51 protein-coding genes and 1 pseudogene (2 of these 52 only partly in view) are annotated in these 57,671 nt (G+C 44.0%); 28 read left to right on the top strand and 24 right to left on the bottom strand.

Annotated features, from left to right (window positions below; genetic code table 11):
* From BM528_RS08960 to mobI, 3 genes are all read right to left on the bottom strand, one after another.
* Positions 1–411: the start of a mechanosensitive ion channel family protein gene (locus BM528_RS08960; protein ID WP_015066538.1), read on the bottom strand. It extends 423 nt beyond the left edge of the window; the window shows 411 of its 834 coding nt (coding positions 1–411); the start codon lies at positions 409–411; its stop codon lies off the left edge, out of view.
* 68 nt (positions 412–479) lie between these two features.
* Positions 480–1,448, bottom strand: coding sequence for a calcium/sodium antiporter (locus BM528_RS08955; RefSeq protein ID WP_015066537.1), 969 nt, complete (start codon positions 1,446–1,448; stop codon positions 480–482).
* Between the two features lie 364 nt (positions 1,449–1,812).
* A complete protein-coding gene (gene mobI, locus BM528_RS08950; RefSeq protein WP_425292817.1) occupies positions 1,813–2,241 on the bottom strand; it encodes a conjugative transfer protein MobI(A/C) in 429 nt (142 codons plus the stop codon).
* A 482-nt stretch (positions 2,242–2,723) separates the two neighbouring features.
* On the opposite strand from mobI, the gene BM528_RS08945 reads away from it, so the two are divergent.
* The 3 genes from BM528_RS08945 to BM528_RS08935 are packed head-to-tail and all read left to right on the top strand — an operon-like array spanning position 2,724 to position 5,213.
* Positions 2,724–3,698, top strand: a complete 975-nt coding sequence (locus tag BM528_RS08945; protein WP_015066536.1) for a ParM/StbA family protein — start codon at positions 2,724–2,726, stop codon at positions 3,696–3,698.
* Between the two features lie 2 nt (positions 3,699–3,700).
* Positions 3,701–3,970 (top strand): hypothetical protein, encoded by a 270-nt coding sequence (locus BM528_RS08940; RefSeq protein ID WP_015066535.1) that lies wholly within the window; start codon positions 3,701–3,703, stop codon positions 3,968–3,970.
* A gap of 1 nt (position 3,971) precedes the next feature.
* Positions 3,972–5,213, top strand: coding sequence for a tyrosine-type recombinase/integrase (locus tag BM528_RS08935; protein ID WP_015066534.1), 1,242 nt, complete (start codon positions 3,972–3,974; stop codon positions 5,211–5,213).
* A gap of 11 nt (positions 5,214–5,224) precedes the next feature.
* Here the strand turns inward: BM528_RS08935 and BM528_RS08930 are convergent, their stop codons facing one another.
* On the bottom strand, positions 5,225–5,419 hold the full coding sequence (locus BM528_RS08930) for a helix-turn-helix transcriptional regulator (RefSeq protein WP_000127614.1): 195 nt from the start codon (positions 5,417–5,419) through the stop codon (positions 5,225–5,227).
* A 216-nt stretch (positions 5,420–5,635) separates the two neighbouring features.
* Complete coding sequence (locus BM528_RS08925; protein WP_442855902.1) at positions 5,636–6,172, bottom strand: type II toxin-antitoxin system HipA family toxin; 537 nt, start codon at positions 6,170–6,172, stop codon at positions 5,636–5,638.
* A 351-nt stretch (positions 6,173–6,523) separates the two neighbouring features.
* On the opposite strand from BM528_RS08925, the gene BM528_RS08920 reads away from it, so the two are divergent.
* Positions 6,524–6,745: a hypothetical protein gene (locus BM528_RS08920; protein WP_071979578.1), complete on the top strand. Its 222-nt coding sequence runs from the start codon at positions 6,524–6,526 to the stop codon at positions 6,743–6,745.
* Between the two features lie 69 nt (positions 6,746–6,814).
* Positions 6,815–6,982: a hypothetical protein gene (locus BM528_RS18650; RefSeq protein ID WP_198033604.1), complete on the top strand. Its 168-nt coding sequence runs from the start codon at positions 6,815–6,817 to the stop codon at positions 6,980–6,982.
* 201 nt (positions 6,983–7,183) lie between these two features.
* Here the strand turns inward: BM528_RS18650 and BM528_RS08915 are convergent, their stop codons facing one another.
* Together BM528_RS08915 and BM528_RS08910 are read right to left on the bottom strand one after the other, a co-directional pair.
* Entirely contained in the window at positions 7,184–8,344 is a 1,161-nt protein-coding gene (locus BM528_RS08915; protein WP_083595248.1) for a DUF2891 domain-containing protein, read from the bottom strand.
* Positions 8,345–8,386: 42 nt separating this feature from the next.
* Entirely contained in the window at positions 8,387–9,433 is a 1,047-nt protein-coding gene (locus BM528_RS08910; protein WP_071979577.1) for a PLP-dependent cysteine synthase family protein, read from the bottom strand.
* Between the two features lie 345 nt (positions 9,434–9,778).
* Between BM528_RS08910 and BM528_RS08905 the strand changes: the two are divergent.
* The 4 genes and pseudogenes from BM528_RS08905 (at position 9,779) to BM528_RS08890 (ending at position 14,842) form a co-directional block, all read left to right on the top strand.
* Positions 9,779–10,932: pseudogene (locus tag BM528_RS08905) on the top strand (endonuclease/exonuclease/phosphatase family protein).
* 101 nt (positions 10,933–11,033) lie between these two features.
* Complete coding sequence (locus BM528_RS08900) at positions 11,034–13,928, top strand: ligand-binding sensor domain-containing protein (protein WP_083595247.1); 2,895 nt, start codon at positions 11,034–11,036, stop codon at positions 13,926–13,928.
* Entirely contained in the window at positions 13,858–14,355 is a 498-nt protein-coding gene (locus BM528_RS08895; RefSeq protein WP_232230619.1) for a hypothetical protein, read from the top strand. Before BM528_RS08900 ends, BM528_RS08895 begins: the two co-directional genes overlap by 71 nt.
* Positions 14,356–14,413: 58 nt before the next feature.
* The gene (locus tag BM528_RS08890) at positions 14,414–14,842 is read left to right on the top strand and encodes a DUF2177 family protein (protein WP_071979576.1); all 429 of its coding nucleotides are present in this window, start codon (positions 14,414–14,416) and stop codon (positions 14,840–14,842) included.
* A gap of 42 nt (positions 14,843–14,884) precedes the next feature.
* On the opposite strand, the gene BM528_RS08885 is transcribed toward BM528_RS08890, so the two are convergent.
* Positions 14,885–15,937: a fatty acid desaturase family protein gene (locus BM528_RS08885; RefSeq protein ID WP_071981243.1), complete on the bottom strand. Its 1,053-nt coding sequence runs from the start codon at positions 15,935–15,937 to the stop codon at positions 14,885–14,887.
* A gap of 92 nt (positions 15,938–16,029) precedes the next feature.
* Entirely contained in the window at positions 16,030–17,172 is a 1,143-nt protein-coding gene (locus BM528_RS08880; protein WP_232230618.1) for a flavin reductase family protein, read from the bottom strand.
* Between the two features lie 262 nt (positions 17,173–17,434).
* Between BM528_RS08880 and prfB the strand changes: the two genes are divergently transcribed.
* Together prfB and lysS are read left to right on the top strand one after the other, a co-directional pair.
* Positions 17,435–18,533 (top strand): peptide chain release factor 2 gene (gene prfB / locus BM528_RS08875; protein ID WP_100971238.1). Its coding sequence is split into 2 segments (ribosomal slippage): positions 17,435–17,509 and positions 17,511–18,533, totalling 1,098 coding nucleotides; the frame shifts between segments, so codons are not numbered across the junction.
* A gap of 23 nt (positions 18,534–18,556) precedes the next feature.
* Complete coding sequence (gene lysS, locus BM528_RS08870; protein WP_071979573.1) at positions 18,557–20,107, top strand: lysine--tRNA ligase; 1,551 nt, start codon at positions 18,557–18,559, stop codon at positions 20,105–20,107.
* 56 nt (positions 20,108–20,163) lie between these two features.
* Here lysS and BM528_RS08865 read toward each other — a convergent pair whose 3' ends face one another.
* Genes BM528_RS08865 through BM528_RS08855 form a run of 3 tightly spaced genes read right to left on the bottom strand, consistent with a single transcriptional unit; the run spans position 20,164 to position 22,513 of the window.
* Complete coding sequence (locus tag BM528_RS08865; protein WP_071979572.1) at positions 20,164–21,141, bottom strand: ketopantoate reductase family protein; 978 nt, start codon at positions 21,139–21,141, stop codon at positions 20,164–20,166.
* Positions 21,142–21,146: 5 nt separating this feature from the next.
* Positions 21,147–21,932, bottom strand: a complete 786-nt coding sequence (locus BM528_RS08860) for a pseudouridine synthase (RefSeq protein WP_071979571.1) — start codon at positions 21,930–21,932, stop codon at positions 21,147–21,149.
* Complete coding sequence (locus BM528_RS08855; protein ID WP_071979570.1) at positions 21,932–22,513, bottom strand: Hpt domain-containing protein; 582 nt, start codon at positions 22,511–22,513, stop codon at positions 21,932–21,934. Before BM528_RS08855 ends, BM528_RS08860 begins: the two co-directional genes overlap by 1 nt.
* A 306-nt stretch (positions 22,514–22,819) precedes the next feature.
* On the opposite strand from BM528_RS08855, the gene BM528_RS08850 reads away from it, so the two are divergent.
* The 4 genes from BM528_RS08850 to BM528_RS18950 all read left to right on the top strand — a co-directional run bounded on the left by BM528_RS08850 (position 22,820) and on the right by BM528_RS18950 (position 28,512).
* Positions 22,820–25,711: a M16 family metallopeptidase gene (locus BM528_RS08850; protein ID WP_071979569.1), complete on the top strand. Its 2,892-nt coding sequence runs from the start codon at positions 22,820–22,822 to the stop codon at positions 25,709–25,711.
* Positions 25,712–25,785: 74 nt separating this feature from the next.
* Positions 25,786–27,384, top strand: coding sequence for a glutamate--cysteine ligase (gshA, locus tag BM528_RS08845; protein ID WP_071979568.1), 1,599 nt, complete (start codon positions 25,786–25,788; stop codon positions 27,382–27,384).
* A 67-nt stretch (positions 27,385–27,451) separates the two neighbouring features.
* Entirely contained in the window at positions 27,452–28,090 is a 639-nt protein-coding gene (locus BM528_RS08840) for a transglycosylase SLT domain-containing protein (protein WP_071979567.1), read from the top strand.
* Positions 28,091–28,389: 299 nt separating this feature from the next.
* Complete coding sequence (locus tag BM528_RS18950) at positions 28,390–28,512, top strand: hypothetical protein (RefSeq protein WP_269529771.1); 123 nt, start codon at positions 28,390–28,392, stop codon at positions 28,510–28,512.
* A gap of 119 nt (positions 28,513–28,631) precedes the next feature.
* On the opposite strand, the gene smrB is transcribed toward BM528_RS18950, so the two are convergent.
* Complete coding sequence (smrB, locus tag BM528_RS08835; protein ID WP_071979566.1) at positions 28,632–29,231, bottom strand: endonuclease SmrB; 600 nt, start codon at positions 29,229–29,231, stop codon at positions 28,632–28,634.
* A gap of 110 nt (positions 29,232–29,341) precedes the next feature.
* Here smrB and prmB point away from each other — a divergent pair, with 110 nt between their 5' ends.
* From prmB to BM528_RS08805, 5 genes are all read left to right on the top strand, one after another.
* Entirely contained in the window at positions 29,342–30,277 is a 936-nt protein-coding gene (gene prmB / locus BM528_RS08830; protein WP_071981242.1) for a 50S ribosomal protein L3 N(5)-glutamine methyltransferase, read from the top strand.
* A 9-nt stretch (positions 30,278–30,286) separates the two neighbouring features.
* Complete coding sequence (gene aroC / locus BM528_RS08825) at positions 30,287–31,384, top strand: chorismate synthase (protein WP_071979565.1); 1,098 nt, start codon at positions 30,287–30,289, stop codon at positions 31,382–31,384.
* Positions 31,385–31,752: 368 nt separating this feature from the next.
* On the top strand, positions 31,753–33,675 hold the full coding sequence (locus BM528_RS08815; protein ID WP_071979563.1) for a PrkA family serine protein kinase: 1,923 nt from the start codon (positions 31,753–31,755) through the stop codon (positions 33,673–33,675).
* A gap of 78 nt (positions 33,676–33,753) precedes the next feature.
* A complete protein-coding gene (locus BM528_RS08810; protein WP_071979562.1) occupies positions 33,754–35,031 on the top strand; it encodes a YeaH/YhbH family protein in 1,278 nt (425 codons plus the stop codon).
* Between the two features lie 10 nt (positions 35,032–35,041).
* Complete coding sequence (locus BM528_RS08805) at positions 35,042–36,562, top strand: SpoVR family protein (protein ID WP_083595244.1); 1,521 nt, start codon at positions 35,042–35,044, stop codon at positions 36,560–36,562.
* Here BM528_RS08805 and BM528_RS08800 read toward each other — a convergent pair.
* Positions 36,559–37,767: an MFS transporter gene (locus BM528_RS08800; RefSeq protein WP_071979560.1), complete on the bottom strand. Its 1,209-nt coding sequence runs from the start codon at positions 37,765–37,767 to the stop codon at positions 36,559–36,561. The genes BM528_RS08805 and BM528_RS08800 overlap by 4 nt on opposite strands.
* 455 nt (positions 37,768–38,222) lie before the next feature.
* Positions 38,223–38,804, bottom strand: coding sequence for a superoxide dismutase [Fe] (gene sodB / locus BM528_RS08790; protein WP_071979558.1), 582 nt, complete (start codon positions 38,802–38,804; stop codon positions 38,223–38,225).
* Positions 38,805–39,218: 414 nt separating this feature from the next.
* Here sodB and BM528_RS08785 point away from each other — a divergent pair, with 414 nt between their 5' ends.
* From BM528_RS08785 to BM528_RS08765, 5 genes are all read left to right on the top strand, one after another.
* Entirely contained in the window at positions 39,219–39,569 is a 351-nt protein-coding gene (locus BM528_RS08785) for a Grx4 family monothiol glutaredoxin (RefSeq protein ID WP_071979557.1), read from the top strand.
* A gap of 310 nt (positions 39,570–39,879) precedes the next feature.
* Positions 39,880–42,450 (top strand): TonB-dependent receptor plug domain-containing protein, encoded by a 2,571-nt coding sequence (locus BM528_RS08780; RefSeq protein ID WP_071979556.1) that lies wholly within the window; start codon positions 39,880–39,882, stop codon positions 42,448–42,450.
* A gap of 165 nt (positions 42,451–42,615) precedes the next feature.
* Complete coding sequence (locus BM528_RS08775; RefSeq protein ID WP_442855910.1) at positions 42,616–43,176, top strand: RNA polymerase sigma factor; 561 nt, start codon at positions 42,616–42,618, stop codon at positions 43,174–43,176.
* Between the two features lies 1 nt (position 43,177).
* Complete coding sequence (locus BM528_RS08770; protein ID WP_071979554.1) at positions 43,178–44,254, top strand: FecR family protein; 1,077 nt, start codon at positions 43,178–43,180, stop codon at positions 44,252–44,254.
* A 109-nt stretch (positions 44,255–44,363) separates the two neighbouring features.
* Entirely contained in the window at positions 44,364–47,387 is a 3,024-nt protein-coding gene (locus tag BM528_RS08765) for a TonB-dependent receptor plug domain-containing protein (RefSeq protein WP_083595243.1), read from the top strand.
* Positions 47,388–47,437: 50 nt separating this feature from the next.
* Here the strand turns inward: BM528_RS08765 and BM528_RS08760 are convergent, their stop codons facing one another.
* Together BM528_RS08760 and rnt are read right to left on the bottom strand one after the other, a co-directional pair.
* A complete protein-coding gene (locus BM528_RS08760; RefSeq protein WP_032094496.1) occupies positions 47,438–47,632 on the bottom strand; it encodes a bacterioferritin-associated ferredoxin in 195 nt (64 codons plus the stop codon).
* Between the two features lie 174 nt (positions 47,633–47,806).
* Positions 47,807–48,475 (bottom strand): ribonuclease T, encoded by a 669-nt coding sequence (gene rnt, locus BM528_RS08755; RefSeq protein ID WP_071979553.1) that lies wholly within the window; start codon positions 48,473–48,475, stop codon positions 47,807–47,809.
* A 421-nt stretch (positions 48,476–48,896) separates the two neighbouring features.
* Here rnt and BM528_RS08750 point away from each other — a divergent pair, with 421 nt between their 5' ends.
* Positions 48,897–49,802 carry a flagellar protein MotY gene (locus BM528_RS08750; protein ID WP_071979552.1) on the top strand — a complete coding sequence of 302 codons (906 nt, stop codon included), beginning with the start codon at positions 48,897–48,899 and terminating at the stop codon, positions 49,800–49,802.
* Here the strand turns inward: BM528_RS08750 and glpQ are convergent.
* Both glpQ and gloA read right to left on the bottom strand, forming a co-directional pair.
* Positions 49,797–50,960: a glycerophosphodiester phosphodiesterase gene (gene glpQ / locus BM528_RS08745; RefSeq protein ID WP_083595242.1), complete on the bottom strand. Its 1,164-nt coding sequence runs from the start codon at positions 50,958–50,960 to the stop codon at positions 49,797–49,799. The genes BM528_RS08750 and glpQ overlap by 6 nt on opposite strands.
* Positions 50,961–51,124: 164 nt before the next feature.
* Entirely contained in the window at positions 51,125–51,508 is a 384-nt protein-coding gene (gene gloA / locus BM528_RS08740; RefSeq protein WP_071979551.1) for a lactoylglutathione lyase, read from the bottom strand.
* Positions 51,509–52,073: 565 nt separating this feature from the next.
* Between gloA and cspE the strand changes: the two genes are divergently transcribed.
* Positions 52,074–52,286, top strand: coding sequence for a transcription antiterminator/RNA stability regulator CspE (gene cspE / locus BM528_RS08735; RefSeq protein WP_032094499.1), 213 nt, complete (start codon positions 52,074–52,076; stop codon positions 52,284–52,286).
* Positions 52,287–52,417: 131 nt separating this feature from the next.
* Complete coding sequence (locus BM528_RS08730) at positions 52,418–52,606, top strand: hypothetical protein (protein WP_071979550.1); 189 nt, start codon at positions 52,418–52,420, stop codon at positions 52,604–52,606.
* A gap of 262 nt (positions 52,607–52,868) precedes the next feature.
* On the opposite strand, the gene BM528_RS08725 is transcribed toward BM528_RS08730, so the two are convergent.
* From BM528_RS08725 to rsxD, 5 genes are all read right to left on the bottom strand, one after another.
* A complete protein-coding gene (locus BM528_RS08725; protein WP_332249013.1) occupies positions 52,869–54,239 on the bottom strand; it encodes a M20/M25/M40 family metallo-hydrolase in 1,371 nt (456 codons plus the stop codon).
* A gap of 314 nt (positions 54,240–54,553) precedes the next feature.
* On the bottom strand, positions 54,554–55,261 hold the full coding sequence (gene nth / locus BM528_RS08720; protein WP_232230616.1) for an endonuclease III: 708 nt from the start codon (positions 55,259–55,261) through the stop codon (positions 54,554–54,556).
* Positions 55,262–55,345: 84 nt separating this feature from the next.
* Positions 55,346–56,038 carry an electron transport complex subunit E gene (locus tag BM528_RS08715; protein WP_071979547.1) on the bottom strand — a complete coding sequence of 231 codons (693 nt, stop codon included), beginning with the start codon at positions 56,036–56,038 and terminating at the stop codon, positions 55,346–55,348.
* Complete coding sequence (gene rsxG / locus BM528_RS08710; protein ID WP_071979546.1) at positions 56,038–56,733, bottom strand: electron transport complex subunit RsxG; 696 nt, start codon at positions 56,731–56,733, stop codon at positions 56,038–56,040. The genes BM528_RS08715 and rsxG overlap by 1 nt, the downstream gene beginning before the upstream one ends.
* Positions 56,733–57,671: the 3' portion of an electron transport complex subunit RsxD gene (rsxD, locus tag BM528_RS08705; protein ID WP_071979545.1), read on the bottom strand. 147 nt of this gene lie beyond the right edge of the window; only the last 939 of its 1,086 coding nucleotides appear in the window; its start codon lies beyond the right edge, outside the window; the stop codon is at positions 56,733–56,735. Before rsxD ends, rsxG begins: the two co-directional genes overlap by 1 nt.

Raw genomic sequence — 57,671 nt, 5'->3', positions numbered from 1 at the left:
TGTCCCTTGAGTTGAACCAAACTCAATAAAATCTCCAGATTTAAAAGGTCGAAGGATCAGTAGCATGATTCCAGCTGCGATGTTACTGAGCGTATCTTTAAGCGCAAGACCAACTGCCAAACCTGCCGCACCAACCAGAGCGATAAGACTAGCAGTATTTACCCCAAAGATGTCTAAAATAAATACACCGCCGATGACATATACCGCGTAACTGGCTACGGTTGAAAATATTGGTATCAGGGTCGCGTCAACTTTTTTCAACTTAGAGTTAGTGTCTTGAATCGCTTTGCGCACTGCTCTTGCAATAAGTGAGCTTGCCACCAAAATAACAATAGCCAAGATTAAATTATAACCAAGCGCTACTATTGCCTCTGAATGATTTTGCCAAAATTGAATAAATGAATCTTTCATATCTCTCTCTTTCATTGTGCGCATGTGAGTTGAATCCACATGCCCACTTATTATTTTTGATTTTGCTATTAAATCACAGACGAAACTAACCAAGTGTTGTAAGCACAAAATGCGATTAGCAGACCTGCGCCTTCCAATCTGTTAATCCGTCCAGCACCACGAAATCCATAGGCCATAAATAGCAAGGCGATTGTCAAACCCATCATAACTAACCAGTCGCGAGACATAACCTCGGAAGACATACCTGTAATCGGCGATATAACGCCTGCGATACCAACGACAGCGAGTAAGTTAAACATGTTAGAACCCACCACATTGCCAATAGCGATATCATGCTCACCTTTTCTAACTGCAATAATGGATGCTGCTAATTCAGGGAGTGACGTGCCCAAAGCAACAATCGTTAAGCCGATAATTAAATCACTAACACCCAGTGCCTCTGCGATACTCACTGCTCCCCAAACGAGTACTCGTGAACTCACTATCAGAAGAATCAAGCCAATCACCAGCCAAAAAATAGCTTTTTTGATAGGCATCTCGTGTTCAACCAGTTCTTGATCCATTTCACTTTCTAATTTATCCCCTTTACCTCTCATAGCAGAGTAAATACTCCAGCCAATTAAGGTAAAGAACCCCACCAGAAGAAGAACAGACTCAAAACGTGTTAGCGAGCCATCCCAAAGGAAATAACCGAGCGCAGAACTAATAAGCAATAATAAAGGGATCTCTTTTCTGACTATTTTTGATTGCACCAATATTGGGGTAATAATAGCTGTTAACCCTAGAATTAAACCTGTATTGACGATATTCGAGCCGAGCGCATTACCGAGGGCTAAATCTGGATTGCCATCAATGGCCGCCATTGCAGAAACAACCATTTCAGGTGCAGACGTACCGAAACCAACAATGACCATTCCAATTAGCAATGACGGCATGCCTGCATATTTTGCAGTCGCGGCTGCGCCTTCAACGAAGCGGTCAGCACTCCAAACTAATAAAATAAAGCCAGCTAGAATGGCTAAAGAAGCAACTAACATTATGCGCACCTCCCGTTTTTAAAATGACTCGTATTACTACAGAAGGTGCAGTTTAGGAGTTGTTTAATGGCTTTACTGAATGAAAATTTACGAGTATTTCCACTGGCATAAGACGCCAATCGATTGATCGTAATAACGATGGTTAGCTGTGACATGAGTATTTCCTTGGGGTGGTTTAGACAAAGGCAAACGAGACTCTCCACCCCGAGAGCGCCATTTGCCTTAAGTCTTGTCAATCCAAGTATGGACATAACCGCCACGAACTGCTGTTCGGAGACTGTTGACGGTTATCACAGTAAAAACTGAGAGACTACTCCCCTAAGGTTAGAACCGAATGATATAACCATTTATAACCATTTACAACTTAGCAATAAGCGTTCACTCTGCGACGCAACATGTTGAGCTTATCAACTTGGCGTCGAACATCACTGAAGAATTCCTCTTTCTCCATGGCCAGCGCTAGCTCCCATTCTTTGGCCAAACCTTGGCAGTCCAAAAATGCGTATCTCAGCTTCGTCTTTGAAATACGCAGTCCCTTACTAAAGACCACGCGCTTGCCTCGTTGACCGTGAAAACTGTTGATGTACCACTCTATGCCAAAGCCATACTTAAAGTCTCTGATACGGACACCAAGCAGCCCCCAATCTTTAAAGGGCGTATTTTCACGAACCTTGTAATGGGTAACCCAAAAGTCATCAACTTCAGCTCGTGCCAGCGCTTTTAGCCTGTCCGTTTCTTGCTGCAATAAATTTGATACTTCTGATTTCCATTGTTCATTGACGATTTCTACCAAACCAATTTCCCCATCCAATTAACCCCAAAAGCCAAAACCACTATCCGTTTGGCTTTTGGATCGAAACGCCAAACGTAAAACTGCCGTAACAATCGCTGTTTGGCGTCTCGATATAAATCAACTCGCGCAATCCCATACCTGACAAGGGATACAGGCCGATTTCACTTAAAAACGCCTAAAAAGACGTATTGCCATGAAAATACAAACCGTTTGGCAAGTTCAGGCCAGAATGCAAACGACGTTTGGCGTATCGATTTTTTTGGCTCAGTCATCCGCCGCCAAACAGCGCCTATTCTCATACTTTTGCGAAAATGCAATAGGCAGATAGATGAAAGGATTTGTCACCTTTCTGCCCACCGCCAGTGCACCGAATCCTGATAATGACATTTGAGTGAACCGCCAGAGCACTTGGGCATGCCCAAGCGTGACCAGCGCGGTTGATTGAAAACCGTTAGAGCACTTTGAGTGCACAGGAGATAAGTATGTTTGTATTAGGCGTAGATATCGGTTACTCGAACCTGAAGCTGGCTATTGGCCAATCAGGCAGTGAACCGAAAACCATTATTCTGCCTGCGGGAGCCGGTCCTGCGGATCGTATGCCGGAGCGTATCGGTGGAGGCGATGATGAAACTTGTTTGTATGTATCTGTCGATAATGAGCGTTGGGCCGCCGGTGTGCCAGCTGGACGCCTTCAAAGCTGGGAACGAGAGCTTCACCCGGAATATCCCACCACAAAAACCTATAAGGCGCTTTTTCATGCCGCCTTGTTAATGGCTGAAACAGAATCCATCGATTTGGTTGTCACTGGATTACCGGTTTCCCAGTTTCATGAACCACAACGTAAGTCTGACCTTGTGCAGCGTTTAAAAGGTGTCCATCAAGTGACGCCTAAGCGCAGCATCACCGTTCGTGACGTCAAAGTGTTGCCGCAGCCTGCCGGTGCCTATATGGATCTGGTTCAAACAGGTGGTGATTTGGGCTTGATTGAAGAAGGTCGTGTCGTCGTCATAGATCCCGGCTTTTTTTCTGTTGACTGGGTTGCCCTTGAGGCCGGAGAAATTCGCTACAGCTCATCTGGAACCAGTCTTCAGGCAATGTCCGTGCTACTGGAAACCATTGATAAGCTGATTTCGGAAGATCACGGTGCCAAAGTCGGAATGGATCGACTTGAAAAAGCCATGAGAACCGGCGACTTGCAGGTGCTGCTATTTGGAGAAAAAGTCGATATTTCACCTTATCTGAATGCTGCCATGAAAAAGGTAGCGCCTGTTGCTCTTACAGCCATGCGCCAATCCATGCGTGACGAAAGCATCAATGCGGACTTGGTATTGATCGCCGGAGGTGGAGCCATGGCTTATAAGGAAGCGGCCAAGGAGATTTTTTCACGAAGCAAGATCATCGTGCCGGAACAGTCTGTTTTGGCGAACGTCCGAGGCTTCTGGTTTTATGGGGCCTGATTATGAGAGTTGTCGTCAACATTCCCCCAGGGAGCCACCCTGAACTGCTCAAAGAATTAGAAAAGACGCCGCCACGGGAACGCGCTGAGCGTCTGCGGATGCTGGCCACCTTTGGGTTAATTCACATGAGCCAACCCAATCTATCCACGACATCTGTACCGGTGGATGGTCTTGCACCAGATGGTGAAGTTACTTCTAAGAGTACAGCGCCAGAACCCAAAGCAGAATCACGTAAACAATCATTAAAATCAAAACTAGGGCTGGGCTTATAACATGGCGTTATCAGTTAGCTGGCTCGATGCCAGGTTAAATAAAGAAGCAAAAGAAACCGTAGTAAAAGCCGACCGAGATGGGCTAAGTGCTCGGGTATCGCCCAAGGGCAAAATTGTTTTTCAGTTTCGTTATCGGTTTGATGGCAAGCAACAGCGGGTAGACATAGGTACTTACCCACTTATGAAGCTTGCTGAAGCTAGGAATGAGCTGGATAGGTTAAGGGCGGTACTTGATCAGGGCAGAAACCCCAAGCTCTACCTACAGCAGGAACGGGCCAAGTATTCTGCCAACCAAAGCTTCGAATCGATTTTTCGAGACTGGATAGACTCTGCCGGTAAGCAAGGGCTAAAGGAGAAAACGTGGCACTACCAAAAACGCAGCAGTGAAATATATTTGCTGCCCCGACTTGGCAAGTACCCATTAACTGACATCAATGAATTGTCCTTGCGAAACTGTCTTCGTGAGGTTTCGGAGTCGTCCCCTTCAAACACAGAACGTCTGGTGTCTGTGCTGCACAAGTTTTATGACTGGCTGATTGATGAACAAATTTTGGAAATTAACGCTGCCGCTGGGATCACAGCAAAAAAGGTTGGCGGTAAGAAAGGCAAACGAACTCGGGTGCTAAATGACAACGAGATAAGGATACTTTGGCGCTATTTGCATGAGTCAAAAATCACTGAGAAGAATCGCATCTACATAAAACTGCTTCTCTTATTGGGAGGGCGCAAGGGCGAACTCATTCAAGCTGAAAAGCATCACTTTGACTTGCAATCTGCAATGTGGACAGTGCCCATAGAGATCCGCAAACAAGGTGAGAAAATTGGAGCGCCGATCATGCGGCCATTGATTAGGCCTGCTATCGAGCTGATTGAACTGGCGATGCAGATGAGCAAATCAACTTACTTGTTTCCCGCGAACGGACAAGAAAAGCTTGCCACAAATGGCTTTGATACCACTATTCCTAACAATGTGAAAATCTGGGCTCGCAGGTCACTTGGCATTGAGATGGAACACTGGTCTATGCATGATCTTCGCAGAACGATGCGAACGCGAATGTCTGCCATCACGACGCAAGAAGTTGCCGAGTTGATGATTGGCCACAGCAAAAAAGGGTTGGATGCTATCTACAACCAATATCAGTACCTGGATGAAATGCGTCATGCTTACGACGTTTGGTATCAACAGCTAGAAACCATCATCGAGCCGACAGGCTTTCCGTTCAACTGGCGTTTCGGACAGTAAAAGAAAGAGGCTCAGTCCTCTTTCTTCTCATACTCTTCCAAGTCTTCAATGTGCCACAGCTTATTTCGCGTATTTCGGTTAATACGAGGTTGCGGCAAGCTGCCATCTTTTATTCTTCGCCAGAGCGTCGTATAGCTAATGTGGTAACGAGCCATCACTTCGTAAGATGTTAGAAAAGGGGTTACCTGGTGCGCTACTGCTGTCATCTGCATTCTCCTGAAAATCAATGTAAAGCTATCATCGCCTGATTCATCACTTGTTGATGGTCAGAAAGATGCATGATTTGTTCAGAAGATCAGCCTTATCATGACACCGGTATCATTGTGCAGTTTACCAAATTTCCAGTTTACGGCGAAAAGCGCCGTAAAATCGCATTAAGTTAAACCATCTTTATAGATATGCACGCTCTAGCTACTAGGAATTTAGCGTAGCGGTATGCTTCGTAAGTGCGTTTCGATGGCTTCAATCACTGACTTAGTAAGGGGTAAATGCGCTTTTTCTTTCGCCCATACCTCATGGAAGCATGCTACAGTTTGCTTTGCGGTATCTAACACCAATTTTTCTGGCAACATGGCTTTAGCCGCTAAGTGTGACAGCTCATCCAGCGTGAAATCACTGAATTTCTTGCTACGGCTCACCTTCAGCGATGCACTATCATCGGGGATATAAGGAATAGTCGAGACAAAATCATAAGCAGGCGCAATCGATGCGGTGCGCTTGTCTTTGTAAATCACAGACCAATTCTTCAAATGCATATCGGCATTACCAATTAACGTATTGAACACCAATCTGCGTGTAAATTCTGCGATGTCCTCGTCTTGACCTTCGATGCCGATAACCTGAGCAATATTGCGCATACTCGCTTTTTTGTATTTATCTTGAGGATAGACGCCAAACACTTGCGCAAAATCTTCAATATGTACGGCTTGATCACCTGCACGATCAAAGCGCTTGATCACACTATAAGCTTTGTAAATTGTGCTGGGATCATGATCAACCCTCAATAACTGTATTCATATACAGTATAGCAACAATTTAGCAGAACATAGCCTTTATTTTAAGACATAGGCGCAGATTTAGAGCTGCGCTTTTTCGTTTTTCTGTGCTTATCTCAGCTTTTTTCCTTGAACCACCCTAGACGCAAATCTCCAGCCCCTGAGCGCAGGTGAGTCAGGTTTTTGCTTTTGTTATTCCATTTATTTTATTGGCTTAGGTACAGTAGAAAGCGGGAGAAACTTAGGCATACTGTAGCTGAAAGTTTAATTATTGTGCTTTTTTGAAAATGGAAACTATTTACAAAGGAATAAATAATGAAGGAATTGATAAGTTCAGAGATAGATGCTGTGTGTGGTGGAAATAGCGCGAGTCGACTGGAAATTCAACGAATGAGAGAAAGCCGGACTGGCGGGATACGCGACAACTCTCGGTTTAATTGCATAATTGCAAGTGTTGTAGGAGCCAGTTTAGGTATTTTTGGAGTTGCTGGTGCAATGGCTGGTGCTGGTTTTGGTGCTTATGTGTGCTCCCAGTAAAACCAAAAATTTGCGGGATGCAGTAGTGTATCCCAGCTTTTTTTAAAAATTTGAGTTTAAAGGAACACTATGAAAACGTTTTTGTTTAACAGCACCTTTGTCGCTCTTTCCTCATGCTGGGGCTGGTTCGATCAGAACCTTTGGTTTCTATTTGCGCTCTTGGTACTCATTAAAATTGAAATGGCTGCCAATGCCTCTGAAAATGTTAGATTTAAAATTCAAAAGAACAGTATTTAGTCTATCCATTACTAACCTTACCGCGCTTTAGCGAATTCAATTAGCAAGGCCAATTAGCAGTATCAACTAGTGAGGCTAGCCCATTGGCTGGCAATGTCTATCTTGTTGCAAACACTCATGAGTTGTTTAGATTCAATCAGCAAATGAGTGTTTACTTTGGCTATCAGGTGTATTTTCCTACAGCAGCGTCAGGGCAGGTGTTTACTCAATACCTCTCGATGTTTCTAGATAACTGGCAAAACTGCCAAGCCAATGGCTTCCCATATAGTGCATATCCTCTAGCACGGCGTTTAATCCGGCATCGCGATGTGCTTGCATTACATTTTGCAGTGCGCCAATGCGCGGATCGTTAGCATCTAAAGCGTTTATGATGCCCTCAATCATCCACGCTCTACTTATATTTAAACCGTCTAAATGTGCCAACTTACCATCAGATTTATCGGTTACCGCAGCAGGCTGCAACCAGTTATTGCTTGTGCTAGTTAGCGTTGGGAAAAAGTCAGTAAGCCATTCGCCGTATTCTTCTTTAGACATCACGCGACGCATTAGGTCTGCCTGTGCTAAACAAGGCGACAGAAAGTCTTGCCCTGATGGTTCGTAGCTTATTGGACAGCGGGTATCACTCTCATAATAATCTTTTATTCTTGATGTGAGTAGGGCTTCAAAGGATTCACTTTTTGCAATACGACTCCAATCTAGCATTAAGCCAAAGGCAAAAGCAGTTTGGCTGTGTTCTCCTGTGCGTATGGGGTAAGCGAGCTTAGGTAGCCAGCTTTCTATACGCTCAACAATAATGTTTTCTAAAGGCTTAAGTCGCGAAAGCCATGTGGTTGCTTCAGGTAACGGCGACTGACGCAACTCAGCGGTTAATTGTAAAAACCATGCAAGACCGTAAGGACGTTCGAACGCCTTGTTATTAGGCCGTTGTATCGTCGCTATTTCACCTTCGATATTTTGCTGGCTAAAGCTTTTGTGCAAGCTGGCAATAATTGAGTCGGTTGCAATGTTATCGCCGCCTGTATTCAACATGCGAACCAATAGCCAGTGACCATGCACGGAAGAATGCCAGTCGAGACAGCCGTAAAATGCAGGATAAAGTGCTTTTGGCGTCTTTGCATCGGCATCGCTGCTCATCGTGTGCTTAATAATATTAGGATATTCTTGATGGATACATTGCAGTGCGAGGTTTGAAAATACCTTCTCGTAGCCGCTGTCCTTTTTGTTAACACCTTTACTCTGAGCATTAGCTGCACTAACAGCGCTATTTGTGTAGGCACTGGCACTAACACTACTACCACTGACACTGATAAAAAATGAGATGGCGGTAAAAGTGAATAGAATGGCGTTATCGACCTTTCGCATAATGTTTCCTTGCAAGTAAATGTGGAAATAACGTGTAAGAGATTAACCCACTTCTAGGGCGTTTAATATCTCTTCATATTCACCAGTACAACCTATTTCTCTGTCAATCCACTTGCCATTGTAATAGGTATCTAGATAGCGTTCTCCGCTATCACACATAAGCGTCACAATAGAGCCCTGCTCACCGTTTTCTAACATTGACTGGGCAACTTTCAGTGCACCCCATAAATTTGTTCCCGTTGATGGCCCTGCATTAATACCCAGCGTATCGTTTAACCAGTGCATTGTGGCAACGCTGGCTGCATCAGGCACTTGAATCATATCGTCGATTACATCGCCCTGAAATGAAGCTTCCACTTTGGGTCTTCCAATTCCTTCAATTCTGCTGCCTCTATTTGCAGTAAGTTTACCGTTGCCCTGTTTGTAGCTATCAAAAAACACAGAGTACTCAGGGTCTACAACTATTAACTTCGAGGTTTTACCTTTAAAGCGAATGTATCTACCAATCGTTGCGGAAGTGCCGCCGGTTCCGGCACTCATTACAATACTGTGAGGAACAGGGTAGGGCTCTGCCTGCATTTGGTGAAAAATGCTTTCAGCGATATTGTTATTACCCCGCCAATCTGTGGCTCGTTCAGCAAACATGAACTGGTCCATAAAGTAACCATTGTGTAATTTAGCAACTCGAATAGCCTCATCATGCATTTGGGTTGGGCAATCGACAAAGTGGCACCTGCCGCCAAATTGTTCAATAAGCGCAATTTTTTTCTGTGCAGTAGAGCGGGGCATTACTGCAATGAATGGAACGCCGATCATTCGAGCAAAGTAGGCTTCAGATACTGCTGTACTGCCTGACGACGCCTCAACAACAGTGGTGTGTTGATTAATTTTGCCGTTACACAATGCATATAAAAATAGTGAGCGGGCGAGGCGATGTTTTAAACTGCCTGTGGGGTGTGTACTTTCATCTTTAAGGTAAATGTCTATACCATCAAGCTTGAGAGCTTCTAGCTTGATAAGGTGCGTGTCGGCCGAACGCTGATAATCTGCATTTATTTTTTTTACCGCTTGAGTAACCCAATTCGACATAACGATATCTTTATGATTTAACGATGGAAGAGATATTAGCACTGGTTTATGAGTGTTTTAGTGCGTATTTATCTACTTTTGGTTTTATCTTTGCGTTATAAATCTATTTTTTATTATTTTAATGCAATCTTATGCTTTTGGTGTTTTGGCTATTATTTAGGAGCGATAAAAAAAGCGTGGTATTGTTATTTGAGCTGAAGATTGTATTTCGCATTTTCTGTAAAGGAGTGATTGGTGAGACGGATTCAGGCATATGCAACACTGCTGTTATTTACACAACTAGCATTAGTGTCGCCGCTGTGTTTATCACAGCACACATTAAAAGTAGCCACTTTCAATGTCAGTATGGAGTCTGGTAACTACGCAGCATGGCTTTCTAATGAACAAAAGACAGCCCATGAAAAAAAGACAGTCACTGAACTGACCACATTACCGCAAAAGCCTATGTCTGGAACAGAGGTTCTAGAGCATATTTTGAGCTCAGGCGAGCACCCCCAAGTTAAAAATATTGCTGAAATAATTCAACGAGTGAATCCAGATATATTGCTGTTGAACGAGTTCGACTATATCGAAGATAAAGCCAAGGGCGTTGATGCCTTCATCGATAATTATCTAAATATCTCCCAAAGTGGACAACCTGCGGTAGATTATCCATATAGCTACATAGCGCCGGTAAATACAGGCATAGCCACGCCTTTTGACCTTGATAACAACGGCAAGGCCGAAAAGATCGGCGCCGACGCGCAAGGCTTTGGAATGTATCCAGGGCATTATGGCATGGCAATTTTGTCAAAGTATCCGATCGACGTAGAGAATATACACACTTTCCAGCGTTTTAAATGGCAGCATATGCCGCACCCGCAAGAAACCCTGATACCAGATGGTTCAGAAGGTACGTCCAAAGCTAAACCGTGGTACAACGAGAAAGAATGGGCCGCGTTGCGCTTGAGCTCTAAATCTCATTGGGATGTTCCTGTGTTGGTTAAGGGCAAAACTATTCACATTTTGGCAATGCATCCAACACCTCCAGCATTCGACGGTGCAGAAGACCGAAATGGCAAACGCAATCATGATGAAATTCGATTAATGGCAGATTATCTCTCTCCAAATGAGGGAGCATATATTTATGATGATAATAATGAAAAAGTAAGCTTAGAAGCAGATGCTAATTTTGTGCTAGTGGGCGATTTTAATGCAGCTGACGTGGGAGATAAATATCGAGTAGGTGTCATTGAACAATTACTTAATCACCGCTTGTATCTAGTGAGTTTGTGCCTAAAAGCCAGGGAGGTGCTGAATCGTTCGATAGTGAATACAGCGACCGCTTTACAGCAAGTTGGGGGGCTAGGGTAGACTATGTATTGCCGTCCAAAGGGCTTGATGTTGAGAGTGGTGGCGTGTTCTGGCCCACAAAAAGCAGTGAGCTTTATCGACTAATAGAGAACAGAAATGCGAGTTCAGATCACCGTATTGTGTGGGTATCCATGCTGTTGCGATAGGCCAAGCAATAATAATTGATGAGATTACGCTGGTCAGTGTTTCATCGATAGGTTATTTTAGACATGTCTAGATCACATTGGCGTTGTTAAACGAGAATCCATTGAAGTTTTTATCTTTCTCACTGTTTTTGCTTATCACGATTCTTTCCTCCTCACTGATCAATAGCGTGGCGAGGGCCTCCGATGTTGTTCCTCTTTCTCGATATTTCCCGCAAACGTGGAACACTCAAAATGGATTACCCCATAATAGTATCAATGCGCTAGCTCAAAGTTCAGACGGCTACATTTGGGCTGGAACATGGGAAGGATTGGCGAGATACAACGGAGCAAAATTTGACATATTCACACGTGGGAAACCAACCGGTCTGCCCGACTCTGGTATTCGTAGTCTTTTCACCCACCCTAAAACTAAAGAGATGCTGGTTGCCGGAAGCCGAGGAGGGCTTTCTGTATTAGAGGACCGTCGCTGGTATGCACAAAAATCAGCAAGCTCCATGATCAACCATGCCTTTAAAAGTAGTGACAACACAGTATGGCTGGCTCTAGAGGATGCTGGTTTTGAGGTGAGACTTATCGATGGTAGTAAAGCTAGATACTTAACTCACACTAGTGCATATCGCATTATTGAAGATAGGGATAAGCGAATATGGCTTGCTACAAATGTTGGCCTCTACGTCTATAACGAAGGGAACGTCGAGTTGGCCTCGCCAAAGCACGAAGAGCTTACGGGGCCTACCTTTACTCTAGCACTTGACCAAAATGGCAACGTCTTGGTTGGCACAGAGCGAGGCGTATGGCGGCACAGCGATAATAAATTTTCGGTTCTACACAACGGCTTGGCTAATGAATCTATCAGTAGCATTTTGCGCGATTCTCAAAACAATATATGGGTCGGAACCATTAATCATGGCGTTTATCGATTAAGCCAACTGGGACTTGAAAAGCTGACTACAGAGGCCGGCCTGCCAAATAACCGCATTTTTTCGTTACTTGAGGATAGAGAAGGTACCATCTGGGTTGGAACAAACGGAGGCCTTTTCAGTCTACGTCGGGCTCCTTTTACCACCTTCACACAAGACCAGGGGTTAAGTGGTAATTATATTCGTGCGGTGTTAGAAACTGAGAATGACAAACTTTTCGTCGGTAGCAGTAGCGGGCTCGATATTTTAACAAATGAAAAATTCCAACCAGTTACGTCACCTCTAGATCGCCCAATCTCCATACTGAGTCTAGCCAATCGCGACAGTGAATCTGTACTCGTTGGCACCTACACGGACGGTATTCTGCTTTACAAAGAGGGAGAGTTAGTTCCGTATTTAGATCGTTCAGATGGCCTACCGAGTAACGAAATACGCGCTATTTTAAAGGCTAAAGACGGCACTCACTGGTTTGGTACTGCGCATGGGTTGGTACGTCAGTCACTTGACGGAACTCTTTACCGTTATGATGAAAAGAATGGTTTACCCGCTCACTTTACGATGGGTCTATCCGAGGATAGATTTGGTCGAGTATGGGTAGCTACCGGAATGGGAGTGGCTTATATCGACAATGGTGTCGTGTACAATCTTACTTTTCCAGAGAAATCCGATGCGCAATATGCATTCAGTTTTTACTCCGATGTGGATGGAATGTGGATGGCAACAGACCGGGGAGTGGCATTTTTCAATTTTTCTACTGAAGAGGTAACATTCGTTGGCAGGTCGCAAGGTTTGCCAGTAGATAAAGTTTTTGCCATCGTATTTGAAAAGGGGGGAAACGCTTGGATAACATCAAATCAGGGTGTGTTTCTAACCTCTCGCGAGGCACTCTTAAAGACCATTAATCGACCAGAAAATAAGCTGCAGTTAGAGCATTTCAAAGAGGAAGATGGCCTTAGAAGTAGACAAATAAATGGAGGTTCACAACCCTCTGCTATTGTAAGTAAAAGCGACAATGTGTGGCTCGCGTCAGCAAACGGACTTGCAAATATAAAGTCAAAAAGGCTATCACGCATTAATCGCTTTTCCATTCCAGTAATTATTGAAGAAGTTCAGCTAGATGGACACGTTACCTCTTCCCTAAAAGAGAGAACGTTGATAACTGTCTCGCCTAATACAGAGCGTATAACTTTTAAATATGCAGGTTTAGGATACGCTATGCCTGATAAGATAGAATATAAGACGATATTGGAGGGCTATAATGACAGCTGGTCGGAACGTGGACAACTAAGGATAGCTGAGTACACAAATTTAGCGCCAAAAGACTACACTTTTAAAGTTCGTGCCCGCTATCCTAATGGTGATTGGCAGGAGGTAGATTCTCCTGTTATTTTGCGCATAGAACCAAGGTTTACTCAAACTTATACGTTTAAAATCATAATAATACTGGCTGCACTTGGTTTAATATGGTCAGCATTTAGACTGCGTTTTCATCATTTAAAAAGAACTGAAGCAATATTAAGAAGGCGAGTATCTGAACAAACTGAGTCGCTAGAATTGCAGACAAAACAATTCGAGTACCAGGCAACTCATGACGAATTGACAGGTGTTGCAAACCGGAGGGCTTTTGATAAGCGCGCGCTGAGTTTGTTCAGCTCAGCAAAAACAAACAATCAACCCCTCTGTTTGGCAATTATCGATATCGATTTCTTTAAACAGGTAAATGACTGCTATTCTCACATCATAGGCGATTGTGTAATTAAGGAAGTAGCGTCTTTGATTTCAGACTTGATCCCCAATAACGCGTTATGTGCTAGGTGGGGCGGTGAAGAGTTTACTGTACTGTTACCTCAAAAATCCACAGAAAATGGATTTGAGGAACTAGATAGTATTCGAAAATATATCAGAGAACACGATTTTGATCGTATTGCTGATAACCTTTCGATTACTGTGAGTATAGGAGTCGCAGGCATCTCCTCTGCCAACGATTATGATCGGCTTCTTAGTCATGCAGACCAAGCTCTCTATAAAGCAAAACAACAAGGACGAGACCAAGTTGCCGTCTTCAAGCATTCGTAATTTTCGCGAGACCTGCCAAATTGCTGCCCTTCCATGCTTGCTACTTGCAATGCTATCCGCTTGTGGATCGAAACCACCGCCTGCGTTATTGGTAAAAGACATAGAAAAAATAGAGCATGTTGTCGATACAACCTTACCTCTGGTTCAAAGAGCGTACGCTATTCCACATAAAAAGGTATGCGAAGAGGAAGGTGGTGAGTGGAAAAAGCTGGGAATGCAACAGCATGAGTCTTGTGTTCTTCCTGCAAACGATGCGGGGAAAGCGTGTACAGATAGTACTCAATGCGAGGTTGCTTGCGTGGCTAAAAATAAAGAATCACATTATGGAGCTCGCGCGGAAGGCGTTTGTTTACAGTCAACTGATTTGTTCGGCTGTCACTCTTATGTGTCAAAAGGTATTGTTGAGCCTCCCTTATGCACGGATTGAATAGCACCGCAATAATAATTTCGCGCAGGCCTTTCTCAATTAAGAAGAAACATCACTAATGCTAAGTAATATTTTACACTACGCAAAAAACATTGTCGTATCGCTGTTAGCTATCTTTATATGCTTTGGCGTTCTCGATTTTCTCTGGTTAGGTATTATCGCTGACAGCTGGTATCAAACTGAAATGGCGCCACTGTTGCGATCACAGTTTATAACGTGGCCGTGGTTGGTATTTTATGTAATGTATGGCTTTGTTGTGTTTGTGCTAGCAGTAGTAGCAAACCGTGACAAGTCGCTGTTATATGCGGGAATTGATGGTGCCTTACTGGGTCTTGCGAGTTACGGTGCTTATAATCTTACCGCATATAGCATTATCGACGGGTTTACTTTGTTTATTATGCTTATAGATTGGGCGTGGGGCACATTCCTAACCAGCGCTAGCGCAATGGCAGGCTGGTTAGGGTTCAAAGCAGCGCTACGAAACTAAGCAGCGCTACGAAATTAGCCAGCGCTGAGAAAATAAGCTGGGCTACGGAAACGAGTAGCGCAAGATACGTTTAAGCACGCTTGCATACTGACTGAAAAATCCGCCCGTGTTGTAGTGCATGCCGTGTTCTTTGAAAATGGCTTGCACCCGGGGGGCCATTTCTTTGTAGCGGCGTGCGGGAATATCTGGAAACAGATGATGCTCTATCTGAAAGCTCAAGTGGCCGGTCAGCACATGAAAGAGTGTGCCGCCTTTTATGTTTGAAGACCCCAGTGCTTGTCGGTAATACCATTGTCCTTGGGTTTCATCAACACAGTCTTCGGCATTAAAAGTTTGCACATCACCGGTGAAATGCCCGCAGAAGATAATGGTAGACGTCCATAAGTTCCTCAGTAAATTAGCCGCTAAGTTACCGGTGAAAACATACAAAAAGAATGGGCCAGCCAATGCAGGAAATAATACATAATCTTTAACTAATTGGCGGGCTCCTTTACTAAAAAAGCGACGCTTTAGTTCTGAATGTGATATTTGGTTTTTACGATTATCTTTCTTTTTACCAAAAAATACCCGCTCTGCTGCCATTTCATGGTACGACACGCCCCATTGAAACAGCACACTTAACAGAATGTAGGTAACAAACTGCCACAGGTTTTTTATCCGCCAGCGAAAGTCATTCGATAAACGCAGTAAGCCGTAACCAAAGTCTCTGTCTTTGCCTATGATATTTGTGTAGGTGTGGTGTTCGTAATTATGAACTCTATTCCAACTTGAGCCATCACAGGCAATATCCCATTCGTATGCTTTTGAGTTGATATGCTTATCGTTCATCCAGTCGTATTGACCGTGCATAACATTGTGGCCAATTTCCATATTGTCCAAAATTTTAGCAGTCGCTAAACTCAGCACACCAAAAACCCATAGAAGAGGCTGAAGAAACCCTAAAAAGAGGAAGATTCTACCCGTCCATTCACACGCTCGCTGGGCTAAAATAACGCGTCGAATATAGACTGCATCTTCCTCACCAAGTTTGCTTTTTATCTCAATTTTAACCCCGTCCAGTTGTTCTGCTAATTTTTCATAATTGGGTGTTGAGATGTGTTTAGTCGGAGCAACGTCGCTGGTACTTGCAGATGCCTTTTCTTGTGAAATGAACGTATCGTTAATGGCAATTTTATTACTTGTTGTTATCATGCTTGAAGCTCCAAATCTGTGACTGCTTGTGACACACAAAGCTGAATTAATTGTTCTGCACTATCAGACAGTGCCCCAGTACGAGTATCGCGAACTACCCCGCGCTTTTTCACACATTGACATTGATGACAAATTCCCATTCCGCAGCCATAGGTCACGGGCTGATTCGCTTCTAACAATTGCTCAAGCAAGGTTTGCTGATTGTTTACTGATAGCGTATTACCGTTGTGGGTGAGTGAGAAAGAGGTAGCTTCGTCACTCTTCTGCGAAACGTCATTTAGAGAGACTGTGGGAAAAGCGGCGAAATGTTCGCTATCCAATGGCGTCTTGGTGATTAACTGCATGCGGGCAACGTCCTCGTAAAGTGACTGAGGGCCACATACCATCCAGTGAGAATGAGCGTGTTCAGCTAAATGATTTTCTACATCTCCATCTTGCTGTCGACTAAGAAGCTGGTAGCTAAAGTTTCCATTTTTACGCTGATAAACTTCCAGCTCGTCTGTAAGTAGGTGTTCATTTTCCTTGGCGAAATACAACAAATGCACAGTAGGTTTGGTGTGGGTCATTAACGCCATATCGTCGAGCATAGCTATGAAGGGCGTAATGCCAGAACCGCCAGCTATCATCAAAATAGATGAGGCGCGTTTTTGGGGTTCTTGTGAATGCGCAGCATTGTGAGTGTTGGCGAGTGCAGATCGATTGTCGCTGGGCCTACTTTCATTCGGGAAAAGGAAGTTACCCATAGGCGCAGAAATATTGACCCAGTCATTACATGACAGAGAGCCTAAATAAGGTGTTAAGGCGCCGTCTTTTTTCGTGCGAATAACAAGTCGGATATCGCCAGACGTATTTCTGCTGCTTTGACCACTTGCAATGGTAAACACGCGGCTTACCAGTTTCCCGTTTATTTCAAGCGTTATTGAAATATGTTGTCCTGCACAATGACTTGGCCATTTTTTTTGTGGAGCAAGGGTAAGCTGCAATGTTGTCTCATCAAGAGGCGATACCGATTTTACCCGAGCTCGATAATAGCCATCTCGCCACGATGGCTTGATAGCTTGAACCACGGTTTCCCAATATCCCGCCCACGTTGAATGGTGGAAGAAAATTGATGTGGCTTTGTTTATTAATGTTTTCACTATTGCTTTTGCGCTCTTTATTTATAGTCTTTGTATTTTAGTTTTGCGTACACTTGTACGCTCATTCGGCGCACAAGTGTAAGCTTAAATAAATAAAAAGCAATAGGGTGTTTATTAAATAGTCAAAATTAATCGGTGTGAACAGATGTAAATATGCAGTGTAATTTCTGTCTTATTTGCCGCTTATTTAAGAGGGGCTCTATCAAAATTGCGCTAAATTCGGTAATATCCGCGGTCTTAATTTTTAATTGATAAGCGGACTATGTTTGAAGTTAACCCGGTTACTAATGCGATAAAAGACATCCGCGAGCGCACCGACGCGCTTAGGGGGTATCTTTGACTTTGATGCAAAGTCGGAGCGTTTAGAAGAAGTAAGTAGAGAACTTGAAAACCCAGACGTGTGGAATGAGCCAGATAAGGCTCAAGCGCTGGGGAAAGAGAAGGTAGCACTAGAGCAAATTGTGGAAACTATTCACAATTTAGATCAGGGCACCGACGATGTGGAAGGTCTTGTTGAACTGGCCGTTGAAGCCGAAGACGAGGAAACTTTTGAAGAGGCGCAGAGCGAACTCAATAGTTTGCTAGAAGCGCTAGAAAAATTAGAGTTTCGGCGCATGTTTTCTGGTCCTAACGATGAGAATGATTGTTACATTGACATTCAATCAGGATCTGGCGGTACGGAAGCACAAGATTGGGCCAATATGCTGCTACGTATGTATCTTCGTTGGGGTGAAGCTCATGGTTTCAAAACCGAGCTCATCGAAGTGTCAGACGGCGAAGTAGCAGGTATAAAAAGTGCGACATTACGGATACAAGGCGAGTATGCCTTTGGCTGGCTGCGCACAGAAACAGGCGTTCATCGCCTTGTACGTAAATCGCCATTCGATTCGGGCAACAGAAGACACACATCGTTTTCTTCAGCCTTTGTTTATCCTGAAGTCGATGATGATATCGATATCGATATCAATCCTTCGGATTTGCGTATTGATACTTACCGTGCTTCTGGCGCAGGTGGACAGCACGTTAATAGAACAGATTCAGCGGTGCGTATTACCCACGAGCCAACGGGTATTGTGGTGCAATGTCAGAACGACCGCTCGCAGCACAAAAACAAAGATCAGGCTATGAAGCAGTTGAAAGCTAAACTGTATGAGTTTGAACTGCAGAAACAAAATGTTGAAAAACAGGCAATGGAAGACAGTAAGTCTGACATTGGGTGGGGGAGTCAAATACGCTCTTACGTTTTAGACGATTCTCGCATAAAAGATTTGCGTACCGGCGTTGAAACACGCAACACTCAGGCCGTGCTAGACGGCGGTCTGGATAAATTCATTGAAGCTAGCCTGAAATCAGGGCTGTAGACCGAACAACGAAGTGAAAGGTTATGACTGACCAACAAACTGACGATAATAAATTAATTGCTGAGCGCCGTTCAAAGTTAAGCGCTATTCGCGAACAGTGCCGTGCCAACGGCTTTCCAAACAGCTTTCGTCGCGAAAATTACGCTGATGAGTTGCAGGCTAAGTTCGGTGAATTCGATAAAGAAACTCTGCAAGAGCAGGGTAACAAGGTAAGTATTGCTGGCCGTATAATGGCAAAGCGCGGTCCATTTATGTTGCTTCAAGACATGACTGGGCGCATTCAGGCCTACGCTGACAAAGACACGCAAAAAGCCCTTAAAGCTAAATACGGTGCGTTGGATATTGGTGACATTATTGGCGTAGCAGGTGATTTGCACAAATCAGGTAAAGGCGACCTTTACGTGAATATGGAGCAATACGAACTGCTTACCAAAGCGCTTCGTCCGCTGCCAGAAAAGTTCCACGGCTTGAGCGATCAGGAAACTAAATATCGCCAGCGCTATGTAGATTTGATCACCAGCGAGCAAACCCGTAAAACCTTCATGATCCGCAGTAAAATTGTAAACGGTATTCGCAATTATCTGACCAAGCGTGACTACCTAGAGGTAGAAACGCCAATGCTACAGGTTATTCCAGGTGGCGCTACTGCGAAGCCATTTGTTACTCACCACAACGCGCTAGACATTGATATGTACTTGCGTATTGCCCCAGAGCTTTATTTGAAGCGCTTGGTCGTTGGTGGGTTTGAGCGCGTGTTCGAAATTAACCGTAACTTCCGTAACGAAGGCCTTTCAACTCGTCATAACCCAGAGTTTACCATGCTTGAGTTCTACCAGGCGTATGCAGACTACAATGACCTGATGAACCTTACCGAAGATATGCTGCGCACATTGGCAGAAGATATTCTTGGCACCAGCATAATCAAGAATACTACGAAAGACGCCGAGGGTAATGTCACGTCTGAAGTAGAGTATGATTTTGGTAAGCCGTTTGAACGCTTGAGCATGGGCGATGCTATTCTAAAATACTGGCCTGAAGCCGATGAAGCGGCCATTCGCGATCCAGAGGCAAATCTAGATTCGCTAAAAGCCATGGCGAAGCAGCTTCACATCAAAGAGCCTGAGGTTGACGGTATTTGGGGCGCGGGTAAATACCTGTGTGAAATCTTTGAAGCAACAGCTGAAGAGAAGCTTGAACAGCCTACGTTTATTACTGAATATCCGTGGGAAGTATCGCCGCTTGCACGTCGTAACGACAACAACCCGTTCATTACTGACCGTTTCGAGTTCTTCGTAGGCGGACGTGAATTAGCGAACGGCTTTAGCGAGCTTAACGATCCAGAAGACCAAGCTGAGCGTTTTGCGAAGCAGGTTGAAGAAAAAGATGCAGGCGATGATGAAGCCATGCACTTTGACGATGACTATATTCGTGCGCTTGAGTATGGCCTACCGCCTACGGCAGGTGAAGGTATTGGTATCGACCGTCTAGCTATGCTGTTTACCGATAGCTCAACCATTAAAGACGTAATTTTGTTCCCTCATATGAAGCCTGAGGCAACAAAAGAAGCTGAATAAAATGCATTGAATGCAGCGCGGGTGGTTAATCTAGCCGCGCTTGTTCGATATAACGTTTAACGCTGAGACGTAATTAAACGAGTATTGGCACTCAGGGCTTTTACGCGTTGAACAAGAAGGGCATTGGTGCTTGCACTAATGCCTTTTTTATTTGCCATAGTCACAATATAACCATTAATTGCGTCTATTTCTGTTTGGCGTTTGTACTTAATATCTTGGTGCATACTCGAGAAATTATTCCCCGTGGCGGTTGCCACTTCAAGCACAGTGTTTTTTATAGCCCGGAGATCAAAACGCTGCCCGCACGACGCTGCTACATCCACAAATTCCTGACATATTTGATGTCGAAGTTCACTGTAGCATTCATCGCAAATATCGCGATTCGGCACGTCGTTAAGTGCGGTTAAAGGGTTGATGACTGCATTTACCGCTAACTTGCTCCACAGCGCATACAAAATGTCATTTGAAATCGTCACGGGAGGCAAAACACGAGTTAGCAAGTCACAGGCTGCTATTAGTTTGTTTTTGCTATTTTCAAGGTTATCTAAGCCCGTAACGATATCAATGCTTTCAGGCTGACTACTGCCGATTGTTATAGAACCACTGCCGGTAAAGATCACTTGGGATACATTACGACTAGTGCGCTTTTTTAGTGCTCCATGACTGGTTGTAGCAAGAAGCAGCGGGTAGTTATCACCAAGTAGCGATTGAGCGATTTCTTGCCCACCCATACCGTTGTGAAGTAATACGACAACGGGTTTTTGGTTTAAAAATGGCAGCCATTGCGTTAACGCCTCTTCTAGCTGATACACCTTAAGAGGAATAATTAACACATCATTGGCACTTAATGACTGAGGAGGGAGGATAGAACCATTTAGCGAAAAAGTTTTTCCGTCCAACCATACCGCACTACCAGGAATACCTGCAGAGACTGCAGAGCGAGGGTAACGGCTGTAATTCACGTTATGCTTTTCGGCACCTGCGGCCAACAAGCTGCCTATGGCACCACAGCCTACAATATGCAGTTGTGCCATCTTGGTTAACCGCCTTGAATGTTCATGCCGCGCTCATCGCATTCTTGTTGAAATCGAGAAGGTAAGGCCGGCCATAAGAGGACTTCAGGCGTAGCGATCGACGATATCCAGTCTTTAACCTGTGCTTCGTTAAATATATCCCCCTCTAAAAGAGGTGCTGTGGCGGATATCACGCCGCTTTTTAGTGGGAGCGTTAATTTAAAAGCATGTAAATACAGCCTGTCGGCATTGCTGCCGCCATAAAGAACGTCTCCTAAAATGGGCGCGCCTATGCTTTTTAGCGCTACTCTGATTTGGTGAGTTTTGCCGGAGTGTGGCTTTAATATAAACCCTCTCACTCCAGGCTTGGCAGAATAGCTGAAAAACTGAGTAAGCGCTGGGTTTACCGTAGTCTTCAACAAAATGTGCTGCCCGCCGCGACGGTTTTTCATATCGCCGATAATAGCGCCTTGTTTTTTCTTTGGTTTCTTATCACTGAGCGCAAGGTAGTACTTACTAACTTGGCGAGTTTCAAATAACCTGCCTATCTCAGCGGCCACTGATTCGTTTTCAGCTAAACATAAACAGCCTGAAGTCCCAGTATCTAAGCGATGACACAAGTGTAGATGCGGCACATTAAGCTGCTCTTTTAATCGCGTTACAATACCTTGGCTATTAGATAAAACGCTATCAGGCGCTTTATTTCTGGCTGTTTCATCGTGCATAGCTGCTTCATCATGCATAGCTAGGCCGACAGGCTTGTTGACAATAACAACACCCTTGTCACGATAGAGGATAGGGATAGATTGCACTATTTCGCGTCGAGTTCTGACAGCGCTTCTTCGTAATCTAGTTCGTCAACGGCATCAATAATTGCTTCGCGCTTTTCGTTTTCAATACCCATAGCCGACAACCACTCTTCTAACGTAGATTGCGAAATGAATTCACTGGCTTTAAGTGCAGAGATTAACTGTTTTCTTGCGCGTTCTGCAGCGGCGCTATTTACCGGAGCGTTGCTTGCTTTCGCATTGGCGCTGTTATCAGAAGTAGATTCAGCGGTAAGCGTATCAATGTTGCTAACCGTTTCGTTCAGTAAAACCACAAAACTTGAATAGTCATTGGGAAGTTCTTTGTCGTTTCTAATGGCGCTTTCCACTGGCTTGCTTGCGTTGTGCAAAGCAAACAGGCCTAGGTTTCCAGTCACGCCCTTTAGAGTATGAATTAACGAATAGGCATCATCATATTGCTGACTTTCTAAAAGCCCCTGTAAATCTGTATCCAACGTTCGATATTCATCGGTGAATTTTCCGAGCAAAGTGAATAAGAGCTTTTTGTTTCCGCTTAACTGCGACAGTCCAAATTCAATATCGACTAATGTCGTTGACTTATCCATGCAAGTATCCTTTTACAACACGTTTAGGCGACGTTTGAGTAACGTCGTTGGTCATTGCTTTACTACCATTGAGCGAAACAACATGGCACTGCTCTGCGTTAATAGAGATGATAGTGCAAAATATGGTGAGTAGTGTATTTCAAGAATACACAAATTAATAGAACCATAGCAAAGTCTGAACAAGTAAAGCGCTCAAAATTCTGGTAATCTCAAGCGCTAACACTGCATCGTCCTCGTGTTGATGAACAATAAGAAAATGCCGCTACCCAACCGGCTTGCAAGAAGTTGTTATAAAAAGGAATAAACATGCCGGGAAAATTCTCCTTTCGCACCATTGGTATGGTGCTTACCGTTTTATCTATTAGCGCTTGTCAGCGTGCTCAGGTAGAACAGAGCCAAGAAACGAACTCTGCCTCAATATCGATACCTTATGAAAAATATAACTTAGATAACGGGTTAACCGTTATTCTTCACGAAGATCATTCAGATCCATTGGTTCATGTTGATGTTACCTATCACGTTGGATCCGCGAGAGAAGAGATTGGAAAATCCGGCTTTGCGCATTTCTTTGAGCATATGATGTTTCAGGGCTCTCAGCACGTTGCTGATGAACAGCACTTTAAGGTAATTACAGAAGTCGGTGGTAATTTAAACGGGACGACAAATACAGATAGAACCAACTATTTTGAAACAGTACCTGCTAATCAATTAGAAAAGGTTTTGTGGTTAGAGTCTGATCGTATGGGTTATTTACTCGAGGCCGTTGACCAAGAAAAATTTGAGAATCAGCGGGAAACGGTAAAAAACGAACGTTCTCAACGAGTTGATAATCAGCCTTATGGATTGCGCAACGAATTAAATGGTGAAGCTCTCTATCCTGAGGGGCACCCTTATTCTTGGTCAACTATTGGTTATGTTGAAGATTTAGACCGCGTGGACGTTGAAGATCTCAAAGCCTTCTTTAAACGGTGGTATGGGCCGAATAACGCAGTGCTTACCATTGGTGGCGATATCGACATCGAGCAAACCAAAGCGCTGATCAAACAATATTTTGGGAGTATTCCCAAAGGCCCTGAAGTGTCAGATCCTCAGCCTCAACCTGTAACCCTTAATGAAACTCGGTATCTTACTCTAGAAGACAATGTGCATTTGCCATTGCTTCAGATTACTTTCCCAACAGTGTATGTTCGCCATCCCGACGAGGCGCCATTAGACGTGCTGGCAAATATTCTTGGCGGTGGTAAAACGTCGTTGTTTTATAAAAATTTAGTGAAGCAGGGGATTGCGGTTCAAGCGGCAGTATCACACCCATGTCGTGAGTTGGCCTGCGAATTTCAGCTTCTCGCACTTGCCAATCCATCAAAGGTAACTTCTTTAGGTACGCTTCAGCAGGCGCTTAATGATACGCTAAAAGAATTTGAAAACCGCGGTGTAACTGTGGACGATCTTGCACGTACCAAGGGACAGTTGGAGTCAACCACTGTGTTTGGCCTTCAAAGTGTGTCTGGAAAAGTGTCGGCACTCGCCGCTAATGAAACCTTTCATAATACACCTGATCTCATCGCGGAAGATATCGCGCGCTATAACGGGGTGACTGCTAGCGATATTATGCGTGTTTACAATACCTACATCAAAAACGCGAACAGCGTAATTTTAAGTGTGGTTCCGGAGGGTAGCCCACAGCTCGCTGCCGCAGAACCAAACTTTGAACGTCCGGTTCGTACGCTACCTCAATCTGACGCACAGGCCTCAATGACTGAAAATATGCCTTCACAAGTTTCAGATATTGAGAATGGTGTAAGTAAGCGTGTTGCGAATGACAACTTTGATAGAAGCGTTATGCCAGATGCAGGGCCAGCGCCTATTGTAAAAGTGCCAGATTATTGGGAGCGTGAGTTAAGCAATGGCATAAAAGTGCTTGGTGTTACCAGCAATGAAACACCTACTGTTACCCTTACTTTAGGAATAGATGGCGGTATGTTACTAGACCCTAAAGGCAAAGCAGGGACGGCGTATCTTACTGCATTGCTAATGAATGAATCGACAGAGAATTATTCCAATGAAGATTTAGCCAACGAATTGGCAAAATTGGGAAGCTCCATTCGCATTAGTGCATCCGGTCGCTCTACACAAATTTACGTTTCTACGCTGACTAAAAATCTTACGCCTACATTATTGTTGTTAGAGGAAAAGTTATTTAAACCTGCGTTTCGTGAAGAAGACTTCGTCAGAATGAAAGAGCGCGTGCTGCAAGGGCTTCAACAGCAGGCAAAAACGCCATCTAGCCTTGCGCGTAGAGCCCGAGACTTAATTTTGTTCGGAGAAGAAAACCGCGTGAGTTTACCCGATGAGGGAACGATGGCGACGGTGGAAAATATTACGTTAAGTGACGTGAAAGCATTTTATAAACGTTATTACTCGCCCGCGAAGGCAAGTATGGTAGTGGTAGGAAATCTATCTGAAGATAAAATTGTGGACGCATTAGGTTTTATAGCCCAGTGGAAAGGGCAGGATTATGAGTTTACCGATTACAATGCGTTTCCTTCTTACGATAAAAGAAACCTTTATTTAGTAGATAGCCCAGGAGCCGTTCAATCAGTTGTATTTATAGTCGATAGAGGCTTGCCTTTTGATGCCACTGGAGATTATTTTAAAACAAGGTTAATGAACTTTCCTCTAGGCGGTGCTTTTAATAGTCGGATTAATCTCAACTTACGGGAAGAGAAAGGTATTACTTACGGCGCAAGCAGTGGTTTTGTCGGCGGCAAAACGTTAGGTTGGTTTGAAGCGAGTTCCGACCTCACCGCTGAAAATACCGCAGAAGGCATTGAGGCAATTTTTTCTGAAATACAGGCGTACAGAGAAAGCGGTATTACCGAATCGGAAATTGAATTCATGCGCAGCGCGTTTACTCTTAGTGACGCGCTAGCATTTGAGACTCCAGCGAGTAAAGCTCGCTTCTTAAGGCAGTTGCTAAGCTACGAGTTAGAGAAAGGATATCGCAAAGAGCAGCTTGCGATTATCAATAACATTGATAAAGACACGATAGACAAGTTGGCAAAACAATATTTGAATGCTGATAAAATGCAAATTATTGTAGTGGGCGATAAGGAAGAAATATTGCCGCAGCTGAACTCATTAAAACTGCCGGTCTTTGAATTAACGGTAGATGATAATAAGCGAACAGCGTTAAACTGAAGCGTTAACGTATCTTGAAATTACACTATTGCTCCCCATTTACGGGAGCAATATTGACATCACGGAAAACCATTTTGACTGCAGATACTACCTGTTTCGACGCGCGCGTGAAGGCGCTTAAATCGCCCGAATTTTTAGCCTCACTAAGAGAAATAAAACGCGGTGTAGAACGAGAAGCGCTTCGAATCAATCCAAATGGCACATTAGCCCAAACCCCACATCCAAAGCCGTTAGGTTCGGCTCTGTCCCATGAGTCGATTACCACAGACTTTTCCGAGTCACTGTTGGAGTTTATTACTCCGCCCGAGGCAAGCTCAGCAAAAACCGTTGCGCAACTAAAAGATATTCATCGCTTTGTTGCTGACAACATAAACGACGAGCAAATTTGGCCGCTCAGTATGCCCTGTTTTATTGATGACGAGACGGAAATTCCCATTGCTTATTTCGGCGAGTCGAACGTGGGCAAAATGAAGCGAGTTTACCGAATAGGGCTAAAAAATCGCTATGGTAGTATGATGCAGGCTATTGCCGGCGTGCATTTTAACTTTTCATTTCCAGATAGTTTTTGGGCGCTGTGGGCAAAGCAAAATGGCACAACCCATTCGCAAGAGCAAACTTCTGCGGACTACTTTGGGCTTATACGCAATTACCGTCGTCTATGCTGGTTGATTCCCTACTTATACGGTGCATCTCCGGCACTGTGTAGCTCATTTTTAAAAGGTAAAGAGTACAGCTTGCCGTTTAAGAAAGTAGGAAAAGGGACCCTTTACATGCCATATGCAACATCGTTGCGTATGAGCGATTTAGGCTATACCAGTGCTGAGCAGTCGTCGCTTAAGATTTGTTATAACGAGCTAGACAATTATGTTCGTCTTCTACGCGATGCCATGAGTACACCTTCCACTCGATTTGAGCGTTTCGCTTCTGGAGAAGGCGGCAATTACCAACAGCTGAGCCACAATATTATTCAAATTGAGAATGAGCTGTATTCTCCAATTCGACCCAAGCAGCCCACAGAGTCGATGGAAAAACCCACTGACGCGCTAGTGAGACGGGGAATTAGTTATATCGAGGTAAGAGCACTCGACGTCAACCCGTTTTCTTCTGTAGGTATCAGTGACACACAGTTTAATTTTCTTGATGTATTTTTACTGGCTTGTTTACTTATTCCAAGTGAAGAGTTTGACGAGCAGCAGTTAAACGAGGCAAAAGAAAATATGGATCGTGTGGTGCTTGAAGGCCGCAAACCGGAACTGATGTTGTCTAACAACGGTGTAGATGTGACCTTGCCTGAGTGGAGCAAAAAGCTATTTACGTATTTTGAGCAGGCTGCGAACATACTTGATGAAGCAAATGATACGAAGCAATACAGCGAGGCAGTAGCGCAGGAATACGCAAAAACGCAAAACCCTGAGTTAACGCCATCGGCAAAAATACTGCAAACTCTTTTATCTGAAAATAAAGATAACAGTATATTTGGGCTTGAATTGGCGGCTAAGTATAACAAGGAGATGAAGACCTTCGATTATACTTACACGCAAAGTGAAGATTTTGTTGAACAGGGAGAGCGCTCGTACGAAGCGCAAAGAGAGATTGAAGCCGCCGACACAAAAGACTTTGATACTTTTATAAAAGACTATTTTGCAGAGCCCCCGGCAAAAAAAAATGCCTGACATAGGTCAGGCATTAAAAGGTTCCAGGGAAACACACATTTTACTAGAACATTAATTAAGACACGCTATGAACCAAAAGTTCAAAAAATGGGTTGTTTTTTTATCAACTCTCATCGTTCTTTTTCCACTATTGATCGCGGGGTGTGCCACAACGCCTCCGAAAAATAGCAGTAACTTGTGTGAAATCTTCTTCGAGAAAGAGGACTGGTATGATGCTGCTGCCGATGCGAGAGATAAATGGGGAGTTCCTATTCACGTGCCCATGGCCATGATGTATCAAGAAAGCTCATTTAGACATGATGCATTGCCGCCAAGAGACTATGTGTTTTTTGGTTTAGTGCCATGGGGAAGAGTGAGCAGTGCGTATGGGTACTCACAAGCAAAAACCCCTACCTGGCAAGATTACATCAGAGAAACAGACAACGGCGGTGCCGACAGAGACGACTTTGAGGACGCTATCGACTTTATGGGCTGGTTTATTTATAAATCACAAAAAGTAAATGGCGTATCAAAATGGGACGCATACGCCCAATATCTGAATTATCACGAAGGGTGGGGAGGATATAAACGCCGCAGCTATGACAGAAAACCCTGGCTTAAAAAAGTTGCGTCAAAAGTTAAAGCTCGCTCACTACGTTACGCGACCCAACTAAAAACCTGCGAAGAAGAGCTTCAAAAAGGTTGGTTGATGAAGTTATTCAGTTAAGCAAAAAAACGAGGGATAGACGAGAGTCTATCCCTCAGCGACGCCAAGCCAAGACCGTTTTTTACCCAACGTCGAACAGGCATATGTAATCTATTGCAAATGATAATGATTTGCAATACCGATTGTTGAAATAATTTCTAATCTCTCCTCCGCGTGTTGGTATTTTTGATATAGATCAAACCAACCCTGTGAAGTAGGCCTGCGAAATATGGCCTTTGATCTAGATCATAACGACGAGGGCCGCACTCCCATACACTTTATCCATAGCAGATTTATTCACCACTTTGGAGAGAACAATTATGTTGTGGACAATGATTAAAGATCCGGTAGTTTGGGGCTCACTTTTAGGCATAGGTATTATTGTAGCCATGATGGTGTATTACACCTATTTGTTCATGCACAACAGTGCGGCGGGCAAGTAAGCGCGAAAAGCACCTCTTGCAGATGCGTTAGATGCATCAGCAGCGCTATGCAGGGCTAATTAAGACATCAAGCCGCAGGAATAGTATTGATATATCAGCATTGGCGTTGAAAAGCGTAATTACTGTTTGTCACTTATTGAAGGCACTTCGAGTAACACTAAAAGCGCGGCTTTGCCACCGTATTCCAGCGGTGCTTGATGAAACGCTTTAACGTGGGGGTGTTGGACCAAGTAGTGGGGAAGCGCGGCTTTCAGCACGCCTTGACCAAACCCATGCATAATGCAGGCGCAATCGATGAGATCTTTTCTCGCAGCATAAATAAGAGCGGCAATTTCTTCCTTCGCCATCTCACGGGTTAGGCCATGCAGGTCAAGGTGAATCTCGGGTGAAAAGTCTCCCCGTCTTAATTGCTTTAAAACGTGCGTGGGAACATCGCTGCGACAATAACGCATCGGGCCTTCTTGAGGCAGACTCGCTTGATACATATCTGAGAAATTAAACGACGCGGCAAGCTGTTTGCTGTGCTTGATGTTTTTAATCGACGACTGCTGTTTCTTTTTAAACAGCTCTACTTGCCTGTCAGGCTCTACTTTGTCTTGTGACAAAGGCTTAACGCCCTGCATAGCATCAGCAAAGGAAAAAGTTTCCTCGTCTTCGGCAGGTTTGTTTACATTTTGCTGCTTTTTGAACGCCTTTAATTCTTTTTTAAATACTCTCATCTCGAATCTTACCCGCATTACAGGGCTTCTGCGCACGCAGTTAATTATGTGAATTAGCATTAAGTTTGGGTATGATACCAGCTTTCAAAATATTGATGTACCCAAACGCTATGACCGATAAGTTTTACCTAGAAGAAGCCATTGACGATCTGCACACTTTGCTAGATATGACTCGATGGGCGACAAGCCGTTTTAATGACGCTGAGCTCTATTTCGGTCACGGTACTGATAATGCGTGGGATGAGGCCGTAAGCCTTGTTCTTCAGGCTCTGCACCTTCCGCATCCCATTTTAGCTTCTGTGGGCGAAAGTATATTGTCCTCTCGTTTAACTAAAAGCGAGCGCGAGAAAATAGCTGAGTTGGTACTGAAGCGTGTTCAAACACGTATGCCTTTGCCCTACATTACCAACGAAGCATGGTTTTGCGGTATGCCTTTTTACGTTGATGAGCGCGTATTAATTCCTCGTTCTCCTTTTGCTGAGCTTATTCAAAACCAGTTTTCTCCTTTTGTGGAAAACGAGCCAGCGTCTATTCTTGATATGTGTACTGGCGGAGCTTGTATCGCTATTGCTTTGGCACACGCTTATCCTGAAGCACAGGTAGATGCAGTCGATATTAGTACTGATGCATTAGAAGTCGCCGACATCAATATACAAGAACATGGCTTAAGTCACCGTGTTTATCCTATTCAGTCGGATCTATTCACAAACCTTGAAGGGCAAAGGTACGACCTCATCATTTCAAATCCGCCCTATGTGGATGCACAGGATATGGCTGACTTACCAGATGAGTATCATCACGAACCTGAATTGGCACTGGCTGCTGGCGAAGATGGACTCGATTTAGTCGATACAATGCTGCGCCAAGCAACGAGCTATCTTAACGATGGCGGCTGGCTGTTCATCGAGGTGGGTAATAGCGAAGTGCATATGAACAACAGGTTTCCTGGTTTAGAAGTCATTTGGATTGAGTTTGAAAATGGCGGGCAAGGTATTTTTGCCGTGAATAAAGACACGCTGGTTCAATATTTTAGTAGTAAGGATTAATAGTTAATTATGTCAGGTAATAGCTTCGGAAAACTTTTCACGGTAACCACTTTTGGAGAAAGCCACGGTATTGCTATTGGTGGTGTGGTTGACGGTTGCCCTCCAGGACTGGAAATTACTGAAGAAGATTTGCAAATAGATTTAGACAGAAGAAAGCCGGGAACCTCTCGCTACACCACAGCACGCAGAGAAGATGACGAAGTACAAATTCTTTCTGGTGTGTTTGAAGGTAAGACAACAGGTACCAGCATAGGTCTGTTGATTAAAAATAAAGATCAACGCAGCCAAGACTACGGTAATATTGCCGACCGTTTTCGTCCCGGTCATGCCGACTATACCTATGATCAAAAGTACGGCAGTCGTGATTATCGCGGTGGTGGTCGCTCTTCTGCCCGCGAGACAGCAATACGCGTAGCGGCGGGGGGGATTGCCAAAAAGTACCTTAAAGAGGAGCATGGAATAGAAGTACTGGGTTATTTATCTCAGCTAGGCCCTATAGCGGTTGAAAATGTCGACCACGCCATTACCAATACCAATCCTTTTTTCTGCCCAGACGCGAGTAAGTTAGACGCTCTTGATGAATATATGCGCGACTTAAAAAAGTCTGGCGACAGCATAGGTGCAAAGGTATCTGTTGTTGCTAAAAATGTACCTGTTGGGCTTGGTGAGCCTGTTTTCGACAGGTTAGATGCGGAAATTGCCCATGCCATGATGGGAATTAATGCAGTAAAAGGCGTGGAGATTGGCGATGGGTTTGAAGTCGTTAATCAAAAAGGCAGTGAACATCGTGATACGTTAACGCCTGAAGGGTTTGCCTCTAATCACGCGGGTGGCGTACTTGGGGGTATTTCCACTGGTCAAGACGTTGAAGTTCACATGGCGTTAAAACCAACATCCAGTATATCTGTGCCGGGTACAACGATTAACAAGCAAAACGAAGAAATTGATATTGTGACTAAAGGTCGACACGACCCCTGCGTGGGAATTCGTGCAGTACCTATTGCTGAGGCAATGATGGCACTTGTTTTAATGGACCACCTACTGCGTCATAGAGCTCAGAACATGGGCGTGGTATCAACTACTGCTCCCATTGCAGGCTCGCGATAAGCGACTCAGTTTCTCGTTATAATTAGCGCCACTAACAATATGTTAGTGGCGCTGTTTTGTTTGCCCAGCGAAGCTGGCAAACCCGTCAGGTTGAAAGAAACCTGAATCACCCTGACTGAGGGGAAGATAATCCGAATGGCAAGGGCGTTGTTTAGCAAGTGATATGAAGTATGCAGGAGCCGTATACGAGGCCCGTACGTACGGTTCTGTGAGAGGGATGAGGCGCAAGCCTCACCCTACTCGATATTGGGCCGTGTTTAACGTTACACCATATACGGTATTACTAAAAAGTTAAGTTACAAAACCTCACGTTTTCCCGAATACCTACTACCATGAAAGTAAGGGGTTTAGATTTCTGAGGGGTATTTATGGGTATCTTTGAACATTATCAAAGCCGCTTTGAAGAGCGTAAGCAGGAAGAGTTTACCATTGGTGAATTTCTTGAAATTTGTAAGCAAGAGCCACTTGCCTATGCCAACGCGGCAGAACGATTACTTACGGCTATCGGCGAGCCCGAAAAAGTTGATACGGCTAACGACCCAGCACTTAGCCGCATTTTCTCCAACCGCATTATTTCTCGTTACCCAGCTTTCTCTGAGTTTTATGGCATGGAAGACGCTATCGAGCAAATCGTGTCTTATCTAAAGCACGCTGCTCAAGGACTTGAAGAGCGCAAACAAATCTTATATCTGTTGGGCCCAGTGGGAGGCGGAAAATCATCACTTGCGGAACGTCTTAAAGAGCTCATGCAAAACGTTCCCATATACAGGCTTAAAGGTTCCCCAGTAAACGATCACCCGCTGTGTTTGTTTGATGAAAAAGAAGACGGCGAAATTTTAAACCGTGAATACGGTATTCCAAAGCGATATCTCAAAACGATTATGTCTCCTTGGGCCAGAAAGCGCCTGCATGAGTTTAATGGCGATATTACTCAATTTAAAGTGGTACGGGTTTATCCGTCTATTCTCGACCAAACAGGTATCGCTAAAACCGAGCCCGGAGATGAAAATAATCAAGACATATCCGCTCTAGTGGGGAAAGTAGATATACGTCGTTTAGAGCAATATGCGCAGAACGATCCCGATGCTTATAGCTATTCTGGGTCTTTATGCAAAGCCAATCAGGGGCTGATGGAATTTGTTGAGATGTTTAAAGCACCTATTAAGGTACTGCATCCTTTACTTACCGCAACACAAGAAGGTAATTACAACCCTACTGAAGGTTTTTCGGCTTTACCCTTTGACGGTCTCATTTTGGCTCACTCTAATGAGTCTGAGTGGCAGTCGTTCCGCAACAACAAAAATAACGAAGCCTTTTTAGACCGGGTATATATTGTGAAAGTGCCCTACTGCTTGAGGGTAAGTGAAGAAATTAAAATTTATCGAAAATTAATTGATACTAGCGAATTACATGGAGCACCCTGTGCTCCAGATACCTTAGAATGTTTGGCACAATTTATTGTGTTATCTCGCTTAAAAGAACCAGAAAACTCCAGCTTATTTTCTAAAATGCGCGTTTACGACGGCGAAAGCCTAAAAGATACAGATCCCAAAGCTAAATCTTACCAAGAGTACCGAGATTATGCTGGCGTAGATGAGGGTATGGAAGGGCTCTCCACCCGCTTTGCTTTTAAGATCTTATCACGGGTATTTAATTTCGATAGCCAAGAGGTTGCTGCCAATCCAGTACACCTGTTTTACGTGCTAGAAAAGCAAATAGAACGCGAGCAATTTAATCAAGAACTTGCCGATAGATACCTCGAATTCATTAAAGGTTATCTCACACCGAGATACGTAGAATTTATTGGAAAGGAAATACAAACTGCTTATTTAGAAAGTTATTCAGAATACGGCCAAAACTTATTTGACCGCTATGTGACTTATGCTGACTTTTGGATCCAAGACCAAGAATATCGCGATCCTGAAACCGGACAACTGTTCGACCGCGCCGCACTGAATGCTGAGCTTGAGAAAACTGAAAAACCGGCGGGAATAAGTAATCCCAAAGACTTTCGTAATGAAATCGTTAACTTTGTTCTTCGTGCCAGAGCGAATAATAGCGGAAATAATCCTTCTTGGACAAGCTATGAAAAGTTGCGCACTGTTATTGAAAAGAAAATGTTCTCAAATACAGAAGATCTGCTGCCCGTTATTTCATTCAACACCAAGGGCTCTGCAGAGGAACAGAAAAAACACGATGACTTTGTTAATCGCATGACCGAGAAAGGCTATACACAGAAGCAGGTTCGATTACTTTGCGAATGGTATCTGAGGGTGAGAAAAGCGTCGTAACGACACACTCTTTTTGCGCGATTAAACTCCGTGGTATGAGAAACCTGCACACATGCCACATTATGTAAGTAGGTGTCTATGGCACATTTTATTGACCGAAGGCTAAACAGCAAAGGCAAAAGCACTATAAATCGACAGCGCTTTATAAAACGCTATAAGCAGCAAATAAAGCGAGCGGTTTCAGACGCTGTCGGCAAGCGCTCGGTAACCGATGTTGAATCCGGTGAACAAATTAGCATTCCCAAAAGAGACATCTCTGAACCTATTTTTCATACGGGGAAAGGCGGCAAACGACACATCGTTCATCCTGGCAACGATCAGTTTACTGCAGGCGACAAAATTGAGCGTCCTTTAAGTGGTGAGGGTCAAGGAAGCGGAGCCGGCGAAGCCAGTAATGAAGGTGAAGGCCAAGACGAATTTGTATTTTCAATTTCAAAAGACGAGTATTTGAACATATTGTTTGAAGATCTTGAATTGCCAAATCTTCAAAAAAATCAATTCGCTCAAGTTACTCAATACGAAACCTACCGCGCTGGCTATCAAACCGATGGCATGCCCACCAACTTAGATATTGTTCGCTCTTTAAAAGGTTCCGTTTCTCGGCGAATAGCGTTAACAGCAGCTGATAAGCGAAAGCTGGGAGAGCTAGAGGAAGAGCTTAAACGCCTACGTGAGGACAAACACGAAAACACCTTACATATTCTGGCAATTGAAAAAGATATTGCCGCTTTAAAAGCAAAAATAGCCAAAGTTCCTTTTATTGATACCTTTGATTTACGCTTTAAAAATTACGATACCCGCCCGCTCCCCAGCAGTAAAGCAGTGATGTTCTGCCTTATGGATGTATCAGGTTCAATGGATCAAGAAACCAAAGAAACCGCCAAGCGATTTTATATCTTGTTGTACCTGTTTCTCAGTCGTACCTACGAAAATGTTGAAGTGGTCTATATTCGACATCACACGCAGGCTAAAGAAGTCGACGAACAAGAGTTTTTTTACTCTCAGGAAACCGGTGGAACCATAGTTTCTAGCGCTTTAAAACTAATGAAAGACATTATCAACGAACGATATAGTGACGGTGCGTGGAATATTTATGGGGCGCAAGCCTCAGATGGCGATAACTGGGCGGACGATTCGCCGAAATGCGGAGAATTACTCACCAATCACTTGCTGCCAGCCTGTCGTTATTACACTTACATTGAAATAACGCAGAGGCCTCATCAAAGCTTGTGGAAAATATTTGACGCGGTGAGTACTGCTCACAGCAACTTTATCTGCAAACATATTGAGTCTCAAGCAGATATTTATCCTGCCTTTAGAGAATTATTCAAACGCGCAGATGCCTCTGCACGCTAAGGAGTCTATCATGTCAATTCAGGCAGCTTCATCGCCTCATAAGCTCGACGACGGGCCAGACTGGAACTTTGACCTACTGCTACGATATGAACAGGAGATAGATAGGATCGCCAGAGGCTTTAAATTAGATACCTACCCCAACCAAATTGAAGTAATAACCGCCGAACAAATGATGGATGCTTATGCCAGTATAGGCATGCCGCTGAACTATACCCACTGGTCGTTTGGCAAAAAATTTATTCAAACAGAGCAGCAGTATAAACGTGGTCAGATGGGGCTTGCCTACGAAATAGTCATAAACTCAAGCCCCTGCATTGCTTATTTGATGGAAGAAAATACCGTCACTATGCAGGCGTTGGTTATGGCTCATGCTTGCTATGGCCATAATTCTTTTTTTAAAGGCAATTACCTTTTCAAAACATGGACAGATGCCAGTTCTATTATCGATTATTTGGTTTTCGCCAAAAACTACATTGCCAACTGCGAGCAAAAATACGGCATAAACGAAGTTGAGAATATTCTAGACTCGTGCCACGCGCTAATGAACTTTGGCGTAGACAGGTATAAGCGACCTCAGAAGATATCATTACAGGAAGAAAAGACTCGTCAACAGGAACGCGAAGCGTATCTGCAGTCTCAAGTCAATGAACTGTGGAGAACGCTGCCAGAGGGGGCTCAAAAAAAACAGACTCAACCTGCCCGCTTTCCCGAAGAACCGCAGGAGAACTTGCTCTACTTTATTGAAAAAAACGCCCCTTTACTTGAGCCGTGGCAGCGAGAAATTGTGAGGATAGTGCGTAAAGTGTCACAGTATTTTTATCCCCAAAAACAAACCCAAGTTATGAACGAGGGATGGGCGTGTTTTTGGCACTATCACATACTCAATCAAATGTATGACGAAAAACTAGTGAGCGATAGTTTTATGATAGAGTTTTTACATAGCCATTCTAGCGTGGTTATGCAACCTGAATATAACAGCCCTTATTATTCCGGTATAAACCCTTACGCGCTCGGCTTTTCTATGTTTATGGATATAAAGCGTGTTTGTCAGTCGCCCACCGAGGAGGACTATTATTACCTTCCCAGTATTGCGGGCACAGATTGGTTAGAGACTGTGCATTTTGCTATGCAAAATTTTAAGGACGAAAGCTTTATCAGTCAATTTTTGTCACCCCAAATAATCAGAGACTTTAAATTATTTGCGTTAGAGGATGACACGTCAAAATCGTTTATTAGTGTAAGCGCAATTCATGACGAAAAGGGCTATCACACCATAAAAGAAGCCCTATCAGCTCAGTATAATTTAAGTAATCTAGAGCCTAATATTCAGGTCTACAACGTTGATATATGCGGCGATAGGTCGCTGACGCTGAGATACATCCCTCAAAATGATATTCCACTTGCCAACTCAAGACAGGAAGTCATGAGACATTTGCATCGTTTGTGGAAATTCGACGTCCGTTTAGAGCAAGAGCATCCAGATGGTAAAACCGAAGTTATAGCGCAATGTCCCCACCCAGAATCGCCTTAGTTTGGCCGCGGGGTTCTGGAAGCCTCGCCATCCATTACCTTTTTTGAGCACAAAAACAGTGATAGAGCACCTACACCAGCAAATACAGCTGCAGTTATAAAAGCTTCATATGCATTGGCCCCCTGAGACCACTGCTGTCCCGCGAGATAATTACCCGAAGCGCCGCCTAAGCCAAACGCAATACTGATATACACAGCTTGCCCGCGGCTATGAAACGCGGCAGGTAAATATTGATGAATAAAGTGTACCGACACCGCATGAGTTAAACCAAAGCTTAAAGCGTGAATAATTTGGCTTATTACAATAACGGATATGAATTCAGCAAAGTCTGCTAGCAAGTACCAGCGAAGTGCAGTCAGCACGATACTGGCAAATAATAAATTCCACACGCCAAAACGACTGATGAGGTGTCGTGCAACAAGAAAAATGCCCACCTCGGCCAATACGCCAAGCGCAATGAATACCCCAGTTTGTTGACCCGAGTATCCAAGGTCTCGCATATACAGTGCAAAAAAGCCATAAAACGCGCCAAAGCTAATTTGGAGGCAGGCTGATGCAAAGATAAAAACAGCAAACGGCTTTTGTTTTACGAAGGTCCATATACTGCCTGTTGAACTCTCTGTTTTAGCTTTTTTAGCAGGTGCAGTGATGAACAAGGTGCTGATAAATAGCAGGGACAGCACGGCAACACTGACATAAACTGGCGTTTCAGTTGAGAAAATATCTAGCGCCTTACCAGCACTAACAGTTAAACAAATAAAACCGACACTGCCCCATAACCTTATCTGTCCGTAAGTTGTGGAACTTGTAGACACCGCGTTCATGGTGATCACCTCCAGCTGGGGTAACACCGCGGTCCAAAACATCATCATAAGCCCGAACGCTAAAGTAAGCCCCCAGAAACTGGAAAAGTAAAATACCGAACTAAACGTAAGCACAGTCAAAAAGCACCCAAGTCTCATTACACCAATCGCATTTCCTGTTTTATCGGCAACACCAGCCCAAAGCCCTGGACCTAGAATGCGAGCAAGAGTAATCACCGCAAATAGCTCTCCGATATCTTGCGATGAAAAGCCTCTTCCGTCTAAGAAAATCCCCAGATAAGGGACAAGAACGCCAAGTTGACCAAAATAAAGCCAGTAAGTAAGGGCAAGAATAATGAGCGACTTTTTGCTAGTGCCAGAAGATTGAGGGCTAAGTGTCAACGAACGTCTCCATGAGCTATTGCTTTTTTTGTAGTAACTCTTTAGATAAAAACTCTTTAGTAAAAGCGCTTTGAATATCACTTTCTGTGAAATAAATCGCTTTCAACAGACATTTTCCTCAATGAAATTGCGTAAGCGCGTAAAGAGATTGAGTAAAAAGAACGAGTCAAAGTGTGTACATATCGAGTAGGGTGAGGCTTGCGCCTCATCCCTCTCACAGAACCGTACGTACGGGCCTCGTATACGGCTCCTGCATACTTCATATCACTTGCTAAGGCCCTTGCCATTCGGATTATCTTCCCCTCAGTCAGGGTGATTCAGGTTTCTTTCAACCTGACGGGTTTGCCAGCTTCGCTGGGCAAACAAAAAAGCCCCGCAGGTGCGAGGCTTCAATTCTTAAGACTTCGTAATTCGTCGTAGACGACTACAACAATCTTTTTTTATTTTTACATTGCTTACGCTAGGTTGCTGTTTGCAAATTCCCAGTTAACTAGTGCCCAGAAGTTTTCTAGGTATTTAGGACGTGCATTGCGGTAATCGATGTAATAAGCATGTTCCCAAAGGTCAACAGTCAGGATAGGTGTTAATGAATCACCAGAGATTGGCGTTTCCGCATTGCTGGTGTTAACAATGTCTAAGCTGCCGTCTGCTGTTTTAACTAGCCATGTCCAGCTTGAACCAAAGTTGTTTACTGCCTTGTCGTTAAATGCTGCTTGGAAGTCTGCAAATGACCCCCACTTCGCATTAATTGCATCTGCTACTGCGCCTGTCGGCTCACCGCCACCATTTGGGCTTAAGCAGTTCCAGTAAAAAGTGTGGTTCCACACTTGTGCCGCGTTGTTGAACACACCGCCTTCAGACGCCTTAATGATCTCTTCAAGGCTTTTGCTTTCCATGTCCGTACCTTCAACAAGGCCATTAAGCTTTGTTACATAGGTCGCGTGGTGCTTACCGTAGTGGTACTCAAGAGTTTCGGCAGAAATATGCGGTTCAAGTGCATTTTGTTCGTATGGTAATGCTGGTAATTCAAAAGCCATGTCGGTCTCCATGATTAGTTTGTATTTATAACGTTATTCACCCCCTAACGCCTGTGGAAAGGAGGCAACGTGCTAATTTAGCTCACTAATAACATTACGTTGTAAAGCATAACGTAGAAGTGGGGATAAAGTCTTATAACTCAATGACAAAATTATTAATTTTTTGCCATGGTAAAAACGTTAATGTTAATTAATACTTTTAGATAGCGCATGACTGAGTGAACAGATCACTTTACAACGTAGAAAACGCCTCTATTGGCAGTACTTCATTTCGCTAGTGCGGGTCAAAGCGCTAATTGCTTGAAGTAAACATTAAGAAGGATAACGAGAAAATAAATTATGTTATCCTCCCCTTGATAAATATGATGAGCATTCCCACTTCTTGAATATTAACTATTCCGCTGAGAGGATCTAATGGATAACACTGAAAGCCAATCGACGATTGAACGAATAAAGCAACAAATAGAAGAAAATCCAATTCTTCTATATATGAAGGGCTCACCAAAACTACCAAGCTGTGGTTTTTCTTCACAAGCATCGCAAGCGCTAATGTCGTGCGGTGAGGCATTTGCTTATGTTGATATCCTTCAGAACCCAGACATTCGTGCAGAGTTGCCAAAATATGCCAATTGGCCTACGTTCCCGCAACTGTGGGTTGACGGTGAACTTGTGGGTGGTTGTGACATTATTATAGAAATGTTCCAGCAAAACGAGCTACAGCCACTTATCAAAGAAACTGCTGAAAAACATAAAACTGAAGAGTAAAACTGTAAATCAGTTTACTATATTAAGAAGCCGGCTTTCAGTCGGCTTTTTTTGTTAGGAACGGCAAGAAATCTCCCACCTTTACCCCCGCTAAAACTATATAGACAAGTCAGAAAACAAAATCCTCTACGGTGTAAAAATATATTTTTATTTTGTCGAAAATGGTTTGTTTTTTAGTGCGTTACGCTCTATAAATCGTGCCGTGCTGACGAATTAATCGTCAGTGTTGAAGGTAAAAATACAATCATTTTTGAATTGGTTTAGAACGCATAAAGCGTCAACGCTACTAAAAGCACTTCGGGAAAACACCATGAATACACACTTGTCTTTACTAACTAAAAACGTACGCAGCATTCTTACTGCATCTGCTGCGTTTTCCGTTATCGCAACTGCGCCTGTTTTTGCGCAAGAAGAAAGCGATGAAACAAAAGCAGAAGATTATGAGCAAATTGCAGTAGTAGGTTCACGTGCTGCTCCGCGCTCAATTGGCGATTCAGCAGTTCCGATTGACATTATTTCCAGTGAAGACTTTAAGCAACAAGGTGCCACCGATATGGTATCCATGATGCAAACAGTTGTACCTTCATTCAACGTGAACGACCAGCCTATTAACGATGCATCAACACTTGTACGTCCAGCTAACCTTCGCGGTATGGCGTCAGACCACACGCTTGTGCTAGTAAACGGAAAGCGTCGTCATCGCTCTGCAGTTATCACGTTCCTTGGCGGCGGTCTATCAGACGGTGCACAAGGTCCAGATATTTCGGTTATACCAGCATCAGCATTGAAGCAAGTAGAAGTACTTCGTGACGGCGCCGCTGCGCAATACGGTTCAGATGCCATTGCTGGTGTTATCAACTTCGTACTCAACGACGCCTCAGAAGGCGGAACGTTTGAAGCACGTTACGGCTCTTTCTATGAAGGCGATGGTGACATGATCCAGCTCTCAGGAAATGTTGGTCTTCCACTGTCTGACAATGGATTCATTAATCTTTCAGCAGAATATCGCACTGCTGACGATACATCACGCAGCATTCAGCGCGATGACGCTGCCGCTCTTGTCGCTGCAGGAAATACCTTTGTTGCAAATCCTGCACAAATTTGGGGCTCGCCTGAAATTAAGCACGACGTAAAGCTTTTTGCTAACGCTGGCATCGAGTTGTCTGCTACTTCAGAAGCTTACATGTTTGGTAACTTCGCTGAACGTGAGGTTGAAGGCGGTTTCTATTTCCGTAATCCACACAATCGTGGTGGTGTAAACGACGGTGGTACAAATGCGGACGGCGAGCAATTGTTGCTTGTAGGCGATTTGACCGGCGATATGTCAGGTAACTGTCCTACCGATATCGTTGTAGGCGATAACGTTCTAGAAAACCCTACCTACATCAATCAGGTGCTAAATAACCCAGATTGCTTCGCGTTTAACGAGATTCTTCCAGGTGGTTTTACACCTCGCTTCGGCGGTACGGTAACGGACATGTCTCTTGTGTTCGGTACCAAAGGTGAGTTGGATAACGACATCACTTATGACGTTAGTTTAAACCTTGGCCAAAACGAAGTTGATTTTGCGATCAGCAACACAATCAACCCGTCTCTAGGCCCAGACACACCAACGTCGTTTAGCCCAGGCCGTTATACACAATCTGAACAAACTCTTGATATCGACTTTACCAAGCCTTTCGATGTTGGTTTGTATGAGCCGCTATTCGTTGCGACAGGTTTCCAATATCGCAATGAGAGTTATGAGAGCGTTGCAGGTGATACTGCCTCTTATGAAATAGGTCCGTTGGCGACACAAGGCTTTGGCATTGGCTCAAATGGTTTCCCTGGCTTGGCGGCCAATAGCCAAGGTCGTGTGTCCCGCAACAATATTGCACTTTACGTTGACGCAGAAGCCTATATCACTGAAAACTTCATGTTAGCCGGTGCGCTACGTTACGAAGATTTCTCTGACTTCGGCGATACGACTAAAGGTAAAATTGCATTCCGTTGGCAAGCGCTTGAGAACATCGCGTTCCGTGGTGCATTCTCAACTGGCTTTAAGGCACCTACGCTTGGTCAAAGTAATGTGCGTAACGTTACAACGGCATTCGGTACGGGTGGTCAGCTAATCGACCGCGCAACGCTACCGCCAACTGATCCAGTATCTCAGCTTAAAGGTGGTGAGCAGCTAACACCTGAAGAATCAGAAAGTATCACGTTTGGTATAGTAGCAGACTTCGAAAATGGTCTATTCATTACTGCGGACTACTACAATATTGAGCTGACTGACCGTATCAGTACTGCGTCTGGTATTGCCTTGACTGAAGACGATATTGCAGCACTTCTTGCGCAAGGCATTAACGATGCATCTAGCTTCCAAGAGATCAGCTTCTTTACCAATGACTTCGATACAACCACTGAAGGTCTTGATGTAGTCGCCAACTACTCGATGGAGATGATGGGCGGCGAGACTAAGTTCTCACTTGCTTACAACTGGACATCGACAGAGGTTGACCGTGCATCGGACAACATTTCAGCTGAGCGTATTCGCATGTTAGAAGATAACCTTCCAGCAGTGCGCTACAGTGCAACGGCGAACCATACGAATGGTGATTGGCGCTTCCTTGCACGCTTAAACTATTACGGTAGCATCTTTGAAGACCACTTAGATTCTGCGCTTCCAATCGATAAAGTAGGCTCAGAATTTACTGTGGACTTAGAAGTGGCTTACAACTTCACTGAAGAGTTTACTGTAACTGTAGGCGCGAAAAACGCCTTTGATGAATACCCAGATGAGAATACACAGTATGCCGGTATTGCAGGTTCGTTGTATCCAACGACCTCACCCATCGGTATCAACGGTGGCTTCTATTATCTAAGAGGTGTTTATTCTTTTTAATCGCTAACACTAGCGAACACAACTTTCACAAATGTTTCGAAGTGGAGGGGAGCTTTCGCTCCCCTTTTATTTGTCATTTCGAGCATCATTTACGTGAAAAGTGATAAAGAAACAGGCATTATTAATGCCTATGTAAGCAAATCGAAACACACCACTTTTAATATTATGAAGAGAAAGTCGACAGTAGCTGAAACCTTTTTAAAATACCGCGCTAAGTTAATGCGCGCAGTAGGTTCTATTGTTGGCGCCGACGACATTGAAGATATCGTGCAAGAAGCTTTTATAAAAAGCTATGAAGCAGAATTAAAACAAGAAATACAGTACGAGCGGACATACATGCTCAAAACAGCGCGTAATTTAGCGCTGAACCATGTTGCAAAAGCTGAGAATAAAAATAAACAGCATTTAGACGACATGGATCTTTTGCCTTACGAACTTGTTGGGCATAGTTTAGAAAAAAACGTAGAGAGCAAAGAACGTTTTATTCATTTTTGCCGAGCGACAGACACACTGTCAGCTGATGTAAAACGCGTATTTTTGCTCAAAAAAGTATATGGCATGCGACAAAAAGAGATTGCAGAGCTTGTGGGGCTGAGCGAAAGCACCGTAGAAAAGCATGTCGCCAAAGGTCTTTTAATGTGTTCTCGGTATTTGGCCGACTTATCTAAAAACACGACATCGCCCCAAGCACCCGTGAGTGCGACTCAGGACATAAGCCGTAGTTAATATGAACAATATTCGTCAATTTTCCAGTAAAGAAGATATCCAAGAGCAGGCATGCCTGTGGGTTAGTCGCCTAGATCGCGGTTTGAAAGACAATGAACTCGCAGAGCTTGATTACTGGCTGGGTGAGAGCAGCGCCCACCGACAGTCTCTCATTGATGCTGCTAGCTTGTGGGACGACATGTCAGTACTGAATGAGTTAAGTGGTTTGTTTCCAGAAGCAACCATGCGTAAAAATGACGCGGGTAAAAACAAACGTCAGCCTTCTCATTCTTCTCGTCATTATTCGAAAACTTGGGGAATTGCAGCAGCATTTTTGGTAATGGCGCTAGCCATAGGTACTGTCGTGCAGCGCGGATGGTTAGACAATAGTGCTGAGTTTGCGAGCACAAGTGAGAAGGTTGAAACCGGCGTGGGAGAGCAAAAAAATATTACTCTTGCCGATGGTTCTATTCTTCACCTGAACACTAACTCTATTGTTACTGTAGATTTTTCCCCAACAGCTCGCAGTATCGTTTTACTTAGAGGCGAGGCGCATTTTGAGGTGGCTCATGATAAGTCTCGTCCGTTTTCAGTCACCGCGGGGAAAAACACCGTCACTGCGGTAGGGACGGCGTTTAATATGCAGTACATCGATGATAACGCCTTTGAGTTGGTTGTTACCGATGGCAAGGTGTTAGTGAAAGATAGATTTAAAGATGCGTCTTCTGCAGAATCACTTTTTGGTAAGAAGTCTGTAGCGGAAGAAGGGCTTCTTATGTTCGCTGGCGAAAAGGCGACGGTTCAAGGAAAAGTAGAAGCGCGTGAGAATATGACGCAGAACGATATTGAAGATGATCTTGCATGGCAGCAGGGCATGATTGTGTTTAAGGGCGAGCCTCTTGAAGCAGTACTAGCAGAGATTGGGCGATATACGTCGGTTCGTTTCAGTATTGCTGATGAGCGCTTGCGCAAACGTCGAGTGGCGGGTTACTTTAAAGTTGGTGATATTGACGGTTTGCTAGCGGCGCTTAAAAGTAGTTTTAATATCAATTATGAGAAAGTAACAGAAACGAGCATTCAATTATCGGTAGCATCTTGATGATTGATTAAAAAGTTAGCCGGATGTCACTGCCCTTAGTGGCATCAGGCTATTGAATGTGACAATATAATAACGACAAATAGCACATCGAAAAATTATCTTGCAGTACATGCATTTTGCTAACATCTCGCACTTTATTAAACGTCAAATTTTATGTTGGCGTGAATCTGCTGTAGATACGCAGCACGGGAATGCAAAGCGAAGTGCTTTTTTTCTTGTCGTAGTTATTTCTATACTCAGTGCGATATGCTCAAACAACAGCTATGCACTGCAAAATACAATAACTGAAAAAGGGGCCCCGGCGCCTCCCATCGCTTCTCCACCTTCTTATACATTTTCGGTTAAGTCTCAATCGGCAGATGAAGCACTCACAGAATTGGCGAAGCAGGCTAACACAACATTGCTTTTTCCTTTCGATTTAGCAAAGCGCGTTAAAACCAATTCATTAGTTGGAACCTTTACGCTTAGCGAAGCTCTTCAGCAATTACTAGAAGGCACCGAACTTGCTGTTATTACTGATGAGCTAGGTGTGTTGAGTATACGCTCACGAGCGTCATTAACCACCAAGAAAGCTTCGCAGAATAAGCAAGAAGAGCAAGCCGACAACGGCAACGCACTAGAACGCATTGCTATTGTGGGAACGCGAAATACTCCCCGCAGTGCAACAGATTCTCCTGTTCCTTTAGATATCATTGGCGCAAAATCCTTAAGTTCTCAGGGCAACGCAGATGTATTGTCTATGCTCAGCGTTATGGTTCCGTCTCTTAATGTGAACGACCAGCCTATAAACGATGCAAGCAGCTTGGTTCGGCCTGCTAACCTACGGGGAATGTCATCTGATCACACGTTGTTACTGCTCAACGGTAAACGCCGCCACCGCTCTGCGGTTATTACCTTTCTTGGCGGTGGTCTGAGTGATGGTGCTCAAGGCCCAGATATTTCTGTTATCCCGGCCTACGCTTTAAAGCAGGTTGAAGTATTGCGCGATGGTGCCTCTGCGCAATACGGCTCTGACGCAATTGCTGGCGTAATTAACTTTGTGCTCAAAGATGCGAAAGCGGGCGGGAGTATTGCTCTGAAAACTGGCGCATACGGCGAGGGAGATGGTGAACTTTTCCAACTTCAGGGAAATCGAGGTTTTGCATTTGGCGACAACGGTTTTATTAATGTTACTGGGGAGTATAGACAGCAAGGTGGCACATCTCGCTCTGTTCAGCGCGATGACGCTATTGCCCTAACTCAACAAGGCAATGCATTCATCGACAACCCCGCACAAGTATGGGGGGCTTTAGATGTGGATAAAGACCTTAAATTTGCAATTAATACAGGTTTCAAATTTTCACCGTCTACCCAGCTTTATAGTTTTCTTACTGCGGCTAAAAGAGAATTATCTGGAGGTTTTTATTACCGCAACCCGCAAACCCGAGAAGGTGTGTTTAGCAGAACCGACTCCGAAACCGGGGCTCGGCGCTTAATCGTTGCCGATTTAGACGGTGTAGATAGTGGTATATCCTGTCCGTTGATAATATTGAACGACGCTAATGTGCTTGAAGATCCGAACTATCTGAAAATAGCGGATAACAGTACCCCTGTGGGCGCTAATTGTTTTGCGTTTAACGAACTTTATCCGGGCGGCTTTACGCCAAGCTTCGGCGGTGTGATTGAAGATGGCTCCGTTACCCTGGGCTTGAAAAAAGAATTACCTTACGACTGGGCGTTTGATGCAAGCGCAACGGTTGGTTACAGCAACATTGACTATAATATCAGTGGCACGGTAAACCCGTCGTTAGGTCCGGAATCGCCCACGGCCTTTGATCCCGGAGGCGTATCTCAAGTTGAGCGTACATTAAATTTAGATTTTACTAAGCTGATTCAATCGGTTTTTGAAGATCCTATCAGCATTGGTGTAGGTCTTGAATGGCGCAAAGAGACATACTTTCAAAAGGCCGGTGATATAAACTCATACATAGCCGGACCTTTTGCCTTAGAGCCACCACTTGGTTTAAACGAAGGGTTTGCGATTGGCTCAAACGGTTTTCCAGGCTATCAGCCTCAATCTGCGGGACACTGGAGTCGTAACAACTGGGCAATGTATGGCGACATAGAGCTGTTTGTTACCGAGTCATTGCAATTCGGATTGGCTTCGCGGGTAGAACATTTTAGTGATTTTGGAACGACTTTCGACGGAAAGCTCAGTACCCGCTACAAGTTAAGCGATCTGTTTGCTATTCGAGGTTCTGTTAATACGGGCTTCAAAGCGCCGACAGTGGGGCAGAGTAATGTTATCAACGTAACTACTGCTTATGGCGAAAACGGGCTTGAAGACCAAGCTACGTTACCTCCCACTGATATGATATCTATGCAATTAGGTGCAACGCCTTTGCAGCCGGAAGAGTCGGTAAATTTTAGTGTGGGGGCGGTGTTGCAAGCTAGCGACCAGTTCTTTGCTACCATCGATTATTTTAATATTAGATTAAGAGATAGAATTAGCACTACTTCAGCTATTCCACTTACTGAAAGCGATATCAATACGCTTATTCAAAACGGTCGCCCCGACGCTGCAAAATATAATGCAGCGAAATATTTCACCAACGATTTTGACACAAAAACACAAGGTATTGATGTTGTTGTTAACTATCAGTTTATGTTTGATGAGTGGCAAAACAATTTACTTTTTGCGTATAACTGGACAGACACGCAGGTAGAGCGAGTTACACTTTACCCCGCGGTTATTGATGGAAGATTACAATTAGCGCCAAACCTAACCGAGGCACGCATCCGCATGCTGGAGGATAATTTGCCGGCACACAGGGGGAGTATTACATTAGAACAACGTCTGCAGTCTTTTGAGTTTACTTGGCGACTGAATTATTTTGGTTCTTTTTATGAAGATCACCTAGATGCGTCTGCAGGGCTAGATATTTATGGAGGAGCTAGATTTACCATGGATGCGCAGTTTGCGTGGCAGTTTTCAAAGGAAACTCGGTTAACCTTAGGCGTACAGAATCTTTTTAATACACTACCAGACACGAATGTTTTTAAAGAGGAAGTTGGAGCACTCTATCCGCCGACCACGCCAGGTGGTATCAACGGCAACTTCTATTATGCGGGTTTAGAGTATTCGTTTGAGTAAACGTTAAACGCTTTTGATAGGAAATATGAAGGCGTACAGAAAATAACGTTTTAACCCACGTTTTTAAACAGGGACTCATCGATGATTGTTTGGTCAATTATTTGCTGAGCCATACCAATACATTTGCCACATTGAGAGCCCAGTTCTAAATGCTCACGCAACTCACGCATATTTCCAACACCGTTCGTTTCAACAGCGGCGCGAATACTTTTGTCGGTTACTCCGTAGCACATACATACAAACATTATTGGGCACTCCAAATGAATCTGTAAATGATAATAATTGTTATTCATGAGTTTGGCAAGTCGTGATGAGAATTATTTTCATTAAAAATTACCCAAATTGTTTAGTGGTCAAAAAAGGCTTATGTTTAGCGTCTATAGACGCTAAATTTTTAATTTCGGAGGGGCGAGTGTTAGTTAACACTCCTTTTCAAGGGGCCAGCCGCCAAGGGCTTTATAGCGGTTTACCATGTAGCAGAATAGCTCTGTGGTTTTTTGTGCGTCATACAGTGCACTGTGGGCTTCATTTTGGTCAAACTCAATACCTGCAGCGCGGCAGGCCTTAACCAATACCGTTTGGCCAAGTGCTAAACCAGCCAGGCTGGTAGTATCAAAAGACACAAAAGGGTGGAATGGGGTGCGTTTGATATTGCAGCGTTGAATGGCAGCATTGACAAAACCCTGATCGAAGGCGGCATTGTGAGCTACGATCACAGAGCGTTGGCAGTCTGCATTTTTTTGCGCCTTGCGCACGCCTTTACACAGCTCCTTCATGGCTTCACTTTCTTCTATTGCGCCTCTTAGAGCGCAATGAGGATCAATACCATTAAACTCTAATGCGGCAGGTTCAAGATTTGCGCCTTCAAAGGGTTCAATATGATAGTGAAAAGTTTGGTCTGGGTGTAACAGACCATTTTCGTCCATTTTCACCGTCACGGCAGCAAGTTCTAATAGTGCATCAGTGCCTGCAATAAATCCCGCTGTTTCAACATCTATAACAACAGGAAAGTACCCTCTAAATCGTTCAGATAAGCTAGGTATCGCAGTTGAAGACGGGGCTGTAGAAGACTTAGCAGTTGAAGACATAGACTCTCTTATAAGAACGGGTGAATTTGGATGTGACCGGCTTAACTATAGGGCACGTGTTGTTTCTGCAAAGATTATCGCAAGTATGTAAGGCAAGTGCTAGCATGAATTGTATAGAAGCTGTTTTACGGTGTGAAGTTGTTCGAGCAGGGCAGGCAAGCGCTAGGGCAAACATAGAACGTAAAGGTAGAACGCAAAAATAGAACGTTAAAACAAAAGAGGCAACCAGGGAAGTAAGCCAAGGACATTTGGCAATCAAGACTAAACTTTTCTACAATTCAGGCGATAATAACACTAAGCGCGACTCTACTACACACATTCGAATAATCTGGGAACAGGGTTTTTTATAACCTACTCTGTGCCTAAATGAAGAGTAAGTGTGGGCGTATAAGTTAAAAATTTTCATTTTCTGGGCGTCAGTATGTCTTTTACATGTAAAATCGGGTGGAAAATAAAACCTGCTATTTTATTTGCAATGCTCGTTGGTATGGCAGCGTCTGCAACGGTGTCTCACGCTGCAATGCGTCAGTATTCCGCTACCGTTGAGACTTCAAATTGGCAAGTTGAGAAGGATTCTAGGTTACAGTGCAGGCTCAACCATGATCTTCCCGGATATGGTGATGCCATGTTTACTAGCGTGGCCTCGAAGCAACTCAATATGGAGTTCGAACTTGATATGCACCTGCTGCCCAATCGATTTGACGTTGCGGCGGTATACTCAGTGCCACCTAAATGGATGCCCGGCGTAGCGCCCAAGCCAATAGCTGATATGACGATACGCAAGCAGTACAATGGTGACCTCCCACAAGACGCGGCCTGGACAATGCTGTCAGAGTTAGAAAAAGGATTCTGGCCCACTATCTACTATCAAGATTGGTACAACAAATACGATAAAGTGAGCGTTGCGTTAAACGCTAGCAACTTTACCAGCGTTTACAGAGAATTTGTAAATTGTGTTGCTAACTTACTGCCTTACACTTTCGACGATATTGCTTATACCGTGCTGTCATACAAAAATAACAGTACAGAACTCACAAAGTATTCGCAGAAACGATTAACAATGATAGGTGAATACCTCAAAGAAGATGCTGAGCTTGAGCTTGTGTTGTTAGACGGTTACACCGATAGCTATGGAGGGCGCTGGACCAACGAGCAGCTCTCTATTCAAAGAGCGAACGAAGTTAAAGACTATTTGACGACATTGGGTGTCCCTAACGATCGTATTCAACTAACAGGACATGGAGAAAAGCGTCATATTGCTCCGAATGACACCCGCGAGTCTAGGGCGCAAAACAGGCGAGTTGTGGTGCGTCTATCTAAGTCATAACCGGGCGGAATGCAAAGCGTTCGAATTGAGATAATCAGCGCGCCACTTTGCAACAGGTGGAATATGGTCGGTAAATATTCCATCTGCCTTTACTTGCGTTTTTAAGGCATTTAGTAGCTGTTCGCCAGATAGGCCTAGCGGAAGTGCATCTTGGCGGTAGGTGTAGGGGTGTATCGTTAACCCGTATTTATGCGCCTCTGAAATCCACCCTGCAGCTTTGATTGTGCTCTGATTTTTTTGCGAAGACTGCTTACCTAAAGGTTTGTCATCATAAGTTTGTGCGTCGAAAAGTTGATTGAGCCAAGGACCTATACCATCAGCATACTCAGCTACCTTAGCCATACCCTCTGCGCTGCGGATCCAGTTGTAGTCTGTCTTACTCTCGCGCCAACTGTTCTCTCCAATTAGCATAACAACCTTGCCTTTGTAGCCTAACTCGTTGCGTATGCGCTTGATTTCATTAAAGTCGAAACACTGCAAATAGCTATTATTGCTAGCGCCATCGAGTTTGTACGTTTGAAGCGCTTCTATAGCAATCTTACTGGCATCTACCCCTTCGGCTAAGTGGAACGATGGAGACTTCACTTCTGGGTAAACGCCTACAGATTTACCGAACTGCCGATTGAGCTCGCCTATTAACTCTAAGTGTTCATATAAAGTGGCAATAGAAAAGTGTGGTGCAGATGCGGAAAAGCGCTTTGCAAAAACGGGGTTTTGCTTTTTATCCTCACGCTCGTGAATGCTAAGTGTGCGTAGCTCTGCAAGTGTAAAGTCACGGGCGTAATACCTTCCATCTTTCCGAGCTCTATCAGCGAATACTTCCTCTACATTGGTCACAGTTTCTAAGTGAATATCATGAAGTACAACGGGAATATCATCTTTAGTGATAACTACGTCCTGCTCTATAAAGTCAGCGTTCAATGAAAATGCAAGAGTGGCTGCCTCAAGCGTATGCTCAGGTAAGTAGCCTGACGCACCCCGATGAGCAATAATGGCAAAAGGCTTACCAGCCATACTGGAAGAGGAAGCCGCAGAATCTTCGTGGGAAGTCGCTATTGCAAAGGAGGGCAGGTACGCCGTAAGGAGGCATGCTGTAACAAGGGTTGCAATAAAACGCGGCGCGGTAAAAAGGTATCTGGTGGCAACGCTAACTTTCATACTTATATTCCAAATGAGTCGGCTCCGAACACATCTTAAAGGCGCTTTGTTACGATATTGCTATCCAAGCGCTTCTATCCAAACTTATGTTATGCCTGTGTGGAGGTGTTTAAGGTTGCTCGGACACGGTGGATGAATCGGTTAAACACGCCTGTGATATCAAGCTATCGGCCTTCAATGAGTTCAATGGCATAGCCATCAGGGTCGCGTACGAAAGCAATGACGGTGCTACCGCCTTTTACAGGCCCCGGCTGACGATATACTTCAGCACCGTGAGCTTCAAGATTTTTACAAAAACCATAGATATCTTCCACGCCAATAGCAATATGGCCATAGGCATTACCTTTATCATAGGTATTGTCTCCCCAGTTATAAGTCAGCTCCAGCACAGTAGAATTTTCTTCATCGCCGTAACCAACAAAAGCCAGTGTGTATTCATACTTTTTGTTTTCAGACTTGCGCAATAAGCGCATGCCCATGAGCTCAGTGTAAAAGTGTAACGATGCATCGAGGTTTTCCACGCGCAGCATTGTATGCAGCATTCTCATAGTGATTCTCTCATAATAGTTTGTGTGCACTAGATATTCGCTATCTAAAAATTTAAGCAACCCAGATAAACAAAATAAGTGCAATGGGACCAAGCGTAATTAGTGTAATTAAACGCATGACGGTAAAGAATAACTCTTAAAGATATGTTTGAGAATTGCAGCGGGTTACGCTGTTCTTAAATTACCGTGAGTAACTGTTAAGCAATACTGAGTTGGTATGTTTGGTGAGGATCGCCCTTATTTCTCTAAAAGGAAGCGACGCGAAGCAGCAAAATAAAAATATTCAATAAAGTGATAGTAAACATGAGGTTAAGGAGGAGTTATCATTGCTTTAGTAATATATATACGAAATAATGGGGAAAAGGTTAGACATACTCTGCCATAGCATGTATCTTACGCGGGCTTTAGATATGTTTTACGCTTTACCTAATACTGCGCTGTACCACTCTTTTATTCCTTCAATTGAAGTTTTATATAGATATACATCTGCTTTACTAGCTCGTTTATGTCTATCGCTTATCGGTGATTTCACCACACAAACATCAATTTTTAAAAGGTATATATTATGTCTAATTCAGTAAATGGCACAGTAAAATGGTTTAACGAAGAAAAAGGTTTTGGTTTCCTAACTCAAGACGGCGGCGGTAAAGATGTATTCGTACACTTCCGTTCAATCGCTTCTGACGGTTTCAAAACTCTTTCTGAAGGCCAAGCGGTAAGCTTCGAAGTAGAACAAGGTCAAAAAGGCCCACAAGCAGCTAACGTTGTTGTTCGATAAGCTTAGCTCTAGTTAAGTTTACGAAGCAATTAGGCTCTCTTTTGAGAGCCTAATTAATAAGTTTTTTGAATTTCTATTTCTTACTATAAATTGCTGACTACAAGAGGAATACTAAAAACAAAAATATAATAATGATAAAAGAAGTAAATAATTTGCAAGCACAAACATTTAAAAACTCTCCTATACAAACTCCCATTTCAAATATATCAGTACACAAAAACAGCATTGCTTACACAGAAGTGAATGGCAAACGTCATGTTGAGTTTACCTCGAAAAAAGAAACCAGAGCTTATCTTGAATGGCTTTTAAACTTCTCTTAAGTTTGATTTAGCCAAAACCTCTTCAATATTTGATTTTCAAACCACACTTTTTACCATCAAGCAGCTGATACCAATCCGCATAGGTTATTGCCAGACTTCCCCGAATGGCGAGTTTAAAATGTCCGTACTCTTTGTTGTGTCACCTTGATTTAGAACCACTATGCCTGCGGTAACACGCCGCAATTACGAACATTTTAAGTCTCGCTGAATGGGTAAGTATCTATGCGGACTTGTATAACATCCTTGTTCACTGGTATTTGTGTTATTTCGTGCTCTTCAAATCAACCTCTGTGTCGGCAAGTAAATATATACTGGCCGCATAAGCTGCGATATTTTGCGCAAGCTCATCAGGATTTATCTTATCCAGAGTATCATCGGGAGTGTGATGTAAATCGAAGTAATCTCGACCATTTTGATTAAGCCTAATAGTAGGGACGCCCTTTGCTGCAAGCGGAATAATATCTGGTCCGCCGCCAACAACATCTGCTGCACCTCTAATGATGCCAAGTGGTGACAGTATTTTAGCAATCTCATCGACCAATATTGTAGCCTCTGGGTTGACGTTTGAGACGAGCTGCCAAATAGTTTGTGCGCCAAAATCGGATTCAGTGGCTATAACATGATTAGCCAAATTAGCTTCATGCTGTTTCGCATAGGCAAACGCACCTAGTAAACCAACTTCTTCGGCTCCGAACATAACAACGCGAATAGTGCGTTTTGGCCTAGTTGGAAGTTTAGCGATAAGTGCCGCAGCTGCTGTGGTAATAGCAATACCAGCACCATCATCTACCGCGCCAGTTCCCAGATCCCAGCTATCTAAGTGGCCGCCAATTAGCACAATTTCTTCTGGTTTTTCACTACCCACGATATCCATTACAACATTGCCGCTGTTTACTTCACCCTTCCATTTCGACTCACTGTGAAGTGACAATGCAAGAGGCTTATCTGTGCGATACAAACGACGTAAATGGTCTGCATCGGGGTTAGAAATAGCTATTACCGGTATTTCTGCCCATTTATCACCGTTCTTACTCATCATACCTGTATGAGGAAAACGATGGGAGTCAGAGCCTACTGAGCGCACTACAAGGGCGCTAGCACCTCCACGCTGAGCGTGCTGCCAACCAATGCGGCGGCGTTGATTAGCCTGTCCATAGCCTGCTCCCGTCTGGCTTTTGACCATAGCATCTCCGTCTACAAAGGCAATTTTACCCTGCAGTTCGCCGTCTTTTACTTCAGTTAACGCATGAATATCACGAAAGTAAACCACATCTGCGTTTACTTCGCTTTTACTTGGCGCAGCTCCGCCCAGCGCAGTTCCGTATAGTTCTTGCTGATAAGGAGAGGTTAATGCAATGTGTAGATGCCCTCTGTCCCAAAAAGGCATACTAAATTCTTCTATCGTAACCTTGTCGAACCCCAACTCTTTGCCTAAGTCTGCGCCCCAGTCTCGAGCGCGCTTTTCGGCTTCAGAGCCTCCTAACCGCGGGCCAACTTCTGTGGTTAAAGAGGTAACAATATCGTAGCCTAATTTGCTATTTAACGCGGTTTCAATTAATTGTTCAGCAGTGTCTTTCTGCGTATCTGTAATAGGGGAGGGGGCGGCTGATAATGAAGCGCTTAACACGCCCATTAATACACCGAATGTGGCGGCTTTTAGTTGTAGCATGACATCTCCAAATTCTTATAAAGTGCTTATCAAGATTTTATGTAGTTATTTTATACTTTTTGTTATTTATGCGGACCGATGGTTTTGTCCAATCATAGCTGTTGAAACTAGAATGTCGATACGGTGTGCTGTCAGTGTAGTATTTAAGGAGATAGATTGAATATTTAGGCGTGAGCTTTAGTAAGTCTGAAGAAAGGGCAATGCTAAAGATAGAGCAACGCTACAGAAAGAGCAACGCTATAGTAACAGCAAGACAGTGGCTAGAGTCTATTTTTAAACTAACCTTTCCGTTTTGACGTTAGCGCAAGTTTTTTGTCCTTTTTCTCTTTTTCTTTCAATACTTCGTTAATAAAGCTCTTTCGTCCAAACTCTCTCGTAATAATGCATCTATCGAGTGAAAAGCCTCGTGCAGGGCAATATTCGCGACCATAAAATATAATCTGCAGGTGAAGGTCGTTCCACTTTTCTCTGGGGAATAAGCGTTTCGCATCTCTCTCGGTTTGCTCGACGCTTTTACCATTAGACAGACCCCATCGATACATCAAACGATGAATGTGGGTATCTACGGGAAATGCAGGTACACCAAACGCTTGAGACATTACTACTGAGGCGGTTTTGTGGCCTACTGCTGGCATGGCTTCAAGCGCGGCAAAGTCTTTAGGTACCTCACCGTTATGCTGCTTTATAATCATATCTGACAGATGCCAGATACCTTTTGATTTCATTGGTGAGAGACCACATGGCCTTATGATATTTTGAATTTCCTCAATACTCATTGAAACCATATCGTAGGGATTATCGGCTATGGCAAAGAGTTTAGGTGTTATCTGGTTAACGCGCTCGTCGGTACATTGTGCTGAAAGTAAAACAGCCACTAAGAGGGTGTAAGGATCTTTGTGATCTAGAGGCACTGGAACTTCTGGGTAAAGTTCATCGAGAATATCCATAATAGCCTGAACTTTCTCTTTTTTTGTTAACGTTTTCACTGCACCACCCATGTAATGTATACCTTATTTGTTCTTATTTATTTTGGTTTAAGCAATGAGAGTTAAGCATACATAAACTACTTTTTACGCCTCTGCCGTTACTCTAGCCCTTTCTGCTTTCTCTTTTGGTGCTGTTTCTCTTGCTGCCAGCTTCGCATCTATCATATTTTTTAACGCTATTAGCAAGCCCATTGCGAGAAAAGCGCCAGGAGGAAGAATGGCGAGTAAAAACGGGCTATCGGTCTCAAATAGAACAACTGTCCAATTTTTAGCAGCATCGCCAAAGAGTCTATCGGCTCCAGCGAGTAGAGTGCCTGCACCTAACACCTCTCTCAAACCGCCGAGAATAACCAGAACAGCTGTAAAACCAAGCCCCATCATGGCACCGTCATACGCTGACGCCAGCGGCTTATTTTTCGAGGCAAAAGCTTCCGCTCGGCCAATGATGGCGCAGTTAGTCACAATTAAAGGAATAAAAATCCCCAGTGCTAAATATAGCTCGTAGGTGTAGGCGTTCATAAGAAGCTGCACAATAGTCACAAACGAGGCAATGATCATAACGAACACAGGAATACGGATTTCATTGCGCACAATGTTACGCACTAAAGATACGGTTACATTACTGCCAATGAGCACAAGCATTGTGGCAAGGCCAAGGCCTAAGCCATTAATGAAGGTTGAGGTTACCGCTAGCAGCGGACAGAGTCCGAGAAGCTGCACTAGAGCAGGGTTGTTCTTCCATAGCCCTTGAAGCGATAGGTCGCGAAAATCGGTCATTATATTTGCTCCTCAGATGTTTGGTAATCAGCAGCTTGACTTTTCACTGCCTGAACATCTGCCGTGTCTGTTATGTCGCAGGCATTTGCCGCATCAAATAATGCCTGCTGATTGGTTTCAACGTACAAAAGAGCGTTTTTCACTGCACTCACTACTGCTCTAGGGGTAATTGTTGCGCCAGTAAACTGGTCAAACTCACCACCGTCTTTCTTAACTTGCCATGGCGCCAGGTTATCACTTGAGAAATCTTTGCCAGCAAAGGAAGTTATCCAATCACTTATCGCAAGCTCTACTTTGTCACCAAGTCCTGGTGTCTCTTTATGCTCCACTACGCGAACGCCTAGCACCTCTAATTGGGTGTTAACGCCAATCACCATATCAATGTTGCCGCTATATCCATCGGGCGCTGTTGCCTGAACGACTAGCGCACTTGGTGAATTATCTAAACGCGCTCTATAAATCGCATGCTGACCAGGCCCTAATAATTTTGAATCAGTGACAGTACAGTCAGCATACAGCGCATTGGTGTGTAGGTTGTTAGGAACTACTTCATTTAGAACACTGAGTAACTTGCGCTTCTTTTGTTCTTCGATGGTGTCCTTGGTACCAAAAAAAGTAACGGCAATAAGTGCTGTGGTAACAATGGCAAATGCACCTAGCATAGCGCCATTTTTAACTAAGCTATCTTTCAACATTACTTTGCACCTCGTTTACTGGTCACATTCTTGCCATAGACTCGGGGGCGAGTGTAATAGTCGATTAAGGGTACCGCCATATTCATGATAATCACGGCAAAGGCAACCGCGTCTGGGTATCCACCAAAGACACGAATAATTACAATCCAAAACCCAATTGCGGCACCAAAGATAATGCGGCCTCTAGGTGTAGTTGAGGCTGATACTGGATCTGTTGCGATAAAGAAAGCGCCAACGATAACAGCGCCATTTAATAAGTGAAAGAGTGGTGACGCGTAAACGTCGCCATTAGCTAAATGCAAAACGGCTGCGCAGATGAATACACTCACAATCATGCTGCCGGGAATATGCCAACTAATGACACGAGTTTTTACAAGTGCAAGGCCGCCAAGTAAGTAGGCTAGGCTAACCCATCCCCATCCTGCGCCCGCAGCATCAAAGAAGCTTCCGTTAAATGTCGCCTTTGATAATGATTCTGAGTAGGTTAGCCCTTGAGTCAGATCGGTTTTTAACGTATCCAACGGCGTTGCCATTGTCACGCCGTCGGCGATAGTTCTCAACTGAGTAACGTCGTAGCCGCTGGTGGTGAAACCGGTAAAAATAAGTGAAACAGAGTCTAAAAAGCTGGGTGTAATCCCCGCTTGCGTTGTGGCAGGAAGCCAGAGGCTCATCGCGGCTGGAAACGAAATAAGTAAAACCACGTAGGCAATCATAGCAGGGTTAAAAATATTGAAACCTAGACCGCCGTAAACTTGTTTTGCTACCCCAATGGCAAAAAACACGCCAATAACCGTCATCCACCATGGTAGCGTTGGGGGAATACTAATAGCGATTAAAAGCCCAGTAAGTACTGCACTATAATCGGTGAGTGTTCTTTCTATAGGTCGATTTCTTAAGTACAAGATAACACCTTCAAAAAGAACAGCGCTAAACACCGC

The organism is Alteromonas sp. RW2A1 (genome assembly GCF_001886475.1).
GTDB classification, from domain to species: Bacteria; Pseudomonadota; Gammaproteobacteria; order Enterobacterales; family Alteromonadaceae; genus Alteromonas; species Alteromonas hispanica.
The sequence above is the reverse complement of the archived record's forward strand: the minus strand, read 5'-3'. Positions and strand labels throughout refer to the sequence as shown.

What these genes read in the sequence shown, in the direction of transcription:
- BM528_RS08955 (WP_015066537.1), bottom strand. Translation starts at nt 1,448, where the DNA reads ATGTTAGTTGCTTCTTTAGCCATTCTAGCTGGCTTTATTTTATTAGTT.
- BM528_RS08945 (WP_015066536.1), top strand. Translation starts at nt 2,724, where the DNA reads ATGTTTGTATTAGGCGTAGATATCGGTTACTCGAACCTGAAGCTGGCT.
- BM528_RS08940 (WP_015066535.1), top strand. Translation starts at nt 3,701, where the DNA reads ATGAGAGTTGTCGTCAACATTCCCCCAGGGAGCCACCCTGAACTGCTC.
- BM528_RS08935 (WP_015066534.1), top strand. Translation starts at nt 3,972, where the DNA reads ATGGCGTTATCAGTTAGCTGGCTCGATGCCAGGTTAAATAAAGAAGCA.
- BM528_RS08930 (WP_000127614.1), bottom strand. Translation starts at nt 5,419, where the DNA reads ATGACAGCAGTAGCGCACCAGGTAACCCCTTTTCTAACATCTTACGAA.
- BM528_RS08920 (WP_071979578.1), top strand. Translation starts at nt 6,524, where the DNA reads ATGAAGGAATTGATAAGTTCAGAGATAGATGCTGTGTGTGGTGGAAAT.
- BM528_RS18650 (WP_198033604.1), top strand. Translation starts at nt 6,815, where the DNA reads ATGAAAACGTTTTTGTTTAACAGCACCTTTGTCGCTCTTTCCTCATGC.
- BM528_RS08915 (WP_083595248.1), bottom strand. Translation starts at nt 8,344, where the DNA reads ATGCGAAAGGTCGATAACGCCATTCTATTCACTTTTACCGCCATCTCA.
- BM528_RS08910 (WP_071979577.1), bottom strand. Translation starts at nt 9,433, where the DNA reads ATGTCGAATTGGGTTACTCAAGCGGTAAAAAAAATAAATGCAGATTAT.
- BM528_RS08895 (WP_232230619.1), top strand. Translation starts at nt 13,858, where the DNA reads ATGCAGACCAAGCTCTCTATAAAGCAAAACAACAAGGACGAGACCAAG.
- BM528_RS08890 (WP_071979576.1), top strand. Translation starts at nt 14,414, where the DNA reads ATGCTAAGTAATATTTTACACTACGCAAAAAACATTGTCGTATCGCTG.
- lysS (WP_071979573.1), top strand. Translation starts at nt 18,557, where the DNA reads ATGACTGACCAACAAACTGACGATAATAAATTAATTGCTGAGCGCCGT.
- BM528_RS08865 (WP_071979572.1), bottom strand. Translation starts at nt 21,141, where the DNA reads ATGGCACAACTGCATATTGTAGGCTGTGGTGCCATAGGCAGCTTGTTG.
- BM528_RS08855 (WP_071979570.1), bottom strand. Translation starts at nt 22,513, where the DNA reads ATGGATAAGTCAACGACATTAGTCGATATTGAATTTGGACTGTCGCAG.
- BM528_RS08850 (WP_071979569.1), top strand. Translation starts at nt 22,820, where the DNA reads ATGCCGGGAAAATTCTCCTTTCGCACCATTGGTATGGTGCTTACCGTT.
- BM528_RS08840 (WP_071979567.1), top strand. Translation starts at nt 27,452, where the DNA reads ATGAACCAAAAGTTCAAAAAATGGGTTGTTTTTTTATCAACTCTCATC.
- BM528_RS18950 (WP_269529771.1), top strand. Translation starts at nt 28,390, where the DNA reads ATGTTGTGGACAATGATTAAAGATCCGGTAGTTTGGGGCTCACTTTTA.
- smrB (WP_071979566.1), bottom strand. Translation starts at nt 29,231, where the DNA reads ATGAGAGTATTTAAAAAAGAATTAAAGGCGTTCAAAAAGCAGCAAAAT.
- prmB (WP_071981242.1), top strand. Translation starts at nt 29,342, where the DNA reads ATGACCGATAAGTTTTACCTAGAAGAAGCCATTGACGATCTGCACACT.
- aroC (WP_071979565.1), top strand. Translation starts at nt 30,287, where the DNA reads ATGTCAGGTAATAGCTTCGGAAAACTTTTCACGGTAACCACTTTTGGA.
- BM528_RS08815 (WP_071979563.1), top strand. Translation starts at nt 31,753, where the DNA reads ATGGGTATCTTTGAACATTATCAAAGCCGCTTTGAAGAGCGTAAGCAG.
- BM528_RS08810 (WP_071979562.1), top strand. Translation starts at nt 33,754, where the DNA reads ATGGCACATTTTATTGACCGAAGGCTAAACAGCAAAGGCAAAAGCACT.
- BM528_RS08805 (WP_083595244.1), top strand. Translation starts at nt 35,042, where the DNA reads ATGTCAATTCAGGCAGCTTCATCGCCTCATAAGCTCGACGACGGGCCA.
- sodB (WP_071979558.1), bottom strand. Translation starts at nt 38,804, where the DNA reads ATGGCTTTTGAATTACCAGCATTACCATACGAACAAAATGCACTTGAA.
- BM528_RS08785 (WP_071979557.1), top strand. Translation starts at nt 39,219, where the DNA reads ATGGATAACACTGAAAGCCAATCGACGATTGAACGAATAAAGCAACAA.
- BM528_RS08780 (WP_071979556.1), top strand. Translation starts at nt 39,880, where the DNA reads ATGAATACACACTTGTCTTTACTAACTAAAAACGTACGCAGCATTCTT.
- BM528_RS08775 (WP_442855910.1), top strand. Translation starts at nt 42,616, where the DNA reads ATGAAGAGAAAGTCGACAGTAGCTGAAACCTTTTTAAAATACCGCGCT.
- BM528_RS08770 (WP_071979554.1), top strand. Translation starts at nt 43,178, where the DNA reads ATGAACAATATTCGTCAATTTTCCAGTAAAGAAGATATCCAAGAGCAG.
- BM528_RS08765 (WP_083595243.1), top strand. Translation starts at nt 44,364, where the DNA reads ATGCATTTTGCTAACATCTCGCACTTTATTAAACGTCAAATTTTATGT.
- BM528_RS08760 (WP_032094496.1), bottom strand. Translation starts at nt 47,632, where the DNA reads ATGTTTGTATGTATGTGCTACGGAGTAACCGACAAAAGTATTCGCGCC.
- rnt (WP_071979553.1), bottom strand. Translation starts at nt 48,475, where the DNA reads ATGTCTTCAACTGCTAAGTCTTCTACAGCCCCGTCTTCAACTGCGATA.
- BM528_RS08750 (WP_071979552.1), top strand. Translation starts at nt 48,897, where the DNA reads ATGTCTTTTACATGTAAAATCGGGTGGAAAATAAAACCTGCTATTTTA.
- glpQ (WP_083595242.1), bottom strand. Translation starts at nt 50,960, where the DNA reads ATGAAAGTTAGCGTTGCCACCAGATACCTTTTTACCGCGCCGCGTTTT.
- gloA (WP_071979551.1), bottom strand. Translation starts at nt 51,508, where the DNA reads ATGAGAATGCTGCATACAATGCTGCGCGTGGAAAACCTCGATGCATCG.
- cspE (WP_032094499.1), top strand. Translation starts at nt 52,074, where the DNA reads ATGTCTAATTCAGTAAATGGCACAGTAAAATGGTTTAACGAAGAAAAA.
- BM528_RS08730 (WP_071979550.1), top strand. Translation starts at nt 52,418, where the DNA reads ATGATAAAAGAAGTAAATAATTTGCAAGCACAAACATTTAAAAACTCT.
- BM528_RS08725 (WP_332249013.1), bottom strand. Translation starts at nt 54,239, where the DNA reads ATGGGCGTGTTAAGCGCTTCATTATCAGCCGCCCCCTCCCCTATTACA.
- BM528_RS08715 (WP_071979547.1), bottom strand. Translation starts at nt 56,038, where the DNA reads ATGACCGATTTTCGCGACCTATCGCTTCAAGGGCTATGGAAGAACAAC.
- rsxG (WP_071979546.1), bottom strand. Translation starts at nt 56,733, where the DNA reads ATGTTGAAAGATAGCTTAGTTAAAAATGGCGCTATGCTAGGTGCATTT.